Origin of the sequence: Methylobacterium sp. Leaf113 (assembly GCF_001423325.1) — a bacterium.
Classification (GTDB): Bacteria; Pseudomonadota; Alphaproteobacteria; order Rhizobiales; family Beijerinckiaceae; genus Methylobacterium.
In genome coordinates, this window is sequence record NZ_LMNJ01000008.1 from 55,350 (window position 1) to 111,152 (window position 55,803).

54 protein-coding genes (1 of these 54 cut by a window edge) are annotated in these 55,803 nt (G+C 68.3%); 20 read left to right on the forward strand and 34 right to left on the reverse strand.

The annotated features are described in order from the left end of the window. Positions 1–236 precede the first annotated feature (236 nt). Both ASF60_RS07490 and rpoH read left to right on the forward strand, forming a co-directional pair. Positions 237–1,223 (forward strand): RluA family pseudouridine synthase, encoded by a 987-nt coding sequence (locus ASF60_RS07490; protein WP_056182986.1) that lies wholly within the window; start codon positions 237–239, stop codon positions 1,221–1,223. A 248-nt stretch (positions 1,224–1,471) separates the two neighbouring features. Next, positions 1,472–2,362 (forward strand): RNA polymerase sigma factor RpoH, encoded by an 891-nt coding sequence (gene rpoH / locus ASF60_RS07495; protein ID WP_056182819.1) that lies wholly within the window; start codon positions 1,472–1,474, stop codon positions 2,360–2,362. Between the two features lie 113 nt (positions 2,363–2,475). On the opposite strand, the gene ASF60_RS07500 is transcribed toward rpoH, so the two are convergent. From ASF60_RS07500 to purB, 5 genes are all read right to left on the reverse strand, one after another. After that, on the reverse strand, positions 2,476–4,044 hold the full coding sequence (locus tag ASF60_RS07500) for a hypothetical protein (protein WP_056182822.1): 1,569 nt from the start codon (positions 4,042–4,044) through the stop codon (positions 2,476–2,478). 144 nt (positions 4,045–4,188) lie between these two features. Further along, a complete protein-coding gene (locus tag ASF60_RS07505; RefSeq protein ID WP_056182826.1) occupies positions 4,189–5,481 on the reverse strand; it encodes an adenylosuccinate synthase in 1,293 nt (430 codons plus the stop codon). A gap of 184 nt (positions 5,482–5,665) precedes the next feature. Then, on the reverse strand, positions 5,666–6,031 hold the full coding sequence (locus tag ASF60_RS07510; RefSeq protein WP_056182829.1) for a hypothetical protein: 366 nt from the start codon (positions 6,029–6,031) through the stop codon (positions 5,666–5,668). A gap of 304 nt (positions 6,032–6,335) precedes the next feature. Then, positions 6,336–7,196: a D-amino-acid transaminase gene (locus tag ASF60_RS07515; RefSeq protein ID WP_056182832.1), complete on the reverse strand. Its 861-nt coding sequence runs from the start codon at positions 7,194–7,196 to the stop codon at positions 6,336–6,338. A 67-nt stretch (positions 7,197–7,263) separates the two neighbouring features. After that, a complete protein-coding gene (gene purB, locus ASF60_RS07520; RefSeq protein WP_056182835.1) occupies positions 7,264–8,571 on the reverse strand; it encodes an adenylosuccinate lyase in 1,308 nt (435 codons plus the stop codon). Between the two features lie 433 nt (positions 8,572–9,004). Between purB and ASF60_RS07525 the strand changes: the two genes are divergently transcribed. Together ASF60_RS07525 and ASF60_RS07530 are read left to right on the forward strand one after the other, a co-directional pair. After that, the gene (locus tag ASF60_RS07525; protein ID WP_056182839.1) at positions 9,005–11,176 is read left to right on the forward strand and encodes a TonB-dependent receptor; all 2,172 of its coding nucleotides are present in this window, start codon (positions 9,005–9,007) and stop codon (positions 11,174–11,176) included. A gap of 288 nt (positions 11,177–11,464) precedes the next feature. Continuing rightward, positions 11,465–13,606, forward strand: a complete 2,142-nt coding sequence (locus ASF60_RS07530) for a TonB-dependent receptor (protein WP_056182842.1) — start codon at positions 11,465–11,467, stop codon at positions 13,604–13,606. A 19-nt stretch (positions 13,607–13,625) separates the two neighbouring features. Here ASF60_RS07530 and ASF60_RS07535 read toward each other — a convergent pair whose 3' ends face one another. The 5 genes from ASF60_RS07535 to ASF60_RS07555 form a co-directional block, all read right to left on the reverse strand. Beyond that, positions 13,626–14,372 (reverse strand): arginyltransferase, encoded by a 747-nt coding sequence (locus ASF60_RS07535; protein WP_056182845.1) that lies wholly within the window; start codon positions 14,370–14,372, stop codon positions 13,626–13,628. Between the two features lie 154 nt (positions 14,373–14,526). Further along, positions 14,527–15,015: an RDD family protein gene (locus tag ASF60_RS07540; RefSeq protein ID WP_056182987.1), complete on the reverse strand. Its 489-nt coding sequence runs from the start codon at positions 15,013–15,015 to the stop codon at positions 14,527–14,529. A gap of 92 nt (positions 15,016–15,107) precedes the next feature. Continuing rightward, a complete protein-coding gene (locus tag ASF60_RS07545; RefSeq protein WP_244478360.1) occupies positions 15,108–15,509 on the reverse strand; it encodes a hypothetical protein in 402 nt (133 codons plus the stop codon). A gap of 52 nt (positions 15,510–15,561) precedes the next feature. After that, the gene (gene hemB / locus ASF60_RS07550) at positions 15,562–16,620 is read right to left on the reverse strand and encodes a porphobilinogen synthase (RefSeq protein ID WP_056182851.1); all 1,059 of its coding nucleotides are present in this window, start codon (positions 16,618–16,620) and stop codon (positions 15,562–15,564) included. 187 nt (positions 16,621–16,807) lie between these two features. Further along, complete coding sequence (locus ASF60_RS07555; protein WP_056182853.1) at positions 16,808–17,146, reverse strand: hypothetical protein; 339 nt, start codon at positions 17,144–17,146, stop codon at positions 16,808–16,810. A 349-nt stretch (positions 17,147–17,495) separates the two neighbouring features. Between ASF60_RS07555 and ASF60_RS07560 the strand changes: the two genes are divergently transcribed. Both ASF60_RS07560 and ldtR read left to right on the forward strand, forming a co-directional pair. Beyond that, the gene (locus ASF60_RS07560) at positions 17,496–17,963 is read left to right on the forward strand and encodes a DUF6163 family protein (RefSeq protein ID WP_056182856.1); all 468 of its coding nucleotides are present in this window, start codon (positions 17,496–17,498) and stop codon (positions 17,961–17,963) included. A 165-nt stretch (positions 17,964–18,128) separates the two neighbouring features. Next, positions 18,129–18,641 (forward strand): transcriptional regulator LdtR, encoded by a 513-nt coding sequence (ldtR, locus tag ASF60_RS07565; protein ID WP_056182990.1) that lies wholly within the window; start codon positions 18,129–18,131, stop codon positions 18,639–18,641. Here ldtR and ASF60_RS07570 read toward each other — a convergent pair. The 3 genes from ASF60_RS07570 to ASF60_RS07580 all read right to left on the reverse strand — a co-directional run bounded on the left by ASF60_RS07570 (position 18,638) and on the right by ASF60_RS07580 (position 22,963). After that, positions 18,638–19,168 carry a phosphate-starvation-inducible PsiE family protein gene (locus ASF60_RS07570; protein ID WP_056182859.1) on the reverse strand — a complete coding sequence of 177 codons (531 nt, stop codon included), beginning with the start codon at positions 19,166–19,168 and terminating at the stop codon, positions 18,638–18,640. The genes ldtR and ASF60_RS07570 overlap by 4 nt on opposite strands. Before the next feature lie 169 nt (positions 19,169–19,337). After that, positions 19,338–21,749, reverse strand: coding sequence for a xanthine dehydrogenase family protein molybdopterin-binding subunit (locus ASF60_RS07575; RefSeq protein WP_244478361.1), 2,412 nt, complete (start codon positions 21,747–21,749; stop codon positions 19,338–19,340). Positions 21,750–21,808: 59 nt separating this feature from the next. Beyond that, positions 21,809–22,963 carry a hypothetical protein gene (locus ASF60_RS07580; RefSeq protein WP_056182860.1) on the reverse strand — a complete coding sequence of 385 codons (1,155 nt, stop codon included), beginning with the start codon at positions 22,961–22,963 and terminating at the stop codon, positions 21,809–21,811. A gap of 209 nt (positions 22,964–23,172) precedes the next feature. Between ASF60_RS07580 and dinB the strand changes: the two genes are divergently transcribed. Next, a complete protein-coding gene (dinB, locus tag ASF60_RS07585) occupies positions 23,173–24,261 on the forward strand; it encodes a DNA polymerase IV (protein WP_056182864.1) in 1,089 nt (362 codons plus the stop codon). Between the two features lie 22 nt (positions 24,262–24,283). Here the strand turns inward: dinB and ASF60_RS07590 are convergent, their stop codons facing one another. After that, a complete protein-coding gene (locus ASF60_RS07590) occupies positions 24,284–25,453 on the reverse strand; it encodes an MFS transporter (RefSeq protein WP_056182866.1) in 1,170 nt (389 codons plus the stop codon). 116 nt (positions 25,454–25,569) lie between these two features. Here ASF60_RS07590 and ASF60_RS07595 point away from each other — a divergent pair, with 116 nt between their 5' ends. Beyond that, a complete protein-coding gene (locus ASF60_RS07595; protein ID WP_082507807.1) occupies positions 25,570–26,589 on the forward strand; it encodes a LysR family transcriptional regulator in 1,020 nt (339 codons plus the stop codon). On the opposite strand, the gene pqqA (ASF60_RS07600) is transcribed toward ASF60_RS07595, so the two are convergent. Beyond that, entirely contained in the window at positions 26,582–26,671 is a 90-nt protein-coding gene (gene pqqA, locus ASF60_RS07600) for a pyrroloquinoline quinone precursor peptide PqqA (RefSeq protein WP_056182869.1), read from the reverse strand. The genes ASF60_RS07595 and pqqA (ASF60_RS07600) overlap by 8 nt on opposite strands. Positions 26,672–26,749: 78 nt before the next feature. Then, positions 26,750–26,839, reverse strand: coding sequence for a pyrroloquinoline quinone precursor peptide PqqA (gene pqqA / locus ASF60_RS07605; RefSeq protein WP_056182869.1), 90 nt, complete (start codon positions 26,837–26,839; stop codon positions 26,750–26,752). Between the two features lie 541 nt (positions 26,840–27,380). Here pqqA (ASF60_RS07605) and mgtE point away from each other — a divergent pair. Beyond that, a complete protein-coding gene (mgtE, locus tag ASF60_RS07610; protein ID WP_056182871.1) occupies positions 27,381–28,751 on the forward strand; it encodes a magnesium transporter in 1,371 nt (456 codons plus the stop codon). 99 nt (positions 28,752–28,850) lie between these two features. Here the strand turns inward: mgtE and ASF60_RS07615 are convergent, their stop codons facing one another. Together ASF60_RS07615 and ASF60_RS07620 are read right to left on the reverse strand one after the other, a co-directional pair. Beyond that, the gene (locus ASF60_RS07615; protein ID WP_244478362.1) at positions 28,851–29,561 is read right to left on the reverse strand and encodes a sigma-70 family RNA polymerase sigma factor; all 711 of its coding nucleotides are present in this window, start codon (positions 29,559–29,561) and stop codon (positions 28,851–28,853) included. Between the two features lie 435 nt (positions 29,562–29,996). After that, on the reverse strand, positions 29,997–30,707 hold the full coding sequence (locus tag ASF60_RS07620) for a Crp/Fnr family transcriptional regulator (protein ID WP_082503671.1): 711 nt from the start codon (positions 30,705–30,707) through the stop codon (positions 29,997–29,999). A gap of 482 nt (positions 30,708–31,189) precedes the next feature. On the opposite strand from ASF60_RS07620, the gene ASF60_RS07625 reads away from it, so the two are divergent. The 3 genes from ASF60_RS07625 (at position 31,190) to gmd (ending at position 34,314) form a co-directional block, all read left to right on the forward strand. Continuing rightward, positions 31,190–31,948 (forward strand): Crp/Fnr family transcriptional regulator, encoded by a 759-nt coding sequence (locus ASF60_RS07625; protein WP_244478363.1) that lies wholly within the window; start codon positions 31,190–31,192, stop codon positions 31,946–31,948. A gap of 252 nt (positions 31,949–32,200) precedes the next feature. Next, a complete protein-coding gene (gene fcl / locus ASF60_RS07630; RefSeq protein ID WP_056182881.1) occupies positions 32,201–33,166 on the forward strand; it encodes a GDP-L-fucose synthase in 966 nt (321 codons plus the stop codon). 92 nt (positions 33,167–33,258) lie between these two features. After that, positions 33,259–34,314: a GDP-mannose 4,6-dehydratase gene (gene gmd / locus ASF60_RS07635; protein WP_056182884.1), complete on the forward strand. Its 1,056-nt coding sequence runs from the start codon at positions 33,259–33,261 to the stop codon at positions 34,312–34,314. Between the two features lie 128 nt (positions 34,315–34,442). Here gmd and ASF60_RS25115 read toward each other — a convergent pair whose 3' ends face one another. Continuing rightward, the gene (locus ASF60_RS25115) at positions 34,443–34,616 is read right to left on the reverse strand and encodes a hypothetical protein (RefSeq protein WP_200935809.1); all 174 of its coding nucleotides are present in this window, start codon (positions 34,614–34,616) and stop codon (positions 34,443–34,445) included. A 184-nt stretch (positions 34,617–34,800) separates the two neighbouring features. Here ASF60_RS25115 and ASF60_RS07640 point away from each other — a divergent pair, with 184 nt between their 5' ends. Together ASF60_RS07640 and ASF60_RS07645 are read left to right on the forward strand one after the other, a co-directional pair. Continuing rightward, the gene (locus ASF60_RS07640; RefSeq protein WP_443136741.1) at positions 34,801–36,036 is read left to right on the forward strand and encodes an efflux RND transporter periplasmic adaptor subunit; all 1,236 of its coding nucleotides are present in this window, start codon (positions 34,801–34,803) and stop codon (positions 36,034–36,036) included. A gap of 12 nt (positions 36,037–36,048) precedes the next feature. Continuing rightward, positions 36,049–39,189 (forward strand): efflux RND transporter permease subunit, encoded by a 3,141-nt coding sequence (locus tag ASF60_RS07645; RefSeq protein ID WP_056182886.1) that lies wholly within the window; start codon positions 36,049–36,051, stop codon positions 39,187–39,189. 110 nt (positions 39,190–39,299) lie between these two features. On the opposite strand, the gene ASF60_RS07650 is transcribed toward ASF60_RS07645, so the two are convergent. The 4 genes from ASF60_RS07650 to ASF60_RS07665 form a co-directional block, all read right to left on the reverse strand. Beyond that, positions 39,300–39,494, reverse strand: coding sequence for a hypothetical protein (locus ASF60_RS07650; protein WP_056182889.1), 195 nt, complete (start codon positions 39,492–39,494; stop codon positions 39,300–39,302). Between the two features lie 149 nt (positions 39,495–39,643). Then, a complete protein-coding gene (locus ASF60_RS07655) occupies positions 39,644–41,050 on the reverse strand; it encodes an ATP-binding protein (RefSeq protein ID WP_056182891.1) in 1,407 nt (468 codons plus the stop codon). A 5-nt stretch (positions 41,051–41,055) separates the two neighbouring features. Beyond that, positions 41,056–41,778: a response regulator gene (locus ASF60_RS07660; protein ID WP_056182895.1), complete on the reverse strand. Its 723-nt coding sequence runs from the start codon at positions 41,776–41,778 to the stop codon at positions 41,056–41,058. Continuing rightward, complete coding sequence (locus tag ASF60_RS07665; protein WP_056182898.1) at positions 41,778–42,287, reverse strand: MarR family winged helix-turn-helix transcriptional regulator; 510 nt, start codon at positions 42,285–42,287, stop codon at positions 41,778–41,780. Before ASF60_RS07665 ends, ASF60_RS07660 begins: the two co-directional genes overlap by 1 nt. 322 nt (positions 42,288–42,609) lie before the next feature. Between ASF60_RS07665 and ASF60_RS07670 the strand changes: the two genes are divergently transcribed. Continuing rightward, on the forward strand, positions 42,610–42,855 hold the full coding sequence (locus ASF60_RS07670) for a DUF3072 domain-containing protein (RefSeq protein WP_056182900.1): 246 nt from the start codon (positions 42,610–42,612) through the stop codon (positions 42,853–42,855). A gap of 231 nt (positions 42,856–43,086) precedes the next feature. Further along, positions 43,087–43,311: a Flp family type IVb pilin gene (locus ASF60_RS07675; protein ID WP_056182903.1), complete on the forward strand. Its 225-nt coding sequence runs from the start codon at positions 43,087–43,089 to the stop codon at positions 43,309–43,311. Between the two features lie 16 nt (positions 43,312–43,327). Here the strand turns inward: ASF60_RS07675 and ASF60_RS07680 are convergent, their stop codons facing one another. Next, positions 43,328–44,212: a DUF937 domain-containing protein gene (locus ASF60_RS07680; protein WP_082507810.1), complete on the reverse strand. Its 885-nt coding sequence runs from the start codon at positions 44,210–44,212 to the stop codon at positions 43,328–43,330. A gap of 182 nt (positions 44,213–44,394) precedes the next feature. On the opposite strand from ASF60_RS07680, the gene sfsA reads away from it, so the two are divergent. Then, positions 44,395–45,117, forward strand: coding sequence for a DNA/RNA nuclease SfsA (sfsA, locus tag ASF60_RS07685; protein WP_056183002.1), 723 nt, complete (start codon positions 44,395–44,397; stop codon positions 45,115–45,117). Positions 45,118–45,147: 30 nt separating this feature from the next. On the opposite strand, the gene ASF60_RS07690 is transcribed toward sfsA, so the two are convergent. Next, a complete protein-coding gene (locus ASF60_RS07690) occupies positions 45,148–45,978 on the reverse strand; it encodes an FkbM family methyltransferase (RefSeq protein WP_056182910.1) in 831 nt (276 codons plus the stop codon). 347 nt (positions 45,979–46,325) lie between these two features. Between ASF60_RS07690 and ASF60_RS07695 the strand changes: the two genes are divergently transcribed. Continuing rightward, positions 46,326–47,585: an outer membrane beta-barrel protein gene (locus tag ASF60_RS07695; protein ID WP_056182913.1), complete on the forward strand. Its 1,260-nt coding sequence runs from the start codon at positions 46,326–46,328 to the stop codon at positions 47,583–47,585. A gap of 194 nt (positions 47,586–47,779) precedes the next feature. Next, positions 47,780–48,544: an alpha/beta fold hydrolase gene (locus tag ASF60_RS07700; RefSeq protein ID WP_056182915.1), complete on the forward strand. Its 765-nt coding sequence runs from the start codon at positions 47,780–47,782 to the stop codon at positions 48,542–48,544. A 17-nt stretch (positions 48,545–48,561) separates the two neighbouring features. Here ASF60_RS07700 and ASF60_RS07705 read toward each other — a convergent pair whose 3' ends face one another. The 9 genes from ASF60_RS07705 to ASF60_RS07745 form a co-directional block, all read right to left on the reverse strand. Continuing rightward, entirely contained in the window at positions 48,562–49,323 is a 762-nt protein-coding gene (locus tag ASF60_RS07705; RefSeq protein WP_056182918.1) for an ABC transporter permease, read from the reverse strand. After that, positions 49,320–50,246, reverse strand: a complete 927-nt coding sequence (locus tag ASF60_RS07710) for an ABC transporter ATP-binding protein (protein WP_056182923.1) — start codon at positions 50,244–50,246, stop codon at positions 49,320–49,322. The genes ASF60_RS07705 and ASF60_RS07710 overlap by 4 nt, the downstream gene beginning before the upstream one ends. A gap of 173 nt (positions 50,247–50,419) precedes the next feature. Then, positions 50,420–50,905: a F0F1 ATP synthase subunit B family protein gene (locus ASF60_RS07715; RefSeq protein WP_200940927.1), complete on the reverse strand. Its 486-nt coding sequence runs from the start codon at positions 50,903–50,905 to the stop codon at positions 50,420–50,422. A gap of 95 nt (positions 50,906–51,000) precedes the next feature. Then, entirely contained in the window at positions 51,001–51,564 is a 564-nt protein-coding gene (locus tag ASF60_RS07720; protein WP_056182929.1) for a F0F1 ATP synthase subunit B family protein, read from the reverse strand. A 91-nt stretch (positions 51,565–51,655) separates the two neighbouring features. Then, positions 51,656–51,883, reverse strand: coding sequence for a F0F1 ATP synthase subunit C (locus ASF60_RS07725; RefSeq protein WP_018044493.1), 228 nt, complete (start codon positions 51,881–51,883; stop codon positions 51,656–51,658). 93 nt (positions 51,884–51,976) lie between these two features. Beyond that, positions 51,977–52,732, reverse strand: a complete 756-nt coding sequence (locus ASF60_RS07730; protein ID WP_056182933.1) for a F0F1 ATP synthase subunit A — start codon at positions 52,730–52,732, stop codon at positions 51,977–51,979. Positions 52,733–52,853: 121 nt separating this feature from the next. After that, positions 52,854–53,228, reverse strand: coding sequence for an AtpZ/AtpI family protein (locus ASF60_RS07735; protein ID WP_056182936.1), 375 nt, complete (start codon positions 53,226–53,228; stop codon positions 52,854–52,856). A gap of 193 nt (positions 53,229–53,421) precedes the next feature. Continuing rightward, a complete protein-coding gene (locus ASF60_RS07740; RefSeq protein WP_056182939.1) occupies positions 53,422–54,075 on the reverse strand; it encodes a thioredoxin domain-containing protein in 654 nt (217 codons plus the stop codon). Between the two features lie 138 nt (positions 54,076–54,213). Continuing rightward, positions 54,214–54,699 (reverse strand): DUF721 domain-containing protein, encoded by a 486-nt coding sequence (locus tag ASF60_RS07745; RefSeq protein ID WP_056182940.1) that lies wholly within the window; start codon positions 54,697–54,699, stop codon positions 54,214–54,216. A gap of 191 nt (positions 54,700–54,890) precedes the next feature. Between ASF60_RS07745 and mutY the strand changes: the two genes are divergently transcribed. Then, on the forward strand, positions 54,891–55,803 hold the 5' portion of the coding sequence (gene mutY / locus ASF60_RS07750; protein ID WP_056183007.1) for an A/G-specific adenine glycosylase. 434 nt of this gene lie beyond the right edge of the window; 913 of the gene's 1,347 nt are visible here — the first part of the coding sequence; the start codon lies at positions 54,891–54,893; its stop codon lies beyond the right edge, outside the window.

Below are 55,803 nucleotides of genomic sequence, written 5' to 3' on the forward strand. Positions count from 1 at the left end.
CGCGCGACGCCACAAGGGCCGAAATCGCCTCCGCGTCGCCCAAGCGACATTTTGAACCTCGGAAACGCCGCTTGTCGGGAAAGGAACACCTCGTGTCGGGACAGGAACACCTCGGGCCGGGACAGGACCCGGTTTCGGGACAGGACGTGCTGGATCTCGAAGCCGAGGATCTGGATCACGACGCCCTCGATCAGGACTCCCTCGATCAGGACGTAACCGGCGAGCGCCGCGCGACGATCGCGGAACGCCGCGCGACGATCGGGGAGGAGGCCGCGACCGAGCGCCTCGACCGCGCCCTGGCGCGGATCTTCCCCGACGTCTCGCGCTCGCGCCTGCAGGATCTCGTCAAGGCCGGGCAGGTCCGCCGCAACGGCGCCGTCAGCCTGGACCCGTCCGTCAAGGTCGGCCCCGGCACCGAACTCGCCGTGACCATCCCCGAGGCGGTGGCGCCGGAGCCGCGCGCCGAATCCCTCGACCTCGTCATCGTGTACGAGGACGACGACCTCATCGTCATCGACAAGCCGGCGGGCCTCGTCGTCCACCCGGCGCCCGGCCATGAATCCGGGACCCTGGTGAACGGGCTCATCGCCCATTGCGGCGACAGCCTGTCGGGCATCGGCGGCGTACGCCGGCCGGGCATCGTCCATCGCCTCGACAAGGACACCAGCGGCCTGCTGGTGGTGGCCAAGAACGACCTCGCCCATGCGGGGCTGACGGCGCAGTTCGCCGATCACGGCCGCACCGGCCCGCTCGAGCGGGCCTATCTGGCCCTGGCCTGGGGCGTGCCCGAGCCGCGCGTCGGGACCATCGAGGCGAATCTCGCCCGCAGCGTCCGCAACCGCGAGAAGATCGCGGTGGTGCGCGGGGATGGCGGTCGCCACGCCATCACGCATTACCGGGTGGAGACGGTTCTGGGCACCGAGGCCCCGGTGGCGCTGGTGCGCTGCATGCTGGAGACGGGGCGCACCCATCAGATCCGCGTGCATCTGAGCCACCGGGGCCATCCGCTCCTGGGCGATACGGTCTATGGGGGTGCCTTCAAGACCAAGGCGAGCCGGCTCACGCCGGAGGCGCGCCTGGCCCTCGACACTCTGGGCCGGCAGGCCCTGCATGCCAGCATGCTGGGATTCGCCCATCCGCGCACCGGCGAGACCCTGCATTTCGAGAGCCCGCTGCCGCCCGACATGACCGACCTGATCGCGCAATTGAGCGCAAAACGCTGAGCTTCGGCCCGTAGCGGCATGGCCACAGTCAAGCCGGTGCGGGCGTGCGCCAGGACACGGCGGGCTGCGGCCATTCGTGTCATCACAGACCCAACCGAGGTCCCGCGCGTTGAAGACGAACTCGCCCTGCGCGTCGCCTTCCCGAATCCCCCGGTTTCCCGCTAGACTAGGGAATCGGACGGTCGGCTCAAGGGAGCGGCGGTTCGCCCGGACCGCCCCGCTGGGGGTCCTTTCAAGGAGGTAAGATCATGGCCGGCGCATTGCCAGTGCTCGCCACCGAGGGTGGCCTCTCCCGCTACCTCGACGAGATCCGCAAGTTCCCGATGCTCGAGCCGAACGAGGAGTTCACGCTCGCCAAGAACTGGCGCGAGAAGGGCGACCGGAACGCCGCGCATCGTCTGGTGACGTCCCATCTCCGCCTCGTGGCCAAGATCGCCATGGGCTATCGCGGCTACGGGCTGCCGATCGGCGAAGTCGTGTCCGAGGGCAATGTCGGCCTGATGCAGGCGGTCAAGCGCTTCGAGCCCGACAAGGGCTTCCGTCTGGCCACCTACGCCATGTGGTGGATCAAGGCGGCGATCCAGGAATACATCCTGCGCTCGTGGTCGCTCGTGAAGATGGGCACCACCGCCAACCAGAAGAAGCTGTTCTTCAACCTGCGCAAGGCCAAGGGCCGCATCTCGGCGCTCGACGAGGGTGACCTCAAGCCGGATCAGGTCGCCCAGATCGCCGTCAAGCTCGGTGTGCCCGAGCAGGAGGTGATCGACATGAACCGGCGCCTGTCGGGCGACACCTCCCTCAACGCGCCCCTGCGCGAGGAGGGCGAGGGCGAGTGGCAGGACTGGCTGGTGGATAACAGCCCGAGCCAGGAGACCGTGCTGGCGCGCGAGGAGGAGGGGCAGAACCGCCTCTCGGCCCTGCGCGACGCGCTCTCGGTGCTCAACCCGCGGGAGCGCCGGATCTTCGAGGCCCGTCGCCTCGCCGACGATCCGATCACCCTGGAGGACCTGTCCGGCGAGTTCGGCGTCTCGCGCGAGCGCGTCCGCCAGATCGAGGTCCGGGCCTTCGAGAAGATTCAGGAAGCGGTCAAGCGCAACCTGGCGACCCGCGAAGCTCCCCGGGCCGAGTTGCACGCCTGAGGCGGTCCCCGCCGTCGCATGGACTTCGAAAAAGGCCCCCGTCAGCGATGCCGGGGGCCTTTCTCAATTCCAACGGTTAATGGAGCGGCATCAGGCTCCGCGCCCGGCCGGCCCTAGCGCCACTGGTCGAAGGCGTTCTGCAGCACCTGGGTGCCGGCGGTCCCCTTCTCGAAGGCCACGATCCCGCGCGGACCGGAGGCGAACTTGAGGGTGATGTCGAACCAGTTCTTGTGCAGCAGGATGTCGGTGTTGCGCTCGATGTCGTTGGGCAGCGACGAGAGCCCGATCAGGAACAGGTTTTCGCGGACCCGGACCGGCAGACCGGAGACCGGGGAGCCGCGCGCACCCTCCTCGTCCTTGCCCTGGAGCAGGCCGATATCCTGCACGTTGTGGCGCGCGCCGGCCGGGCCGCTCGGCGTGAAGGCGAGTTCGATGGTGTGGGAGGCCGGCAGGGTCGCGTCGAGGTTGCGCCGCAGGGTCATCGCCAGGGTGAGGCCCGCATCCGGAAACTCGGCCGTGGCCCTCACGACGGTCTCCAACGGCTGGCCCTGCTCGCCCGGCACGGTGTCGAGGCGCCAGACCACCCGGCCCTGGGTCGCGCTGGGCGCCGCGTTGGCGCCGCCGCCGACATTCTCCTCATAGAGCACCGCCCGCTGGGTCACCGCGAGGTCCGGCTGGGCCTGCGACGGGGCGGCGGGCGTCGGTGCCGTGGGAACGCTCGCCGGGCGACGGGCCGGCGCGGCGCGCTCGGCCGGCGCCGCATCGCCGCCGACGCGGTCGGCGAACTTGGAATCCGCGCCGTCCTGGGCCCCGTCCTGCTGCTCGGTGGCGATCGGCTGGAGGTCGGCCGGCTTGTCGCGCAGGAGGAAGGCGGCGACCGCGATGAGACCGATCACCGCGATCAGGATGCTCCCCACCAGCACGTTGCGCAGGAGGCGGGAGCGGCCGGTGCGCGGACCGACCACCGCGATGCGGGGCCGCTGGCGCTGGCCGTTCCCGTCGACCACCAGGGTGTCGGCGGAGGCCTCCTCGGAACCGGGCGTCGGCTCGGTCCCCTCGGCATCGGCGTCAGGCCCCAGGAAGGGCGGCGTCTTGGACTTGCGCGGCTGGATGCGGACGGGGGGCGGCACCACGTCCGGCGCGGCCGATCCCGCGCCGGGCGGCGGCGCGGGCAGGAACGGCTCCGGCGGGGAACTCGGCGCGACCTCGGGGGACGGTTCCGGTGCGCGCGCGGCTGGCGGGCTCAGGGGCACGCCGAGATTCGGCGGCGGAGCGGGCGGCAGGGTCGCCGCCGGCGGCGCCGGCTCGGAAGATCTTACCTGAGAAGGCCTTGCCTGGGGAGGACGTGGCTCCGGCGGGGACGCTTCCGGCAACGACGCTTCCGGGAGATCGCTCGCATCGTTGGCCGGGCTCGGCAGGAAGGGCTCCGGTTCCGGGGTCGGCGGTTCCGGCTCGGGCGGTGCCGACGCGACGCCGCCATGGTCGCGCTCCAGCCGCAGGATCGCCGCCTCGAGGGCGTTGCGCTCGAGGTCGATGTCGTCCTCGGACAGGGGTGGATCGAGGGAGCGGAGCTGCCCGATCAGGGCCCCGCGCGCCCGCTCGTAGACCGCCTGGCGCAGGGCCAGGGAGCGGTCGGGCATGGCGTCGAGCGCCCGTGCGAGCAGTGGATAATAGTCGGCCATCGTGCCTCAGATCCGCCTTCTCGCCGGCGGCCGGCCGGCCGCGTCGTCCGGCTCTCCCCCGATCGGAGGGACGCCGCGCGGCCGAACGGCCATCGAGACCGCATCATCCCCACGCGATCGCCCGTGCATCAAGCGGAAACCGCCTCAATCCTCGAAGGGGTTGTGCATGAGGATGGTGTCGTTGCGCTCCGGCGAGGTCGAGAGCAGCGCCACCGGCGCGCCGATCAGCTCCTCGATCCGGCGCACGTACTTGATCGCCTGGGCTGGCAGGTCGGCCCAGGAGCGGGCGCCGGCCGTGGTGCCCGACCAGCCCTCGATGGTCTCGTAGATCGGCTCGACCTTGGCCTGGGCCGCCTGGTTGGCGGGGAGATGGTCGACCACCTGCCCGTCGAGGCGGTAGCCGGTGCAGACCTTGATGGTCTCGAACCCGTCGAGGATGTCGAGCTTGGTCAGGGCGATGCCGTCGATGCCGGAGGTCCGCACGGTCTGGCGCACCAGCACCGCATCGAACCAGCCGCAGCGCCGCTTGCGTCCGGTGTTGACGCCGAACTCGCGGCCCTTGGCGCCGATGGTCTCGCCGATCTCGTCGAACAGCTCGGTGGGGAAGGGGCCTTCGCCGACGCGGGTGGTGTAGGCCTTGGCGATGCCCAGCACGTAGCCGATGGCCGAGGGACCCATGCCGGAGCCCGTCGCGGCCTGGGCGGCGACGATGTTCGACGAGGTCACGAACGGATAGGTGCCGTGGTCGACATCCAGGAGGGCGCCCTGGGCGCCCTCGAACAGGATGCGCTTGCCGGCACGGCGCTCGTCGTCGAGGAGCTTCCACACCGTGTCGGCGTAGGGCAGGATCGTCGGCGCGATCGCCTTCAGCTCGGAGAGCAGCGCGCCCGCATCGACCTCGGCGATGCCGAGGCCCCGGCGCAGGGCGTTGTGGTGGGTCAGCACCCGCTCGATCTTGGCCTCGAGGGTGTGCTCGTCGGCGAGATCGACCACCCGGATGGCCCGGCGGCCGACCTTGTCCTCGTAGGCGGGGCCGATGCCGCGCTTCGTGGTGCCGATCTTGAGACCCGCGTTGGAGGTCTCGCGGAAATGGTCGAGCTCGCGGTGCAGCGGCAGGATCAGGGTGGCGTTGTCGGCGATGCGCAGGGTGCGGGGCGAGATCTCGACGCCCTGGGCCTGGAGCCGGGCGATCTCGTCCACGAGGTGCCAGGGATCGACCACGACGCCGTTGCCGATCACCGAGAGCTTGCCGCCGCGGACCACGCCGGAAGGCAGCAGCGCCAGCTTGTAGGTCACACCGTCGACCACGAGGGTGTGGCCGGCATTGTGACCGCCCTGGAAGCGGACCACCACGTCGGCCTGCTCGGAGAGCCAGTCGACGATCTTGCCCTTGCCTTCGTCACCCCACTGGGCGCCTACGACGACGACGTTTGCCATTCACTCAAGACCTGTGCGTGCCCGCGCGAAAGCGGCCCGACCTGTCGGGCGGACCGTTTTCGCTGTCCTCGGGTCTTTCCGCGATCCGTGGGCGGAAATCAAGCAAGCCGCCCGTTCCTGCTTGGATAGGCGGGCTTAAAATAGGCGGCTTGGATAGGCGGCTGGGAAGGACGGGTATGACCGTTCAGCGCGCCTCGGTGCCGGGCTGGCGGCCCGGCAGGTCTCCGGGCTTGATCACCGGCATGCCGCCGGGATTCGGATCGGGCGGCGTCACCACCATGCCGGGGGCCGCGTTGCCGGGCGGCTTGATCACGCCGTCGCTCTTCTCGAGGCGATCGCTGAGGGTGCCCTTGTCCCCCGACCCGTTGGTGCCGGGCGCGTTCTGCCCCGAGGAATCATCGGATGGCCGGATCTTGTCCGGGATGGTCTGGTTCGGCGGCGGCAGGGCCGGGTCGGTGTCGCGGCCCTTCAGGGGCGCGTCGGGGGACTGGGCGAAGGCAGCGCCGGCGATCAGGCCGAAGCCGACCGCGAGGGTGAGGATCGAGCGCATAGAATCTCCCTGTCTCGGATGCGAGGTTCGAGGGAGAACAGAGCCGGGTACGGAAGCGTTCCTGCCGTATCGGTCCTGTGATGGGAGGATGATCCTGTGCGGAGGCGAATGCCTCTCGGAGCCGATGCAAAGGTTCGAACGATCATCCGCGTCCCTCTCGCCGCTGCGGGAGAGGGTGGCCCGCGAAGCGGGTTGGGTGCGGGGAAGCACCGGATCCGGAGAGGTCGCCCCCTCTCCCCGTCGCTCCGCGACCACCCTCCCTCGCATTGGGGGGAGGGCCCCGCCCACGCCTCGAAGGGGACGGTCAGGCGCTCTCGCGCGCCATGGCGAGATAGAGTTCGCGCAGGCGCCGGGTGTGCGGGCCGGGGCGGCCCGCGCCGACCGCATGGCCGTCGATCGAGACCACCGGCATCACGAAGGCCGAGGCGCTGGTATAGAAGGCTTCGGCCGCCGACAGGGCCTCGGAGACGCTGAACAGGCGTTCTTCCAGGGCGAGGCCGGCCTCCTCGGCGAGCCGCAGCACCGCCTTGCGGGTGATGCCGGGCAGGAGTGCGGTGGAAAGCGGGCGGGTGACCAGGGCGCCGCCCTTGGTGACGATGAAGGCCGTCGAGGACGAGCCCTCGGTGACGGCGTCGTCCTCGACCATCCAGGCCTCGGAGACCCCGGCGGCGGCGGCCTGCTGCTTGGCCAGCACCTGGGCCAGCAGGGCCACCGACTTGATGTCGCGGCGCTTCCAGCGCAGGTCCGGCACCGTGATGATCTTGGCGCCGGTCTCGGCCAGGGGGTTGGCCGCTACGGTCTTGGCCTGCGTGAACATCATCACGGTGGGCGCGGTGCCGGCCGGCGGATAGGCGAAGTCGCGCTCGTACACGCCGCGCGTCACCTGCATGTAGACCAGCCCCTCGGCGAGGCCGTTGCGGGCGACGAGATCGGTCTGCAGGCCGATCCATTCGGCCATCGTGTGCGGGTTGGCGATGTCGATCTCACCCAACGAGCGGTCGAGGCGGGCCAGATGCGCCTCGTTGTCGACGAGGCGCCCGTCGAGCACCGCCGAGACCTCGTAGATTCCATCGGCGAAGAGGAAGCCCCGGTCCATGATCGGCACGCGCGCCTCGGCGAAGGGCAGGAAGGCGCCGTTGAGGTAGACGATGCGGGCTTGGGACATGGGCTGACCTCTTCTGACCGGGACTACGGGTCTTCGTTGGGACGCACGAACCGTGCGCGGGCGGGGATCAGGCGGCCCCGAACACCCGCGAAAAGATCGTGTCCACGTGCTTGAAGTGATAGCCGAGATCGAAGCATTCCTCGATCTGCTGCGAAGTCAGCGCCGCGGTGACGTCGGCATCGGCCTTGAGGAGCGTGAGAAAGTCGCCCTCGCCGCGCCAGACCGGCATCGCGTTGCGCTGCACCAGGCGGTAGGCATCCTCGCGCGAGACCCCGGCCTGGGTCAGGGCCAGCAGCACCCGCTGCGAGTGGACGAGGCCGCCGAGCTTGTCGAGGTTGCGCTGCATCGTCTCGGGGTAGATCAGCAGCTTGTCGATGACGCCGGTGAGGCGCGCCAGCGCGAAATCGAGGGTCACGGTGGCGTCCGGGCCGATCATGCGCTCCACCGAGGAGTGCGAGATGTCGCGCTCGTGCCAGAGGGCGACGTTCTCCATGGCGGGCAGGGCGTAGCTGCGCACCATGCGGGCCAGACCCGTGAGGTTTTCGGTGAGCACCGGGTTGCGCTTGTGCGGCATCGCCGAGGAGCCCTTCTGCCCCTCCGAGAAGAACTCCTCCGCTTCCAGAACCTCGGTGCGCTGGAGATGGCGGACCTCGATCGACAGACGCTCCACCGAGGAGGCGACGACGCCCAGGATGGCGAAGAACATGGCGTGGCGGTCGCGCGGAATGACCTGGGTCGAGACCGGCTCCGGCGTCAGGCCCATGGCCTTGGCGACGTATTCCTCCACGCGCGGGTCGATGTTGGCGAAGGTGCCGACGGCGCCCGAGATGGCGCAGGTGGCGATTTCCTCCCGCGCGGCGACGAGGCGGGCGCGGTTGCGCTCGAACTCGGCGTAGGCCTGGGCCAGCTTGAGACCGAAGGTGACCGGCTCGGCGTGGATACCGTGCGAGCGGCCGATGGTCGGTGTCATCCGGTGCTCGAAAGCCCGGCGCTTCAGGGCGGCGAGCAGGGCATCGACGTCCTTGATCAGCAGGTCGGCAGCGCGCACGAGCTGCACGTTGAGGCAGGTGTCGAGCACGTCCGACGAGGTCATGCCCTGGTGGACAAAGCGCGCCTCGGGTCCGACGATCTCGGCCAGATGCGTCAGGAACGCGATGACGTCGTGCTTGGTCACCGCCTCGATGGCGTCGATGCGGGCCACGTCGAAGACCGCGTCGCGGCCCTTCTCCCAGATGGTGTCGGCGGCCTCCTTCGGAACCACGCCGAGTTCGGCCAGCGCCGTGGTGGCGTGGGCCTCGATCTCGAACCAGATCCGGAAACGCGATTCGGGCGACCAGATCGCGGTCATCTCGGGGCGGCTGTAGCGGGGGATCATGCGGGCGCCTCGGTCAACGCGTCGGAACCGGCCGTGTGACGGGCCGTAGGGAAGGGCAACGGGATCAGGCGCGCCTAGCATGGGCGGCGACCGCGCTCAACGCACGCCCCCGGCCGGCGCCGACGCCGTCCCGCACGAAGCGCGGCGCCTGCGACCTACCGCAGTGCAGCATTTTGGCATCAGGCGGCGGCTTTCGGGACGGAGCTGGACTCACTTCAGGAACCTGATCCTAGAGGTATTTGTCTTTTGTTGCACGCGCTTACGCGGAAGATCCCGACACCACTCTGGACCAACTCCAGACTATACCAGTCTCAGACGACTGGTGAGCGTCGGTTCATTGCAATACCGAATCGTACAGATCCAATACAAGCCCGTCCCGCGGCGGACGTTGCTTGTCTTGATTCGTATCGCTCCTGCACCGACGAGACCGCCCATGCCGCGCACATCCGATGGCTTCCGCCGCATCGCCGTCTGGCGCGCGGTGCTTCTCGGCGCCGTGGCCTTGGACAACACCGCCCTCGGCACGGCGGCGCTGGCACAGGAACACGCCGTCGCTCTCGACCAGATCCACGTCGAGGGGAGCCCCGGCACCACCGTCAGTTACCTGACCACCCGGATGCGGACCGCGACGAAGACCGACACGCCCCTGCTCGATACCCCGCAATCGGTCACGGTCGTCACCCAGCAGCAGATCCGCGACCAGGGCATCCAGAGCATCGCGGATGCGATCCGCTACGTCCCGGGGGTGGTGGCGCACCAGGGCGAGGGCAACCGCGACGACGTGGTGATCCGGGGGCAACGCTCGAATGCCGATTTCTTCGTCAACGGCATCCGCGACGACGCCCAGTATTTCCGCGATCTCTACAACGTTCAGCGCATCGAGGTGCTGAAGGGTCCCAACGCCATGATCTTCGGGCGCGGCGGCGGCGGCGGCGTGATCAACCGGGTGCTCAAGGAGGCGGACGGGGTGCCGCTCCGCGAGGTCGTGGCCCTGGGGGGCGCCTACGGCACCAAGCGGGTCGCCGTCGATCTGGGCGACCGCGTCGGCGAGAGCGACAGCGTGTTCTTCCGCCTCAACGCGATGTTCGAGGACAGCGGCACCTATCGCGACTTCGTCGACCTGCGCCGCTATGGCATCAACCCGACCCTGACCGTCCTGCTCGGTCCGGCCACGACCCTGAAGCTGTCCTACGAGTACTTCCACGACGACCGGACGGCGGATCGGGGCATCCCCTCCCAGTTCGGCCGGCCCTATCGCTACCGCCAGAACATCGCGACGTTCTTCGGCAATCCCGACCTCAGCTATGCCCGGGTCGATGCCCACATCGCCACCGCGACCCTCGATCACGCCTTCGAGTCCGGCGTCACGATGCAGAGCAAGCTGCGCTTCGCCGATTATGCGAAGTTCTATCAGAACGTCTATCCGAACATCGGCCGTGCCGGCGCCGTCAATGCCGCCGGTACGGCCCTGACCCTGGCAGCCTACAACACCGACTCACCCCGGACGAACTCTTTCAGCCAGACCGACTTCACCTACCGCTTCGAGACCGGGCTCCTGAAGCACACGCTGCTCGGGGGTTTCGAACTCGGCTACCAGGAGGGACTGACCTTCCGCCAGGACGGCTTCTTCGCCACCACCGGCACCCAGGCCCTCGTGGTGAATCCGCTCTCGCCGGTGAGCCGCGTACCCGTCACATTCCGCAACATCGCGAGCGGGGCCGACACCCGCTACGACCTCGGCCTCGCGGCAATCTATGCCCAGGACCAGATCGAGATCGGGCCGCACCTGCAGCTCATCGGCGGGCTGCGCTACGATCATTTCGACTTCGCAGCCACGGACCGGCGCTCCACCGTCACCAATGCCCGCGTCGACGACCTGCTGTCGCCCCGGCTCGGGCTCGTCCTGAAGCCCGTCGATACGCTCGCCTTCTATGCCAGCTACAGCATCTCCTACCTGCCGTCCTCGGGCGACCAGTTCAACGCCCTGACTCCCGGTCTGGCGATCGCCAAGCCGGAGCGCTTCGAGAACACCGAGGTGGGCGTGAAGGTCGACGTCGCGCCGACGCTCCAGCTCACCGGCGCGCTCTACAATCTCGATCGCATCAACCAGCGCCTCGCCGACCCGAACAATGCCGGCTTCTTCATCACCAGCGGCCAGACCAGCACGCAGGGGGCGGAGATCGGCGCCAACGGCTTCGTCACCGAGTGGTGGCAGATCGCCGGCGGCTACGCCTTCACCGATGCCCGCATCGTCAAGGGCTTCAACATCGGCGGGACCTCCGTCAGGGCCGGCAACCAAGTGGGCCTGGTTCCCTTCAACGCCTTCACCCTGTGGAACAAGTTCGACGTGACGCGGGACTTCGGCATCGGCATCGGCTTCGTCCACCAGACGCACAGCTTCGCAGCCTCCGACGACACCGTGCGCCTGCCGGGCTACACCCGATTCGACCTCGGGCTGTTCTACCAGGTCACCGACGGCGTGCGGGCGCAGCTCAACATCGAGAACCTGTTCGATCGCGGCTACATCGCCACCGCCGACGGCAACAACAACATCAGCCCGGGCGCGCCGCGCCTGATCCGCGCGCAGGTCGTGGCCCGCTTCTGAAACGGCCGACCAGCGCAGCGTTGCATTCATGCAACAAGTCTTGCCAGATCGTCCCACTCTGGAATATTTCCAGGACTAAAATCCGAAGGAACTTTGCCAAATGTTGCAAAGGCCTTGGCAGACTGTTTCGAGTGCTTCTTAGAAGCTCTGTAAAACAAAGACCCGGAAAGGCCACCGGGCTCGCTTGATCCTGTCTTAGACCCCCTTCAAAGGGTGCGCCGCGCCCATCGACTGATTTCGGGGGCGCAAAATCAACAAGACACGGTCTCTCGAGCGGGCAGTACGATCATGAACATTGGAGCAGCATCGCGGTTCCTCGCAACCTTCCTGTGCGGGACGGCGCTGGCGACGGTGGCCCGGGCGCAGCCGGCGCTCCTGCCCGAGGGCACGGCCGTGACCCTGGACCAGCTCAGCATCGAGGGCGTGCGCGGCAACACCGTCGGCTACGTCACCCGTGCCACCCGGAGTGCGACGAAGACCGACACACCGCTCCTCGACACGCCGCAATCGATCACCGTCGTGAGCCGCCAGCAGATCCGGGACCAGAACGTCCAGAACCTCACCGAGCAGCTGCGCTACGTGCCGGGCGTGATCCCGGCCCAGGGCGAGAACAACCGCGACGAGGTGATCATCCGCGGACAGAAGACCAACGCGGACTTCTTCGTCAACGGCGTGCGCGACGACGTCCAGTACTTCCGCGATCTCTACAACATCGAGCGCATCGAGGTGCTGAAAGGACCGGATTCGCTGATCTTCGGGCGCGGCGGCGGCGGCGGGGTGATCAACCGCGTCCTGAAGGAGGCCGATGGCCTGCGGGTGCGCGAGATCGTGGCCGGCGGCGGCCAGTTCAACCAGAAGCGGGTGGCGCTCGATGTCGGCGACCGCATCAGCGACAGCGTCTTCTTCCGCCTCAACGGCATGTTCGAGGATAGCCAGACCTACCGGCAGTTCGGCGACCTGCAGCGCTACGGCATCAATCCGACGATGACCTTCCTGCTCGGCCCGGCCACCACCCTGAAGCTCTCGTACGAGTTCTTCCACGACGACCGCTTCCCGGATCGCGGCATCCCCTCGCAGAACGGCCGGCCGTACAATTACCGGAACAACACCCGCACGTTCTTCGGCAACCCGACCGTGAACCGGACCGGGGTCGATGCCAACATCGCGACGGCGACCCTCGACCACACCTTCGAGTCCGGCGTGCAGATGCACAACCAGCTGCGCTTCGCCGATTACGACCGCTTCTACGCGAATTCCCTGCCGGCCGCCCCGGTCAACGCCGCCGGCACGCAGGTGCCGATCTCGATCTATCGCAGCCAGACCAACCGGACCAACTTCTTCAGTCAGAACGACTTCACCTACAAGTTCCTCACCGGCGACGTGAAGCATACGCTGCTGGCCGGCTTCGAACTCGGCTACCAGGAAGGTCTCATGTTCCGCGAGACCGGCTTCTCCCGGGTGGGCAACAGCCTCGTCACCAGCGTGGTGGTGAACCCGATGGCGCCGATCTCCCGGGCACCGGTGACGTTCCGCAACAACGGCACCACGGACGCCAACGTCCGCTACGATCTCGGTCTGGCCGCGGCCTATGCCCAGGACCAGATCGACCTCAACGAGTACGTCCAGATCGTCGGCGGCCTGCGCTACGACTACTTCGATTTCTCCTCGCAGGGCCGCGCCACCGGCCTGACCAACGAGCGGGTCGACAACCTCGTCTCGCCGCGCGCCGGCCTGGTGATCAAGCCGCTGGCGAACCTCGCCTTCTACGGCAGCTACAGCGTGTCCTACCTGCCGTCCTCGGGCGACCAGATCGGCGCGTTCACGCCGGGTCTCGTCATCGCCAGGCCGGAGGGCTTCCAGAACCTCGAGGTGGGCGTGAAATATGACGTCACCCCGACCTTCCAAGTCACCGGCGCGCTCTACAACCTCGACCGCACCAACCAGCGCCTCAACGACCCGAACAACGCGGGCTTCTTCATCCTCTCGGGCAGGACCAACACCCAGGGAGCCGAGATCGGCGCCAACGGCTACGTCACCGACTGGTGGCAGATCGCCGGCGGCTATGCCTTCACCGATGCCCGCATCGACAGCAACGTCTCGACGACCATCGTGAAGGGCAACACCGTCGGGCTGGTGCCGTTCAACAGCATCTCGCTGTGGAACAAGTTCGACATCACCCGCGAACTCGGCATCGGCATCGGGGTGATCCACCAGACCCACACCTTCGCCACCTCCGACGATTCCGTGCGGCTGCCGAGCTACACCCGCTTCGATCTCGGACTGTTCTACAACATCACCGAATCGGTCCGCGCGCAGGTGAACATCGAGAACCTGTTCGACCGGCGCTACATCTACACGGCCGACAACAACCAGAACCTCACGCCGGGCGCGCCGCGCACCATCCGGGCGCAGATCGTCGCGCGGTTCTGACGGTCACGCGGCGGGTGGACTACTCCACCCGCTGCCAGCCCGGCCCCATCAGCCGCTCCTGCGGGGTGAAGCGGGCCTTGTAATCCATCTTGCGGGAGCCCTCGACCCAGTAGCCGAGGTAGAGATAGGGCAGGCCGAGATCGGCCGCGCGGCGGATGTGATCGAGGATCATGTAGGTGCCGAGCGAGCGGTTCGCCTCGGCCGGATCGTAGAACGAGTAGACCATCGACAGGCCGTCGGCGAGAACGTCGGTCAGGCACAGGGCCACGGTCGGGCCGGTACCGCGCCCGTTGATCGCGGTGTCGGGTCCGCGCCGGCGATACGTCACCAGATGGGTGTCGACGTGGCTGTCCTCGATCATCATGGCGTAGTCGAGCACGGTCATGTCGACCATGCCGCCGTCGCCGTGGCGGGCATCGAGATAGCGCCGGAACAGCGCGTACTGCTCGGAGGCCGGCCGATTGGGCTCCGGCGTGCCGACGAGGTCGGCGTTGCGCTGGAGGATGCGGCGCTGGCTGCCCGAGGGCTGGAAATCGGCCACCACCACCCGCACCGAGATGCACGCGCGACAGGATTCGCAGGCCGGCCGGTAGGCGATGGTCTGCGAGCGGCGGAAGCCCCCCTGCGTCAGGATCTCGTTGAGGTCCCGGGCCCGGCGGCCGACGAGATGGGTGAAGACCTTGCGCTCCTCCTGACCCGGCAGGTACGGGCACGGCGAGGGCGCCGTCAGGTAGAATTGCGGGGTGTCCCGGGAATGGCTCGTCACGCTTGTCTGTCGCTCGCCGCGCGAGGGGGCGCCGCGGCCCCCAAGACTTGAGTGTATCCGCAACGCGGGCGGGCTCAACACCCCCCTGAGGCGTCCGCGACGATTTCGTATGAAACCCGTCGGATCTCGCGATCCGACGCTGTCCCGGAGGGGCTCAGCCGGCCCGCACCACGGCGAGCCCGAGAAGCAGGTCGTGCCCGAGGCGCCGGTCGGCCCGCACGAGGCCGATACCAACATCCAGCATCCACAGCAGGAAGGCCGAGGCCACCGCCACGTAGAACAGCAGGGCGTGGATCGCCGCCGTGAGGTAGTCCACCCGGGTGCCGCTCTCGGGAGCCACGACGCGCAGTCCCATCATGCGCATGCCCCAGGTGCTCTGGGCCGCGCCCCCCACCGTGATCGCGCTGTAGAGGATGCCGCTCGCCGGCAGGACGGCGAACAGGGTCCAGCCGAGGCCGAAGGTGAGCACGCCGATCACCGTGATCGCCAGGGTCAGGAGGGCGGTGAAGCCGAAGATGAACAGGATGTCGAGGAGGTAGGCGACGAAGCGCGCGCCGAGGCTGCCCCGGACATAGGGGATCGGGAATTGGGGGGCGTAGCCGGTCTGAACGCGATCGGCGTAGGGGCTTTGCGTCTCGCGCATGGGGCGCTCCTGGGTGTCGCCCCCGAGCGGAGGCGGCGGACATCTCAGGCGAGAGATGGGCGTGGCCTGCGCAACTCTCAAGATCGGCGTTTTCAGGGCGCCGCGCGGCCGGCCGGCGAGGTCCACACCCCCGGATCGGCGACGGCCGCCTCCGGGGTGTCGAGGTAGTAGTGGCGCAGGAGAAAGAGGCGGGCACCGTTGACCGGGCCGGTCTCCGTGGCGAGGCCGAGCAGTTCGGCTCCGGACCCGAAGCTGCAGGTGACCCAGCGCTGGCGCGCCGCCTGACCGGGCCGGCCCGCCACCGCGTAGTCGACCCGCACGTCGTCCAGAGTCGCGCCCGTGCCGATGCGGAGCAGTTTCACCTCGGTCTCGGGGGGCGCCAAAGCGGGCACGACGCGCCGGCAGATCTGAGCGCGCTGGCGATCGACCGAACTCTCGCAGGCACCGAGGCTCACGAGCAGCGCAAGCCCCAGCGCGAGAACGCATGGCCTCACGTGCATGTCCTCACGTGCATGTCCTCACGTGCATGTCCTCACGCGCCCGGCCTCACGCGCCGGCGCGCAGCCGCTCGGCGACCCGCAGCGCGTAGTAGGTGAGGACGCCGTCGGCGCCGGCACGCTTGAAGGCCAGCAGGCTCTCGACCATGGCGCGGTCGCCGTCGAGCCAGCCGTTGCGGGCGGCGGCCTCGATCATCGCGTACTCACCCGACACCTGGTAGGCGAAGGTCGGCACGGCGAATTCGTCCTTCACCCGACGGATGATATCGAGATAGGGCAGGCCGGGCTTCACCATCACCGAATCGGCGCCTTCGGCGAGGTCGAGGGCGACCTCCCGGATGGCCTCGTCGGAATTGCCCGGGTCCATCTGATAGGTGCGCTTGTCGCCGACCAGCGCCGCCTGGGTGCCGATCGCATCCCGGAACGGACCGTAGAAGGCGCTGGCGTACTTGGCCGCGTAGGCCATGATCTGGACATCGCGAAATCCGGCCCGGTCGAGCCCGGCCCGGATGGCGCCGACGCGCCCATCCATCATGTCGGAGGGCGCGATGATGTCGGTGCCGGCCTCCGCCTGGATCAGGCTCTGCTCCACCAGCAGGGCGACGGTCTCGTCGTTGAGGATGGCGCCATCCTCGAGGAGGCCGTCATGGCCGTGGCTGGTATAGGGATCGAGGGCGACGTCGGTCATCAGGCCGAGTTCCGGCACCGCCGCCTTCACCGCCCGCACCGCCCGGCAGACGAGGTTGTCGCGATTGAGCGATTCCGAGCCGGTGGGATCGCGCAGGCCAGGCTCGGTGTAGGGAAAGAACGAGATCGCGGGAATGCCGAGGCGGGCCGCCCGCTCGGCGTCGCGCACCACCTCGTCGACGCTGAGGCGCTCGACCCCCGGCATCGAGGCGATGGGCTCGCGCCGGCCGGTCCCCTCGATGACGAAGAGCGGCCAGATCAGATCGTCCACCGTCAGCGTATGCTCGCGCACGAGGCGGCGCGACCACTCGGCCTTGCGGTTGCGGCGCGGGCGCTGGGTGATGCCGAGGCCCGGCGCGCGGGCGGATTCCTGTGCCGTCTCGACCGCCAGGGGACGCGGGGTCGCTGGTGCGTGGGTCATCGTGCTCGAACTCGATGGGGCCGGGCCACGGCCCGGGCGGAGGGCCACGGGCCTATCACATCCCCAAAAGCCTTCGAAACCCGCATTGCCGACGCAGGGATGCGGGGGCAAGCCCATGGAGGACCGCATCGTGCACAAGCGTGGCCCGAACCCCGCCGAGCCTGCCAAAGGGGCGCAGCGCCCGGCCCTAATCCTGCAGGTCCAGCTTGCGGCTCCAGTCGCGATATTGCTTGCGCCAGGTTTCGGGGGGAGTCTCGGCCATTCGCTGCAACAACGCGACGCGGGATCGGGACCACTGCCGAACCCGAAAAATCCCGCGAACCCGAAAAATCCCGAGCACGAAGGACGCAAGCATCCCGCCGATCCCCCCCGCGACGAATTTCGCGACATCCCAGCGCAAAACAAACTCGTTCGCCTCGGGACCATGGGTCACCATCATCCCGCAAGCGACGACGAGGCAGAAGACCAGGAGACGGATGGAATCGTTTGCGATCAGGGTGCAGAGCGTGAGCGAACTGTATTTCATCGCAAGACTCGCGCGAGAGGACCGGCAACGTCAGGCGTCAGCATATCGCTCATGGGTGAGAGATTTCCGACCGGAACCGGTCCCATCCACCGTCCCGCCGCAGGGGTCGGCGGTTCGCATGTCCTGCCGCCTTCGTCACGTCGCCCGCGCCCAGGAGCAGCAATTGACGTCGCGCGCCAAAACCTCGTCTAAACAGGCCCTCCCGTGAGGGGGACGATGGCGGCCGAGGCACCGGACAGTCCGGGGCAGGCGGCCCGGCCCGGACCGACCCGGGCGAGGCGAAACGGCCCTGAGCCAACCCGCAACGGAGCGTTCGAGCGATGAGACGACCGATGAGACGAGGCTTCGCGTGCGCGGCTTGACCAAGATTCCCGGCCCCCGCGAAATCCGCGGCCGCAACGTCGAGGGCGGCGGCGACCGGATCGAGCGGTCCTCGCAATTTCCCCGCACCGGCTGGGACGTGGTGCTGATCTGGTTCATGCGCGCCGTCGCCCTGTGCTGGCTGACGAAGGCCGTGGTCACCTGGGCCAGCATCCTCGACGTCATTCCGGGTTTCAGGCCCTTCGAATCGGAGTCGATCGGGCGCCAGAGCGTGATCGTCTATTTCGCGGTGCTCGACCCGATGGCGGCGGTCGGCCTCTGGCTCACCAGCGCCTGGGGCGGCGTGGTCTGGCTGCTGGCCGCCACCAGTGGGTTGACGCTCGCAGTCCTGACACCGCAACTGCTGCCGGTCGCGACACCATACTTGGCAATACAAGCGGGAATTATTGCGGTGTATTTTATCTTTTCCTTCCTGGCGGCGCGAGAAATCCGGTAAACGACCGGTTACGGGATTGGTTTCATCTTGTATTTACCCAGAGAGGTAAATCGCAAATTCATCCTATCGCTTAAACCGTCTTTCACCTGCGGCGCTCTAGGTTGGCTTCATGAGCGGTGGCAAAGAACACCGGCCCTGAAGCATCGATACCTGATGAGGCCCATGATGAAGTCCCAGGCTGCGAAGGTTAGCAAGACCAACACCGCTCCCGAGACCGCCCCGGCACACGGCTCGTATCTGGAGGCCCTGCACCTCGTGGAGCGCCTGCATCGCCGCCTCCTCGACGTGATCAAGGACGAGTTCGAGCGCCGCGAGCGCGAGGACGTCAACAGCGTCCAGGCCCTGCTCCTCTACAACATCGGCGACAAGGAGCTGACCGCGAGCGAGTTGCGCACCAAGGGCTACTATCTCGGCTCGAACGTCTCCTACAACGTCAAGAAGCTCGTCGAGGCCGGCTACCTGCACCATGCCCGCTCGAAGACCGACCGCCGCTCGGTCCGCATCAGCCTCACCGACAAGGGCCGCCAGGTCCACGACATCATCCAGACCCTGTACGACAAGCACGCCCGCACCATCCAGCCGATCGGCGGCATCTCGGACGACGATTTCGGCCGCCTCAACACCGCGCTCACCCGCCTGGAGCGCTTCTGGACCGACCAGATCCGCTACCGCCTCTAGGCGCCGGCCTGTTCGTGGGTCTCCTCGCCGGCGGGCTTGCCGTCGTCGCGGGCGCGGTGGAGCATGAAGATCGCCAGCACCATGGTGAGGATCAGTCCGGCGAGGACGCCGAGCTCGATCATCGAGGCCTGGAACAAGGCCTGCTTCTCGGGCGACCAGTCCTTGGCGTGGGTGATCTCCGACGATTGCAGGGTGATCACCAGCACCCGCCGGATCGACGCGATCAGCCCGACGATCAGGAACGGCTCGCAGGTCAGCTTGCCCGAGCGCATCGACACCCGCACCGTGTGCAGGATCTCGATCAGCATCAGCAGGAACAGCAGACGGTCCACCACCTCCAGGATCTGGTCGGCACCGCCGAGGCTGCGCAGCGCGCTCCAGGTCAGCTGGGCGGCATCGATCAGGGCGACGAGGGCGGTGAGGGCGAGGAGGGCGCCGAGCGCCGCGTAGATCGCGTGCTCGGTGTGGAGGAAGATGAAGCTCGCCGCGCGCGTCAGCCGGCCCTGATCGTCCCGCTCGTCGGACATGGCGCGCTCTCCCCCGCATGATTGTACCGATCAGACAGGATCGGCGTCCGGGCGTCCAGGGTGCTCCCCGGTGAGAATCGGCCCGCCACGGGCCATGAATCCGGTCGCTCCGGTCACGAAGGCGTGGGGCAGGCCGGGGGCCGGCCGGCGCCCACGTCGCGCGTCCCGGTCACAGCATGTCCTCCACCCGGATCGGCAGGGCGCGGATGCGCCGGCCGGTGGCATGGAACACCGCGTTGGCGATGGCCGCGTTGACGCCGATGATGCCGAGTTCGCCGAGCCCCTTGAGTCCGAGGGGGTTCACGGTGTCGTCGGGGTCGGGCACGAACAGCGCCTCGATCTCGGGCGCATCGGCGGCGGTGGCGATGAGGTACTCGGCGAGGTCGGCGTTGCGGTAATGGCCCCGGTCGAGGATGGTCTCCTCCAGCAGCGCCGAGCCGAGCCCCCAGATCATGCCGCCGGTGAGCTGGCTCCGGGCGGTGAGGGGGTTGAGCACGCGCCCGGCCGCGAAGGCGCCGAGGAGGCGCGCCACCCGGATCTCGCCCGTCTCGGCATGAACCTGCACCCGCGCGAATTGTGCCCCGAAGGCCCAGGATACGGCTTGGCTGCCCGCACCGGTGCCCAGCGCCATCCGGCCCGATTCGATCGCCTCCAGGGCTTCGGGACCGGAGCCCTCGGGGGTGAAGGCCGCAACGGTCTCGATCCCGCCCGGGTCGAGGCCGGCGACGAGCATATCCAGCGGGCAGGCGCGCCCGTCCGGCGCCGCGAGGCGGCCGGACTCGAGGCGAAGGCTGGCGGGATCGGCTCCGGCCAGCGGCCCGGCCACGGCGGCTTCGGCGAGGCGGACCCGCAGCGATTCGCAGCCCTGCGCCAGGGTGTGGAGCAGGCTCGTGGTGGTGGACGAGCCGCCCGACAGGCCGGCGGCCGGCAGGTCGGTGTCGCCGAGGCGGACCGTCACGGCCTCGGGCAGGAGGCCGAGCCATTCGGCGGCGCCGAGCGCCAGGAGAGTGGTGATGCCATTGCCGATCTCATGGTGGGCGCTGGCCACGGTGGCGCGTCCGTCGGGTCCGAGGCCGATCCGCATCGTCGCGGGGGCGATCTTCACCGGGCGCACCGAGGCGGCGCAGCCGAGGCCGATGCGCCAGGGGCCGTCCCGCATCCGTCCGGGTTCCGGGTCGCGCTCGGCCCAGCCGAAGGCTTCGGCGCCGGCTTCGAAGCAGGCCATCAGGGGGCGTGAGGAGAACGGCTTGCCGGAGATCGGATCGGTCAGCGTGTCGTTGCGCCGGCGCAGCGCGATGGGATCGAGCTTGAGCGCATGCGCCATCTCGTCGACGGCGCTCTCCAGGGCGAACAGGTAGGGCACCTCCGGGGGCGCCCGCATCGGCCCCGGCGTGTTGCGGTCGACCCGGGCGGCGCGCTCGTCGGTGCGGACATTGGGGCAGGCATAGAGGCTCGCGGTGACGTCGGTGCCCTCCATGGCGAAGGGGTCGAAGCGCGAGGCGATCACCTCGGCCTCGTGCACCAGGGCGGTGAAGCGCCCGTCACGGGTGGCGCCGAGGCGGATGTCGTGCCGGGTCTCGGGCCGGTAATTGGCGATGGTGAAGCAATCGCGCCGGCTGGGCACCAGGGAGACCGGCCGGCCCAGGGCGCGGGCCGCGAGAGCGACCGGCGCGGTGTATTGGGCCAGGGCGAACTTCGCGCCGAAATGCCCGCCGATCAGTCCCGCCACCACGCGGATGTCGGCGGGGTCGAGGCCGAGCTGGGCGGCGAGCCCGTGCCGGACCGCGCCGATGTAGCGCGAGGGTTCGTAGACGGTGAGGCGCGGGCCGTCCCAGGCGCAGGTGGTGGTGAACAGCTCGATCGGGTTGTGGTGCTGGATCGGCGTCTCGTAGCGCGCGGCGACCGTGACCTCGGCTGCCGCCAGGGCCGCGTCGGCGTCGCCGCAGCGCGGGTCGTGGTGCTTGGGCTTGAGATCCGCGAGCCGCACCGTCTCGGAGCCCGGTGCATCGAACCCGTCGGCGAAATCGTCGCGTCGATAATGCACGAGCGCGCGGGCGGCCGCCTCGCGGGCGGCCTCGACGGTGTCCGCCACCACCAGGGCGACGATCTGGCCCGCATACGCGACCGCATCCGAGTCCAGCGGCCGATGCCCGCTATTGGCATGGCCGCCCGCCATCAGGTGCTTCACCGGGCGGATCGCGCCGGCGAAATCCCGATGGGTGAAGATGCGCAGGCAGCCCGGGACCGCCTCGGCGGCGGCCAGATCGAAGCCGGTGATCCGCCCGCGCGGGATGGTGCTGGTGACCAGGGCCGCGTGGGCGAGGCGCGGCAGCCGTGTGTCGGAGGCGTAGAGCGCGACCCCGGTGACCTTGGCGGCGCCCTCGACGCGCGGATGGGGCCGGCCGAGCAAGGAGGGACGGTCGCGCGCGTCGGTCGGCCTCCCCATCGGGTTCTCGCTTCCCATCGGGTTCTCGCTTCCCATCGGGCTCTCGCTTCCCATCGGGTTTTCCTCGCCTGCCGCGAGGAGAACCGGCGGGGGCACCGCCGCGGTCCAGGGCGCGACCCCGAGTCGCTCAGACATCGATCGCTCGGACCGATGTCGCCCGGACAGAAATCGCCCGAGGCGCGTGTCCCGCCGGCTCAGCCCTTCCAGTTCTTCAAGGCCCCGAAGGGGCTGAGCGCGGGATCGGCAGCCGGCGGATTGAGCACCGGTTCGACCTGCGCGATGGCGTCCGCCAGGGAGAAGGCCGAGCCGCTGGTCAGCTTGCCGCCGGCCGCATCCTTGTGGCCGCCGCCGCGGAAGCGCCGGGCGCCGTCGAGGGCGGTCTCGTTGTTCGAGCGGAACGACATGGTGCCCGCCCGCTGCACGTTGAGGACGCGCTTGGCCCGGCCGCTCTCCATGATGAGGTCGGAGACGCGCTGGAAGGTGCCGGAATCGAGCCCGAAGGACATCAGCGTGCCGTCCGACAGGGGGTGGAACAGGTCCGAACGGGCCAGCACCCGGGCGATTCGCATGCGGGTGGTGAGGCTGCGGTCGTCGTCGGGCGCATCGGCCAGATAGGCGTCGAGGATGGCCTTGCGCAGGGCGGGCACCTGCCCCTCGATGACGGCCGGGGTGGCGCCGTCGCCGAGGAGGCGCGCCACCCCGAGGAGGAGGTCGCCGACGAAGCGGTCGTGCCAGGGATGGCCGATCGGCACCAGGTTCGAGACGTTGTCCCAGAACACCTCGTCGAGGCTGAGGCCGATGCGGAACTCGGGACGGTCCTTGCGCCAGAGATCGACGGCATCGACCGCCGTCACCAGCGCGCCGAGGATCGGGTCCTCGCCGGTCTCGCGGGCCGCGTAGAGCGCCCGGTGCTCGTAGGTCATGCGGGTGGCGCAGCGGGTCTCGTCGATCAGCACGACGACGTCGGGGTCTTCGAGATCGAAGCGCAGCAGGCCCGGCACCTCGGCATCGGCCTGCGGCGCGAGATCCTGCGCCCGCATCTGGTCGACCGACGAGGCGTGGTGATCGAGCACGATCAGCTTGTGGCGAGCCGCCGGCTCGCGGCGACGGTTGAGGGCGGCGAAGTTGCGGATGAAGGTGACGGCCACCGCCTCGAGGCCGAGGTCGGTCATCAGGATCATCTCCGGCACCGCCACCTTGCCGAGGCGCTTCAGCTCGGTCTCGACCACGGGGCCGACATCGGAATAGCGCGGCACGTGGACGATGCGGGCGACGTCGACGAACTGGCCCGCGACGGTCGAGGCACCGTAGCCGTCGAGGTCGTGGTGGGTGATCTGGGTGATGTTCAAGAACCTGTCCTCGGGCGAATCGCGAAGCCGGCGCTTCGGCTGTCCTGGCCGCCCTTATGCGGCAGCCCTCGGCCGGCGGCGAGCCCCCGCAGGCGCTGCGTCGGTTACGCCGTGGATCGGAACGCCACCGGGCTTGATTCCCGCGCCGAGACCGGGATTCTGCGAACAGACCACGAACACGGGCGAAACGATCGGGAGGGGCGTCCGCGATGGACCCGGGCGAGGCGGACGCGATCCGCAAGATCATCCACATCGACATGGACGCGTTCTACGCCTCCGTGGAACAGCGTGACGATCCCGCCCTGCGAGGACGCCCGGTGGCGGTGGGGGGATCGCGCGAGCGCGGCGTGGTGGCGGCGGCGAGCTACGAGGCGCGGGCCTTCGGGGTACGCTCGGCCATGCCCTCGGTGACGGCGCGCCGGCTCTGTCCCGACCTCGTCTTCGTCAAGCCGCGCTTCGAGGTCTACCGCGGGATCTCGGAGCAGATCCGGGCGGTCTTTGCCGAGCATACCGACCTGATCGAGCCGGTCGCCCTCGACGAGGCCTATCTCGACGTGACGCGAAACCGGCAGGGGCTGCCCACCGCCACCGCGGTGGCTCGCGCGATCCGGGCCTCGATCCGCGCCCAGACCGGGCTCGTGGCCTCGGCGGGCGTCTCCTACAACAAGTTCCTGGCCAAGGTGGCGTCCGACTTCCGCAAGCCCGACGCCCTCTTCGTCATCACCCCCGCGATGGGGCCCGGCTTCGTCGAGGACCTGGCCATCGGGCGCTTCCACGGGATCGGCCCCGTCACCGAGGCGCGCATGAAAGCGCTCGGCATCCTGACCGGGCGCGACCTGCGCGCCCTGAGCCTCGACGCCCTGACGACGCGGTTCGGCGCCGCTGCCCCCTATTACTACGGCGTCTCGCGCGGGATCGACGAACGGCCCGTGCGGGTGAACCGGGTGCGCAAATCGATCGGGGCGGAGAACACCTTTTCGGAGGATTCGGCGGATTACGACGTGCTCGCGGGCCGCCTCGTCCCCCTGCTCGACAAGGTCTGGGGGGCGGCCGCCGCCAAGGAGGTCCGCGCCCGTACCGTGACCCTGAAGGTGAAGTTCGCGGATTTCGAGCAGATCACCCGCGCCCGCTCGCTGGCAGGCTTCGTCGCCGACCGCGCCTCGTTGGAAGAGATCGTGCGGGTGCTCCTGCGCGACCTGTTTCCGCTCCGGCGCAGCGTGCGCCTGCTCGGCGTCTCGCTCTCGGCCCTGGAGCACGGACCGGCTCCGGAGCCGCGACAGCTCGGGCTCGGCCTCTGAGGCGTGCGTCGGCAGGCCGGCTTCACGGGCAGGCCGTCGCCACGGCGATGCGCCGGCCGCGCCGCAGGACGACGATCAGCGCGAGGCCGAGCGCCGCCATCGCGGCTCCCGCGACCGAGACCGCCGGATAGCCCCAGCCGAGATCGATCACGCCGCCGCCGAGGGCCGCACCGATCGCGTTGCCGAGATTGAAGGCGCCGATGTTCAGCGCCGAGGCGAGGTTGGGGGCGCGATCCGCCTCGGCCATCACCCGCATCTGCAGGGGCGGCACCAGGGCGAAGCTCGCGATGCCCCACAGGAAGATCAGCGGCGCCGCGCTCAGCCGCGAGGTCATGCCGGGCGCGAACAGCAGGAGCAGGACAATCAGCGCCAGCAGCGACGCCATGATGGTGCCGTCCACAGAGCGGTCGGCCAGACGGCCGCCGGCCCAGTTCCCGACCGTCAGTCCGACGCCGTAGATCACCAGCATGGCGCTGACGAAGGCGGCACCCGCCCCCGCCTCGATGCGCAGGATCGGGACGATGTAGGTGAAGACCGTGAACATCGCGCTCGACCCCAGCACCGTGAGGGCCAGGGCGGCGAGGACCGGGGCGCGGGCGACGACGCGCAGTTCCGAACCCATGTCGGGCGCGTCCGCGACGGGCAGCGGCGGCAGGGCCAGCCGCAGCGACACCATCGCGATCACGCCGATGCCGGCGATGCCCCAGAAGGCCGCGCGCCAGCCCAGTGCCTCGCCGACCCAGGCGGCGAGCGGCACGCCCCCGATGGTCGCGATGGTCAGGCCCGAGAACATCGCCGCGACGGCGGCCGCGCGACGCTCGGGCGGCACGAGGCCGGCCGCCACCACCGAGCCGATACCGAAGAAGGCTCCGTGATTGAACGAGGTGACGATCCGGGCGCCGAGCAGCATCGTGTAGCTGTCGGCGAGCGCCGAGAGCAGGTTGCCCAGGGTGAAGATCCCCATGAGGCCGACCAGAAGGGCGCGTCGCGGCATCCGGGCGAAGCCCAGGGTCATCAGCGGTGCCCCGATCAGGACGCCGAGCGCATAGGCGCTGACCAGCAGCCCCGCCGTCGGGATCGAGACCCCGAGATCGCTCGCGATCAGCGGCAGCATACCCATCGGGGTGAACTCGGTGACGCCGATGCCGAAGGCACCGATGGCCAGGGCCAGCAGGGATGGATGGAGGGTCATGGCATGACGTCCCGGCACAGGATTTTTGAGCAGTTGTTCCGGGCATGCACATGATACCATCCGGAACAGGGCGGTAGTCCCGTTTCCGGATCGACATCTGTGCGTCAGGAGCACGAATGCAGCGCGACAAAATCGATCGTACGGGGGAGATGGCGACGTTCCTCGCGGTGGCGCGAGACGGCAGCCTGTCCGCCGCCGCCCGCACGCTGGGACTGACCGCCTCGGCCGTCAGCCGCATCGTGGCGCGCCTCGAAACCCGCCTCGGCGTCCGGCTGATCGTGCGGACCACCCGTACCCTGCGCCTCACCGCCGAGGGCGAGAGCTATGCCCGGGCGGCGCGGCGCATCCTCGCCGACATCCAGGAGAGCGAGAGCGCCATCGCCGATCAGGCCTCGCCCCGCGGCCGGGTGCGGATCAGCACCGCCTCGGCCCATGGCCGGCTGGTGATCGTGCCGCTACTGGCGGAGTTCGTGAGGCGCTATCCCGGGATCTCCGTCGACATCGATCTCAGCGACCAGATCGCCGACATCCTCGGCGGACGGGCCGACGTGGCGATCCGCTTCGGAACCCTGCCCGACAGCCCGCTCACGGCGCGACGGCTGGGCGAGACGGGCCGCACGATCGTGGCCTCGCCCGCCTATCTGGCGCGTGCCGGGGTGCCGGTCGTTCCGGCCGATCTCGCACGGCACAATTGCCTGGATTTCAATTTCCGCCGCGCCGAGCCCGGCTGGCCGTTCCGCGAGGCGGGGCGCGATTACCTGTTGGCGGTCGGCGGCAACATGACCGCGAATAACGGCGAGACGCTAGTGCAACTCACCCTCGACGGGATCGGCATCACCCGCGTCGGCCATTTCCATATCGTCGACGATCTTGCGAGCGGTCGCCTGGTGCCGTTGCTGGAGCCCTACAATCCGCAGGACCGAGAGGCCATTCACGCGGTCTTCGTCGGCGGCGCCGCGATGCCGGCCCGCATCCGGGTCCTCATCGACTTCCTGGTGGAGATGCTGCGGGCGCCGACCGGGGCGGAGGGCACCCCGCAGGAGGACGGCGCAAACGAAAGGGGCGCTACCCTTTCGGATAGCCCCCCCTCGGATCGGCAGGCCCCGCGAACGGGGCACGCGATCTCCCTTAGTTGAAGGGATCGATCTCGGCGGACTCGTAGCTGGTGACTTCCATGCCGACGCAGATCTCGGAAACGATGGGGGCGGACCACTTCATGACGTCACTCCTGGTTGGTTATGGTTGGAAAGAGCCGAACCCGACAGGTTCGACGCGTCTTCGAACTCAGGCCGGGCCTTAGTTGAAGGGATCGATCTCGGCGGACTCGTAGCTGGTGACTTCCATGCCGACGCAGATCTCGGAAACGATGGGGGCGGACCACTTCATGGGATAACTCCTTCGTGCTCGACGCCCTTGATATGCCGTTGGGTTGGGCACAATACAAGTGGACGCTACACTTATATTTCTCATAGGGTTGGCGGATATCGCGGGTCCAACCCTGGGTTTCAGCGGAAACTCTACGCCGTCCGAGGCTCGAACCGGCGATATGGTGCTGGATTGGAACCCGCGCGTGTCTCGCGTGCGATCCGCCTCGGAGATCGCGCGGTGGCGATGGGGCGGGACCCAACCCGCTCCGCCGGGGGAAAGATCCCGGCCCAGTCGGATTCGGCTTGACGCCCCGGGGAGGGGAGGCGCACTCACGCGCCGCCGAGCGGTTCCGCGCGTGATTCCCTGGTGTTTCACAACGTGCGGTGCGCCCCTCGGCTCCCTCTCGACGAATCCAATGCCCAGCGACAGTCCCGACCGATCGCCCGCGCCGTGCCCGGCCGCCTCCGCCCCTCGCGCCTGACGCCCCGCTGACCGGGCGCGGGTGCCCGATGCGGACGGCCGTTCACGGCCGGATCGCGCGCCCCTGCGAGGTGAGCCCATGAACGAGATCGCCCCCTTCCCGGCCGGCATCGACCCGGCGGTCCTCGCCGCCCGCCTCTCCGACGAGCGTGCGCCCGACATCGTCGAGGCCCTGAACGAGGAAGCTCCCGAGGTCGCCGCCGCCATCCTGCTGGGCCTGCCGCTGGAGCGCGCGATCGAGGTGCTCGACCAGCCGGAACTCGATTGCGCGGCCGACATCATCGAGATGCTGCCGCGCGACCGCGTCGCCTCCTACCTGTCGGGCATGTCGGCGGACCGGATCACCGACCTGTTCCGGGAGATCGAGGAGCCCGGACGCTCGGACCTGCGCGCCCGGCTGGACGCGGAGACCCGCGGCGCCGTCGACCATCTGAGCGCCTATGGCGAGGAGACGGTCGGCTCGCTGATGACGACCGAATTCGTCGCCGTGCCGGGCAACTGGACCGTGCAGCAGACTCTCGACCACGTCCGGCACGTGGAGAAGACGCGCGAGACCATCTACGCGATCTTCGTCCTCGATCCGCGCACCCGCGCCCTGACCAAGGCCGTACCCCTGCGCCGGCTGATCTCGGGCGATCCGGGCGACAACGTGCTCTCGGTGGCGCCGAACCGGCGCCCGCTGGCGGTGTCGCCGACGGCCAGCCGCGAGGAGGCCGCCCGCCTGATCTCGAAATACGACCTCCTGGCCCTGCCGGTGATCGACGCGGTCGGCCACGTCATCGGCATCGTCACGGTCGACGACATGATCGACGCCATGGTGGAGAAGCAGACCCAGGACGTGCAGCGCTTCGGCGGCATGGAGGCACTGCCCGAGCCCTACATGGATATCGGCTTCGGCACGATGATCCGGAAGCGGGCCGGGTGGCTCTGCGCCCTGTTCCTCGGCGAGATGATGACCGCCACGGCAATGCAGGGCTTCGAGGGCGAGCTCGAAAAGGCCATCGTGCTGACCCTGTTCATCCCCCTGATCATGAGTTCGGGCGGCAATTCCGGCAGCCAGGCGACGTCGCTGCTCATCCGCGCCCTGGCGCTGCACGAGGTGCGCCTGCGCGACTGGTGGCGGGTGGCCCTGCGCGAATTGCCCACTGGCCTCGTGCTCGGCATGATCCTCGGGGTGATCGGCATCATCCGTATCGTGATGTGGCAGAAGATCGGATTGTACGATTACGGCGAGCACTGGATGCTGGTGGCCGCCACGGTCGGAGCGGCGCTCGTCGGCATCGTCACCTTCGGCTCGCTCACCGGCTCAATGCTGCCGTTCCTGCTTCAGCGACTCGGTTTCGATCCCGCCACCGCCTCGGCGCCCTTCGTGGCCACGCTGGTCGATGTGACCGGGCTCGTCATCTACTTCTCGGTGGCGATGCTGATCCTGCGCGGAACGCTGCTGTAGGGTCGACCGGGCGGGCCGGCCGATCCCGTTCGGAAGGCCGGCATCCGACTGCGTCCGTCGCGACAGGCGGGGTTCGAACGCGGGGTTCGGACGCGGGCCTCAGACCCGGGGCCGCAGGCTGACGTCGCTCAGCACCGAATTAGCCAGGCGGTCGGGACCGATCTCGTTGGCGGAATAGCCCACCAGGGCCGCGAGGCTTTCGCGGGCACGCCAGACCCGGCTCTTCACCGTGCCGATCTTGCAGCCCATCACGGCGGCGGCCTCGTCGTAGGTCATATTATCGATGGCCACCAGGGTCAGCGCCTGCCGCAGGGTGCTCGACAGGCGCCCGATGGCGGCGTTGACATCCTCCAGGTCGAGGATTCCACTCTGCGCCGGCAGAGTGACCAGCTGGGCGGCGTAACTGCCGTCGCCATCCTCGACCTCGTGGACCCGCTTGCGCTGGCCTGAATAGAACGTGTTGCGCATGATGATGGTGAGCCAGCCGCAGACGTTGGTGCCGGGCGTGAAGCTCTCGCGGTACATCCAGGCCCGCAGCATCGTGTCCTGCACCAGATCGTCGGCGCGCGCGGCGTCACGGGTCAGGGAAAGGGCGTATTTGCGCAGCCCCGCCGCGTGATCCTGCAGACCCTGACGCACCTCCGCTGTGAGCGACTCGCCCCGGGCCGCCAGCACCGCCTCGAGGCGGGCGAGGAGGACGTCGAACCGGTCGGGCTGCTCGTCCTCCAGAGAGGCGTAGGTCTCGCGCAGATGCTGGCCGAGGGATCGTCGGATCGACGGCGCGATCTGCGGCGCCTCATTCGAGGTCAAGCGAGTCGGTACATCGGATGCGGATCGCGCTGTCATCCAGTCTCTTCTCGGGCAACTGGGAACGATAAAGGCCAGCAACTGGCCGGTTCCCTTCAGTTGCCGAGAGTGTGCAAAACCAGGAACACACTCGCATCAACACAGGTTAATGGGAAGACTTTCGTAGATCTACGGCACGTTTCCGTACCATTCCGTGCCAAAGTCATTGGATACAGCGAAGATTATTTAGTTTCCTCATGGAACAAAGCCGCAAAAAGCCCGCCGCGGCCGAAGCCGGGCGGGCCAAGTCTGGGGAGGAACGCATGATGCGTAGTCGGTCAACCGGCGCACGCGGCACGTGTTCACTGCCGAAAGCGCCGAGCTCATCGACGTCCGGGAGCACGACAGCGTGGTGGTGGTGACTGGTGGGTGCCGGCCCTGCCGGCTGGCCCGTCGAGATCAGGCTTCGTCGATCAGCCGGATGTATTCGGCCTCGGGCACGCCGTAGCTGTCGCCCGCGACCGCCAGCAGACCGGCCCGGTCGAGCACCTCGATGCGGCCGCGGCGGGCCTTGATCAGGCGGTTGCCCTCGAGCATCTGCAGCGCCAGCGTCACCGTCGTGCGCTGGACGCCAAGCATGAATGACAGGAAGTCATGGGTCACGGTGAGTTCGTCGCCGATGACCCGGTCGTGGCACATCAGGAGCCAGCGGGCGAGCCGGACCTCGATGTTGTAGCTGGCATTGGCGAAGGCCGTCTGCGCCGTCTGAACCAGCAGCGTCTGGACGAAGCGCAGCAGCAGCTTGCGCAGGGTCATGCTGCGCTCGGTGGCCGAGGTCAGCTCCGCGGCCCCGATGGCGATCATCTCGCCGGCATTCTGCACGAAGTGATCGTAGGGCGTGCGGTCGCTGCCGAGCAGCACCGGCGCGGCTCCCACCACACCCTCGGGCCCGATGATGCCGACCTCGACCTTGCTGTTCCCCGACGTGGTGATCGAAGCATAGCCCGCCTCCGGGAAGAAGAGGTCCCGGATCGGCTGATGCGGCTGGATCAACCCCTGGCGCAACTCCGTCGGAAGCGAGCGCAGATGCGGCTGAAGCAACGCGAAATCGCTTGGCGCGAGACGTTTGAGCAAACGGTTACGAACGGCAGATTGCTCTAGCAGCGACACGGCCTTGTCCCTTGGGGCAAGAGCACAAATAGTCTCTCGTGAACCCATACACAGGAATATATACAAGCGATCCCCGACTATCTGTACGATGCGAGACAAAGGCAAGCCCGCAAAGACGTCTGTCGGGTAGTCGACATTCGCCGAGTGTCGGGCACCACACCGAAGCCGAAGACCGGTGTTCAACCCAGCAAATTCGGATTTATAAGCCAGGAAGCTGGGGCAAATTCGTGGGAAATCCCTGGCTTGGTCGATGCTGGAAGACGCTTGCGCCTGCCGATGCAAGGGAACGATGCGCTGAGCGTCGCCTCTCCTTGCCCGGCTCTCGGCGATAGGACGCGCTAGTCGGCCCATGGGCAGGATGAACGGGCCGAGGATCAAGCAATAGTGACAGGTCATGCGAAGTGGAGCGTGAGCATCCATCACCTTGCTTCCTCGCATGCGTTGCGTGCGGGTCGATGAGGCCGGGATCACGCAGGACGGGATTGGTCCTCGACGCCGGCTCCGAAGTGGAAAGCCGCGCGGTTCGACCGCTCATCCATAAACTCGAGCGCTTCGGACCTCTTGCGGAGCCCGAACGGGACCTCCTGACCCGTCTCGCCGCCGAGGCCAGCCTCTTCGCCCCGCGGACGGATCTCGCCCACGAAGGCGAAATTCCGAACTGCCTCTTCGTCTTTCTCGAGGGCATGGCCTGCCGCTACAAGGTCCGAAGCAGCGGTGCGCGTCAGATCCTCGCCTATCTGGTGCCGGGTGATTTCTGCGACGTCGATGTCGGCCTGCTGACGCGCCGGGATCATGCGATCAGCACCCTCTCCAGCTGCCGCGTGGCCCGGATCGAACTCGATACCCTCCAGGACCTCCTCGTGAATCAGCCGTCGCTGATCCGGGCGATGCGTCGGGCGACGCTGGTCGACGACGCGACCGCGCGCGAATGGCTGGTCAATGTGGGGTCCCGCTCCGCGATCGAGCGCATCGCCCATCTGTTCCTGGAACTGCTCCTGCGCTTGCGGGCGATCGGGCTGACGCGCGGCGACAGCTACGATCTGCCGGTGTCGCAGCTCGACCTCGCCGAGACGACCGGGCTCTCCACCGTTCACGTCAATCGCACGCTCCAGGACCTGAAGCGCCAGGGCCTCATCGAGCTGCGGTCCCGTCTCCTGACGATCCGGAACGTGCCACGACTGGTCACCCTCAGCGGCTTCAATCCACGGTACCTGTCGCTCGAGACGGTCGGGCTGCCCTGAAGGGCCTCGTGCGGCCGGGCGGGGCCGCCCGCAACAGTCGGTCGCAGCCGTGCCTTCCTCCGGCGAGCCTTCCTCTTACGGGCCTTCCTCCGGCGGGCCTTGCTCCCGCGTGCCGTGTGCCGACCTGAACCACCGTCCAGGGGCCCGATTTCCGAAGCGCCCCGTCTCTGCTATCGCGGTCCGATCTGCAGGAAGCCGGGAGGCGCGGGCGAAGGCCCGGCCGGATGCCGGGCTCAAGGATCCGGTCATCCGATGACGTCATCCACCGAACGGTCCGGGTCCTACGATCTCACCGGCAAGCGCGTCCTGGTCGCGGGGCATCGGGGCATGGTGGGTGCGGCGCTGGTGCGCCGGCTCGCCTCGGAGAACTGCACCATCCTGACCCTCGGGCGGGACAATGTCGATCTGCGGCGCCAGGCCGAGGTCGAGGCCTGGATGGCGGCGGAGCGGCCGCAGGCCCTGATCCTGGCCGCCGCCAAGGTCGGCGGGATCGTGGCCAACGACACCTATCCGGCCGACTTCCTCTACGACAACCTCATGATCGAGGCCAACCTGATCCAGAGCGCCCATGCGGTCGGCGTCGAGAAGCTGCTCTTCCTCGGCTCATCCTGCATCTATCCGAAGATGGCGGCCCAGCCGATAACCGAGGACGCGCTTCTCACCGGGCCGCTCGAGCCCACCAACGAATGGTACGCCATCGCCAAGATCGCCGGATTGAAGCTGTGCCAGGCCTATCGCCGCCAGCACGGGGCCGACTTCATCTCGGCCATGCCGACCAACCTGTACGGGCCGGGCGACAATTACGATCCCCAGGGCAGCCACGTCCTGCCCGCCCTCCTGCGCAAGGTGCACGAGGCCCGGCGCGACGCCCGCGACCGCATCACGCTTTGGGGCACCGGAACCCCGTTCCGCGAGTTCCTCCACGTCGACGATCTGGCCGATGCCTGCATCTTCCTGATGCGGTCGTATTCGGGCGACGGTCCGGTCAATGTCGGCTCGGGCCAGGAAGTCACCATCCGGGCGCTGGCCGAGACCATAGCGGACGTCCTCGACTGGCAGGGGCAACTGGACTTCGACACCACCAAGCCCGACGGCACCCCGCGCAAGCGCCTCGACACCTCCCGCCTCGAGGCCCTCGGCTGGCGGCCGCGGATCGGCCTGCGCGACGGGATCGCGGAGGCCTATGCGTGGTTCCGCCACCATCACCCCGAGGCCTGACCCGGCCGGTCCCGGGGGCGCCCCCGGCGAGCCCCGCCCGGCCCGGCCGCCCGCGCCCCTCACTCCCCTCCCGACGCCCTAAGGAGCGACGCATGTCCACGACGCAGAAAACAGCTTTGATCACGGGCGTCACAGGACAGGATGGCGGCTATCTCGCCGCCCTGCTGCTCGCGAAGGGCTACATCGTCCACGGCATCAAGCGCCGCTCGTCGTCCTTCAACACCGGACGCGTGGACCATCTCTACGACGATCCCCGCTTCGCGCGGACCGACTTCCACATGCATTACGGCGAGCTGACCGACGCCACCAACCTGATCCGCATCATGCAGGAAACCCTGCCGGACGAGGTCTACAACCTCGGTGCCCAGAGCCACGTCCAGGTCAGCTTCGAGACCCCGGAATACACCGCCAATTCCGATGCCATCGGCACCCTTCGCCTGCTGGAGGCGATCCGCATCCTGGGCCTGAGCGAGAAGACGCGCTTCTACCAGGCCTCGACGTCCGAGCTCTACGGCAAGGTCCAGGAGGTGCCCCAGCGCGAGACGACCCCGTTCTATCCGCGCAGCCCCTACGCGGTGGCCAAGCTCTACGCCTACTGGATCGCGGTGAACTACCGCGAGGCCTACGGCATGCACGCCTCGAACGGCATCCTGTTCAATCACGAGAGCCCGACCCGGGGCGAGACCTTCGTCACCCGCAAGATCACCCGCGCGGTCGCGGCGATCGAGGTCGGCCGGCAACCGACGCTGTATCTCGGCAACCTCGATGCCATGCGCGACTGGGGCCATGCCCGCGACTACGTCGAGGGCATGTGGCGCATCCTCCAGCAGGAGGTGCCGGACGATTACGTGCTGGCCACCGGCGAGATGCACTCGGTGCGCGAATTCGTCGAGCGCTCCTTCGCGGTGGTCGGCCGGACGCTGGTTTGGAGCGGGGAAGGCGTCGACGAGCAGGGCCTCGACGCCAAGACCGGTCAGGTGCTGGTCAAGATCGATCCGGTGTATTTTCGGCCGACGGAGGTCGACCAGCTTTTGGGCGACCCCACCAAAGCCCGCGAGAAGCTCGGCTGGACCCACACCGTCACCTTCCCGGATCTCGTCGACGAGATGGTGCGCGCCGACCTCGCCGCCGCCCAGGCCAACCACTGAGGGACGACGTCCCAATTCTGCTTGTCCAACGCGAAACGCCCTCCTGTCCGATCGGACGGGAGGGCGTTTCGCTGATGGTCGACCGGTCTTGGAGACGACCGGGCTTGGAACGGTCATCCGGCGGCGAATCAGTCGATGGCGCGGGCCACCGGGCAGGCCGAGCGGATCGTCTCCGGCAGAGCCGTGTAGTCGGAATACCCGGCCTCGCGCGCCATCGCGTCCAGGGCAGAACTCGCGTCGAGGGCACTGCCGGTCCAGAGAACGGCGCCATTGGTCTGCTGACGGACTTCGAAGATGCTCATGATTGGTTAACCCTCGCGAAGGAAAGGTCTATCCCTCTCTCAACGTGATGCGTGGCGAAAAGTTGCAGGGTTTCTTGCTCCCCGACCGCTCGTCGGCGCCGCGATCGGCCGTGCCCGGGGATACGCCATGAAAACGCCGGCCTCCTGCACCAGACATCGGCCTCCCGTCGTCGCCGAGCGAGTCATGCAGCCCCTTCGCTCCCCGATGTGCGGTCCCGGATCCCGCTTCGCCATCGCTCTCGCCGCTTCCCTCATGGCTGGCGCGTTCGCGACAGGTGGCAGGGCCTGGGCCGCCGAGCCCGCCTCCGTGCCGGAGCCCGCCGCGGTGGCGCCGGCCGTCACGGTGGTCGCAGCCGTGGAGCGCGCGGTGATCGAGCGCGCGGTGGTCACCGGAACCCTGGTGCCCCGCGACGAAATCCTGGTGGCTCCGGAGATCGAGGGCACCCGCATCACCGAATTGCTGGTGGAGGAGGGCGCGCAGGTCGCGCGCGGCCAGCCCCTGGCCCGCCTCTCCCTCGAGATGATCGTGACCCAGGAAGCCGCCAACGTCGCCACCCTGGCCAAGGCGCAGGCCGCGATCGTCCAGGCCCGCAGCCAGATCGTTCAGGCCGAGGCCGCGCAGGTGGAGGCGAACCTGGCGCTCGAGCGCACCCGCAGCCTCGTCCGCACCGGCAACGCCACCGCGGTGACCTTGGAACAGCGCATCTCGACCGCACAGGGCAACGAGGGCCGTCTCGCCGCCGCCCGCGGCGGCCTTCAGCTCGCCCAGGCCGATCTCGAAACCGCGCGGGCGCAGGGCGCCGAGATCGCCCTGCGCCGCGCCCGCACCGAGATCCGCGCACCCGAGGCGGGGATCGTCAGCCGGCGCACCGCGCGGGTCGGTGCCACCGCCACGGCGGCCGGTGAGCCGATGTTCCGGCTGATCGCCCGCGGCGAAATCGAGCTCGAGGGAGAGATTCCCGAGGCCTGGATGCCGCGCCTGCATGTGGGCGACCCGGTCCAGCTCGATTGGGACGAGGGCCGGACCCTGCGAGGCCGCGTCCGCCGCATCGATCCGGAGATCGACCGCGCCACCCGCCTCGGCCGCGTCCGCATCAGCCTCGATCCCGACCCCACCCTGCGCATCGGCGCCTTCGCGCGCGGCAAGGTCGAGGTCGCCCGCCGAACCGGCGTCGCGGTGCCGCTCTCCGCCGTGCTCTACGCCGCCGATGGTGCCGCGAGCGTCTTCGTGGTGGCGAAGGACCACGTCGAAGCGCGCCGCATCGTTCCGGGCCTCGCGGCCGAGGGCTTCATGGAGATCCGCTCCGGCGTGCGGGCGGACGAGGCGGTGGTGGCCCGCGCCAGCAGCTTCCTGCGCGACGGGGATCGCGTCCGGGCCGTCGTCCCGCCCCTGAAGGCGGCCGATGCCGCTCCCCGTTGATCGGACCATCCCATGCGGTTGAACATCTCGGCCTGGGCGATCCGCAAACCGATCCCCTCGCTCGTCCTCTTCCTGGTGCTGGTCGTCCTCGGGCTGGTCAGCTTCCGCGCCCTGCCGATCACGCGCTTCCCCAACATCGACATCCCGATCGTGTCGGTCCAGGTCCTGCAATCGGGGGCGGCCCCGTCCGAGCTGCAGACCCAGGTCACCAAGGTGGTCGAGGACGCGGTGGCGGGGGTGAAGGGCGTCAAGCACGTCATCTCGACGATCTCGGAAGGCGTCTCCAGCACCACCATCGAGTTCCGCCTGGAGGTGAACAGCGACCGGGCTGTCAACGACGTCAAGGACGCCCTCTCGAAGGTCCGGGTGAACCTGCCCCGCACCATCGAGGAGCCGATCATCAACCGCGTCGAGATCGCGGGCCTTCCCATCATGATCTACGGCGCCTCGGCGCCCGCGATGACCCCGGAGGACCTGTCCTGGCTCATCGACGACGTCATCGCCCGGCAAGTCCAGAGCGTGAAGGGCGTCGGCGGCGTCGAGCGCCTCGGCGGCGTCGCCCGCGAGGTCCGCGTGACCCTGAAGCCCGACCGCCTGCTGGCCCTCGGCATCACGGCGGCCGACGTCAATCGGCAACTGCGCCTCACCGCCGCCGACATGGCCGGCGGGCGTGGCGAACTCGGTGGCCAGGAGCAGTCGATCCGGACCCTGGCGGGTGCCGCCAGCCTCGACACCCTGGCGGAGACCTCGATCATCGTGCCGGGCGGCCGCAAGGTGCGCCTCGACGAACTCGCCACCCTGGTCGACGGCTCGGAGGAGCCCCGCACCTTCGCCCGCTTCAACGGCGAGCCGGTCGTCGCCTTCGCGATCTCGCGCTCCACCGGCGCCAGCGACGCCGAGGTCGCGGTCGGCGTGGCCAAGCGCATCGCGGAACTCGGGAGCCGCTACCCGGGCGTGCGCTTCGACCTGATCGACACCTCCGTCATCAACACGGTGGGCAATTACCACTCGGCGATGCTGAGCCTCGTCGAGGGCGCCGCCCTGGCGGTGATCGTGGTGTTCCTGTTCCTGCGCGACTGGCGCGCGACCCTGATCGCCTCGATCGCGCTCCCGCTCTCGGTGCTGCCGACCTTCTGGGTGATGAGTACCCTCGGCTTCTCCCTGAACGCCGTCAGCCTGCTCGCCATCACGCTGGTGACCGGCATCCTCGTCGACGATGCCATCGTGGAGATCGAGAACATCGTCCGGCACATGCGCATGGGCAAGTCGCCCTACCGCGCCGCTCTGGAAGCCGCCGACGAGATCGGGCTCGCCGTCATCGCCATCACGGCGACGATCATGGCGATCTTCGCGCCCGTCTCGTTCATGAGCGGCATCGCCGGGCAGTATTTCAAGCAGTTCGGCCTCACCATCGCGGCGGCGGTGTTCATGTCGCTCCTGGTGGCGCGCCTGATCACGCCTCTGCTCGCCGCCTATTTCCTGCGCGACCACGGCCCCGACCTGACGCGGGACGGGCCCGTCATGCGCGGCTACACCCGCGTGGTCGCCTGGTCGGTGCGCCACAAGTTCATCACGCTGGTACTCGGTTTGGCCTGCTTTGCCGGGTCGATCCTGTCGACCGGGCTGCTGCCGGCGGGCTTCCTGCCGGCGGAGGACGCGGCCCGCACCATCTTCGTGGTCGAGTTGCCGCCCGGCGCGCGCCTCGCCGACACCACGCGGGTCACCGACAGCCTGGTGGAACGCATCCGCGCCCTGCCGGAGGTGCGCAGCGTCTTCATCGACGGCGGCCGCCAATTGCCGGGGAAGAAGGAGGTGCGGCTCGCCACCTTCACCATCAACCTCACCCCGAAGAACACCCGCCACCGCACCCAGAAGCAGGTCGATACCGCCGTGCGGGCGATCCTGCACGAGGAGCCCGACATCCGGTTCTGGGCCCTGCGCGAGGGCGGTCAGCGCGACGTCACCCTGATCGTTTCCGGCCCGGACAAGACCGTGGTGGCCGACACGGCGGCCAAGCTTCAGCGCGAGGCGGCGCGGGTGCCCCACCTCGTCAACGTGCTCTCGACGGCGCCCCTCGACCGCACCGAGATCCGCATCCGCCCGAAGGCCGGCGTCGCGGCCGAACTCGGCGTCTCCACCGATCTCATCGCCGAGACCGTGCGGGTGGGCACCATCGGCGACATCGGTGCGAATCTCGCCAAGTTCAACACCATCGACCGGCAGGTGCCGATCCGCGTGCAACTGCCCGAACGCCTGCGCGGCGACCTCTCGCAGCTCGAAACCCTCAAGGTCCCGGTGAAGGGCGGGGGGGCGGTGCCGCTCTCCACGGTGGCGGATCTCAGCCTCGGGCGCGGCCCCACCGCGATCGACCGCTACGACCGCGCCATCCGGGTGGCGCTGGAAGCCGACATGGAGGGGTCCGATGCCCTGGGCTCGCTCATTGCCGCGATCCTCGACCTTCCCACCGCGAAGGACCTTCCGCCCGGCGTGACCATCCGGCAGACCGGCGACGCCGAAGTGATGGGCGAGGTGTTCGAAGGCTTTGCCCTCGCCATGGGCGCCGGCCTGATGATGGTGTTCGGCGTGCTCGTGCTGCTGTTCGGCAACTTCCTGCAGCCGCTGACCATCCTGTTCTCGCTGCCGCTCTCCATCGGCGGCGCCATCCTGGGCCTGCTGATCTTCAACAAGCCGATCTCGATGCCGGTGGTGATCGGCATCCTCATGCTGATGGGCGTGGTGACCAAGAACGCCATCATGCTGGTGGACTTCGCCGTCGAGGAGATGGCGCGCGGGGTCGACCGCGTCACCGCGATCGTCGATGCGGGCCGCAAGCGCGCCCGGCCGATCGTGATGACCACCATCGCGATGGCGGCCGGCATGGTGCCCTCAGCCATGGCGCTCGGCATCGGTGGCGAGTTCCGGGCGCCGATGGCGATCGCGGTGATCGGTGGCCTCATCGTCTCCACCGGCCTGTCGCTGATCTTCGTGCCGGCGATCTTCATCCTGGTGGACGACCTGTCGCGCCTGTTCGTGCGTGTCTTCGGCCGCTTCATCGGCGCGGTGGACGAGCCGACGGAAGGCGCCTTCGCGCTGCCGTCAACGCCCTCGGCCAACGACCCGAAGCCGTTCCAGCCCCGCATCGCGGCGGAGTAGGGCGAAGCCAGCGACGCCGGGATGGCCCTTGAACGAAAACGCCCGGACCTCTCGGCCCGGGCGTTTTCGTCAGTGTCGCGAAGAGGTTCGCTGCCGCGAACCCAAAAGCTTCAGCCCTCGGTGCGGGCCGCGAGGCGGCTTGCGGCGAAGCAGAGGCCGCCGGCGACGATGAACAGCACCACGAAGGTCTTCACAGTGGCGTAGAACAGGGCCGGCTCGATGCCCGCATCCGTATACAGCACGGCGCCGATGGCGGTGATCGGCAGGAGCAGGAGAATCAGGAGGGGGGTCAGCGGGTTGTTCATGCGGGTCTCTCAACCTCTGTCGGACCCGGTTCACCGGACCGTGTGGCGTTCACTGCCTTCCCCATAGCATCGCGGGGCGGTGCGCGCCAAGATCGTCTGGCCAAGCTCCTGCGGGACCGAGACGCTACGGCACGAACGAAGAAGCCCGGTCAGGCGGGAATTCGCACGGTCGCCCGCAGACCGCCGAGCGGACTGTCGTGCAGGGCGACGTCTCCGCCGTGGGCGCGGGCGATGTCGCGGGCGATGGAGAGGCCGAGCCCGGACCCGCCGGCATCCTGCCGCGCGTCGTCGAGGCGCACGAAGGGCTTGAACACCTCCTCCCGCTGATCGGCGGGAATGCCCGGTCCGTCATCGTCGATGGAGACCAGAAAGGCGCGGTGCTCGCGCCGGCCCGTGATCAGCACGGTGTCGCCGTAGCGGGCTGCGTTGGCGGCGAGGTTGAACAGGCAGCGCCGCATCGCGTCCGGCCGAAGCGTCACGTGGAAGGACGTCACGTCCGGGTGATCGTCCATCTCCACCGCGTCCACATGGGCGCCGAGGCGCTCCACATCGGTGCGCAGGTCCTCCAGCAGGGCGCGCATGTCGGTCGGCACCGCCGCCTCGCCCGAATCGCCGCGCGCGAAGGCGAGATAAGCCTCCAGCATCCGGCTCATCTCGTCGACGTCGCGCTGCAGGTCCTCGACCTCCGGGGTCTGCTCGACCAGCGCGAGGGAAAGCTTGAAGCGCGTGATGATGGTGCGCAGGTCGTGGCTGACCCCGTTGAGCATGGTCGTGCGCTGCTCCATCGCCCGCTCGATGCGTCGCTTCATCTCGATGAAGGCATGGCCCGCCTGACGGACCTCGCGGGCGCCGCGCGGCCGGAACTCGATCTCACGCCCCTTGCCGAAGCTCTCGGCCACGGCGGCGAGACGCAGGATCGGCTTGATCTGGTTGCGCAGAAACAGGATGGCGACGCCGAGCAGCACCAGCGACGATCCGCTCATCCACAGCAGGAAGATGTGCGAATTCGAGGCATAGGCCATGCTGCGCCGGGCGGTGACGCGCATCACCCCGTCGGGGATCGCCACCCGGATCTCGATGAGGCTGGAGCGGCCCACCGTATCGATCCAGTAGGGCCGGCGGATCTGGCGCCGGATCTCGTCGGAGAGGGCTTCGTCGAGGATCGAGAAGAACGGGCGCGGCCCCGCCGGCGGGAGCTTGGCCCCTTTCAGGATGTCGACGTCGAGGTTGAGCCGGTCGTTGGCGATCCGGGTCAGGGTCTCGGAATCCTTGTCCTGCGGATAGCTCTCGTAGATGTCGATCAGCGCGGCGACGTCGGCCGTGACGGCGGCGGAGAGACGCCGCGTCACGAGCTGCCAGTGCCGCTCCATGAAGGTGTAGGCGATCACCGATTGGAGCAGCACCACGGGCGCGATGATGATGATCAGGGAGCGGGCATAGAGCCCCTTGGGCAGCACGTCGCCGATGGCGCGGCTGAGCAGCCGCCACAGGCGGGCCGGGCGGGGCAGGGCGGCGAGACGGGTCGCGGTGCGCTGCAGGAGGCCGGAGGCGGCCATGCGGATCAGTCGATTGCGAGGCGGTAACCGACGCCCCGCACCGTCTGCAGGAACAAGGGATTGGTCGGATCGACCTCGGTCTTCCGGCGCAGACGGTTGATCTGCACATCGATGCTGCGTTCGGCGGCGAGGCCCCCGCTCCCGGCCAGCGCCTCACGCTCCACGTTGGCCCCACCGGCCTGCGCCAGGATGGTCAGGATTTCCCGCTCCCGCTCGGTGATGCGGATGGTCTCGTCCTCGCGGCGCAGCTCGCCCCGGTCGATGCGATAGGAGAACGGGCCGAAGGTCACGGTGTCGTGCCCCCGGGCCCGGCCGCCATCGTCGCTGCGCCGCTTGATGATGTTGGACAGGCGCAGGATCAGTTCGCGCGGCTCGAAAGGCTTGGGCAGATAGTCGTCGGCACCGATCTCGAGACCCATCACCCGGTCGTTGGGGTTCGAGCGGGCGGTCAGCATCAGGATGGGGACGCGCGAGGTCTGGCGCACTTCGCGGGCATAGTCGAAGCCGCTCTCACCCGGCATCATCACGTCGAGCACCAGGGCGTCGAAGACGAAGCACTGTGCCTTGATCCGGGCCTCCGGGACGTTGCCGGCGGACGTCACCCGAAATCCCTGTTCGTAGAGGAAACGGGACAGCAGCTCGCGCACGCGGCGGTCGTCGTCGACCACCAGGATGTGCGGCGCATGGTCGGGCAGTTCGCTGCCCAGGCGCGGGCTGGGCGCGGCCATCAGGCGGCGCTCCGGGTCCGGCGCGCCATGAGGCGCCGGACGGCCGCGCGCGCGTCGGGTTCGATCATGCCGAACAGGAAGCTTTCGGCCGAGAGCGGCCGCTCGCCGCCATGCTCGGAATCCGTCAGCGCCCGTGCCACCCGGCGGCTCTGCAGCCGGATGAGATCGCCCGCGAGGTCGGCACCGGCGGCGGTGCAGAACAGAAGGCGCTGGCGGCGATCGTTCGTGCCGGTCTTCTGCGCGATGTAGCCCTGCTCGATCAAATCCTTCAGCACCCGATTGAGGCTCTGCTTGGTGATGCGCAGGATATCCAGAAGTTCGGCGATCGTAAGACCCGGATAGCGATCGACGAAATGCAGCACGCGATGGTGCGCCCGCCCGAAGCCATACTGCGCCAGGATGCGGTCGGGATCACCGACGAAATCCCGGTAGGCGAAGAACAGGAGCTCGATCAGATCGTCGCCGGAGCCTGGGGTCGGCAGCGGCGCATCGGGATCGGCGTCTCGCATCACGGGGGCACTCACGTCGGGGGCGACCTCGATTTATGTCAGTGATGTTGACATGTTCCAGGCCCCCGATGGCCCGTCAAGCCTCCTGGTCGGGAACAACACCGGCTGGATCCGTCAGGCGGTTCCGGCCGGCATCCCCCGTTGGCCGAACCAGCCTCGGCCGGACAGCACCGCATCAGCGTGTGGAACCCTGTACGGAGACCTGGAGCAATTGCCTGGGACACTTGACCACGGGACACGGCGATCCGCAGCGCGAGACCGTCGGAACACGCATGCGATCGCCGCGTTCACAAGAACATTTCGTGAACTAAGGAAACACACCATGGCCAAGACCCAGCATGCCGAGTCGGACACCAACCCGAAGACCGACCCGAAGGACACCTCCAATCAGATTAAGGATCCGAGCCAGTGGACCACCGGCGGCGAGCCGATGACCGGCGCGCAGGCCTCCTATCTCAAGACCCTGTCGGAGGAGGCGAAGTCGCCGGACTCGTTCGATCCGGACCTCGACAAGGCCGAAGCCTCGCAGCGGATCGATGCGCTGCGGAAGGAATCCGGCAAGGCCTGACGGGCGCCGACCCGAGCCTCCCCAGGACGGACCGGGCCGTCGCGGGCATCGCCCCGACGACCCGGTGCCAGCCGAAGACCCGGTGCCAGCCGAAGATTTCGCCACCGGCAAAATCCTTCCGAAAGGATTTTTCTGAATTTACCTCCGGGCTCGCCCATCAGCTTAAGGCCTCCGCAAGAAAGACCCTTTACCGATCGGCCGGCTAGGCCAGACGAAAGACACGATGCGACCATGACCGATCTGGTATCCAAACGATCCAGCCTGCGGTCACGGACTGCCAATTCCGCCCTCTTCGGACGATTCCTCAAGAACACGACTGGTTCGACGGCGATCGAGTACGGCCTGATCATGGGCCTGGTCTTCCTCGCGATCGTGACGGCGATCCATTACATGGCCGACCAGACCGCTGCGATGTACACCTATATCGGCAGCAAGCTCGTGAGCTCGTCGTCCTGATCCCGCCGACCGGCCCTCAGCGCCGGCCCGTACCCCCTTTTGGCGTGGGTCTGGAGGAATCTCCGGAAACGGCGTTATCACGAGGCGACGAATTATCGGCGGCTTTCTTCGGCGCCTGCCAGAACGTGTCGAACAGGCGTTGCATCGCCCGCGCGTTTTCCTGCTGCACCTCCAGGCCGGTCTGAAACATCTGCTGCATCAGATCGAAGCCTGCATCTGCGCCAGCCTTGCTCTCTGCGTTGGCTTTGCCCTCTGCGTTGGCCGGGGCCTTCGTGGAGGTTTGGGCCGAAGTGGCCCCCGAAACCGCCGCCTGCGGGAGGCGGGGCGGGGTTGGACGCGGCCGCGTCTGCGGCGCAGGCGTCGGACCCGGACCATGGCCCGTCAGAAAGGCCTGCATCATGTCCGACCAGGCATTGGGCGAAAATCCGAACGGATCGGGCATCGCACGGGGCGCCGGCGCGGGCTGCGGCGCCTGATTGATCATCACGTGGACGATGCCCGCCACCACCATGCCGGCCATGACGGGTAGCATCTGCTTCAGGGCCGGCATCGCCACTCCGCTCACGGTCGCCGCCTGCTGAAGCACCGCTTGGCTGAGATGGGGCGACCCGAAGAGCTGCTTGACCAGCATGTCCATCTGCGACGGCGGCGGCGGCGCGGCAGGGCCGACGAGGTTGAACATCTGGGCGAAGCCCATCGGGTCCTGGGCCGCATTGCGCTGCAACCCCATGGTCAGGGCCGGCAGAAGGGCCTGCATGGCGCGCAGACCCTGTTCCTGAGACAGTCCGAATTGGGGCCCGAAGCTCTGCAGGCCGCCCCCCGGAAACCCGAACCCTGGAATCGCCGAGCCCTGAGTCTGGGCGCCCGCCTGCGCCTGGAGAATGTCGAACAGGTTGAACATGGCGGCCTCGCGGACGAACACAGACGATCCCGGGCGACGATCCGGGAATGTCCCATGGAGCGGGACTCTCCGATGGAGTCTGTCGCATCCGGCCAGCACTGACCAGCCCGGACGCCTCATCGCTGCCCGATTCCGGGGCGACGGGGGCGGACATCAACCTGTTTGTGACCCCGGATCCGCCGATGCGCTTCGCCGCGCCCCTGATCGAGGCGCGCCTCGTGCGTCGCTACAAGCGTTTTCTGGCCGACATGGCGCTGGCGGACGGGCGCATCGTCACGGCCCATTGCGCCAATCCGGGAGCGATGCTGGGCCTCATGGCGCCGGGCGCGCGGGTCCTGCTCTCCGAGGCCCGCAGCCCGACACGCAAGCTCGCCTTCTCGTGGGAGCTGGTGGAGGCGGACCTGCCGGGCGGGCCGCAATGGGTCGGCATCAACACGATGCGGCCGAACGCCCTGGTGGCGGAGGCGTTCGCTGACGGGACCCTGCCGCCGCTCGCCGGCTACACGGCGCTGCGCCCGGAAGTCCGCTACGGTCGCGCGAGCCGGGTCGACTTCCTGGCCACCGGGGAGAGCCCCACCGGCGCTCCTGTTCCGCCCTGCCACGTGGAGGTGAAGAACTGCCACCTCATGCGGGTGCCGGGCCTGGCGGAGTTTCCGGATTGCGTCGCGGCCCGGAGCGCCCGACACATGGCCGAGCTGGCCGCCGTGGTGGAGGCCGGAGGCCGGGCCATGGTCATCATCGTGGTGCAGATGTGGGCCGAGCGTTTCGACACCGCCCGCGACCTCGATCCGGCCTTCGACCGCGCCTTCCAGGCCGCCCGTGCGGCGGGTGTCGCCGTCCATGCCCATCGCTGCCGGATCGACCCCGCCGGCATCACCGTGGCCGATGCCATCCCGATTCTGTAGCGCGGCGCATCCGGGCGAAAGGCCCTCCCGTCAGGGCGTGCGCTCGAAGATGAGGTTCAGGCGGGTCTGGGCGATCCGGCGGTAGCCGTGCTGTTCCAGTAGGGCGGGCAGGTCGATCTGCCACTGGTCGATGCCGTTCTCGACGATGAGCAGTCCAGGATGGAGCGAGGCCGGGGCGGCGCGCAGGAACGGCTCGAGGATCAGATCCTCAGCCCCCTCGACGTCGAGCTTCATGGCATCGATGCGCTCGATGCCCTCGCCGCGGGCGAGGTCCAGCAGGGGCAGAGCCGGGACGCGGATCTGAGCGCCCTCGTTGGTGCCGACGATCTTCAGGCTCGATTCGCCTCGGTTGCGCGGATCCACGAACAGGGTCAACTCGCCGGCCTTGTCGGCGACGGCGCAGGCCACGGCCTTGACCGTTCCGAACGGGTTCTGACCGATGTTGTAGGTCAGGCGGTCGAACACGTCGGGCTGGGGCTCGACGGCGAGGATGCGGGCGCGCGGCCCCGCGAAGGCGGCCACGAACAGCGCATAGGCGCCGATATTCGCCCCGATATCCAGGAAGGTGCAGCCCGGCTGCAGCTTCGCACGCAGACAATCCCGCTCCTCCGGATCGAAGAATTGCGGCGTGAAGAGCACCTTCTTCTCGCAGTTGTTGTTGTAGGGGTAGAGCCGCATGCGGGCGCCATAGCGCTCGACATCGAGAGGCGCCCCGCGGAGCAGGCCGATCGCCACGCGGCGGAGGAACAGGGCGAGGCGCCGACCCGCCCAGCTGCCATAGGAAAGCCGGCCCGTCTGCCGGGCAATGCCCGCGACAAGGCCGGTGGGAGCGTAGGTACCGAAGGGCTGGGAGTCTTTCATCGCGCCTGCTGATGCCAGCGCGGGAGCACGGCGGCAAGCGGATGAGACCTGCGGCGCGGCGAACGGCACCTGCGGCAGCGCCCTAGGAGGTCGTAACGATGCTGCGGACACGAGGCATGTTCGAGGCTCATCGCTGCGAGACTGAACCGGTTCATCTCAACCGACGAGCGATCCGACGGGCTAAGGCCAGTCGCGACCTGTTCCATTGTGGCAACACCACGACCCAAACCGCGGCGCACAGGTCTAATCTGCCTCAAAAGTAGGCGAATGCACAAAGGATAGCTTTGCCGCGACGCAGGTACTTTGAGACGTTCAATGCAACACCGATCCCGCCCCAGAGTTCCCCAATGACCATCAAGCAACCGCTCCTTGCTCTTACGGCCATCCTTCTCTCCTCGGTGTGTGCCTACTCCGCCGATCTGAGAGTGCCCGTAGCTCCGGCTCCGATCCCGGCGTCCTGCAAGGCTGAGATCACCTTCCCGGCCTATGGCGGCATCATCAAGCAGAACCCGAACCCGGCCTGCCTGACCATCGGCGGCTTCGGCGACATCTATGTCGGCGGCGCGGTGACCGGTTACTTCTATACGCAGCCGAACCAGTACACGTTCTCGCCCGCGCCTCTGCCGAGCGATCGCGCCGGCCGCGTCGACGTCTCGAACCTGATGGGCTTCATCCAGAAGGCTGACGGGCCGTTCCAGTTCTATGCCGCCTTCGGCGCCTACTCGATCCCGGGTCTGGGCCTGCCGATCTACGGCACTTTCGATCAGACCGATCTGCTGTACTCTCCCGCCCCGATCGTGTTCGGCAAGTACGTGATCAACGACAACTGGTCGGTCCAGGGCGGCCGCATGCCGACCCTGATCGGCTCCGAGCTGCCGTTCACCTTCCAGAACCTGAACATCTCGCGCGGCCTCCTCTTCAACCAGGAGAACGTGATCAACCAGGGCGTGCAGGTGAACTACTCGGACGGTCCGTGGGCGGCATCGTTCGCTGCCACGGACGGCTTCTATTCGGGTGAGATCAACTGGGTCACGGGTGCGATCACCTACAAGATCGACGCCGCCAACACGGTCGGCATCAACGGCGGCACCCACTTCTCCACCTACACCAACTTCGACTTCGTCAACCCGTTCGGCCGCCGCGGCCTGCGCTACCAGTACGCCACCCCGGCGGCTCTGCAGAACAGCAGCATCATCAGCGCCAACTACACCTATGCCGACGGTCCGTGGATCGTGACGCCCTACGTCCAATACACCAACGTCGAGAGCAGCGTGGTGCTCGGCCTCGCCGGTGCCGAGACGATCGGCGGCGCACTTCTCGCCAGCTACGCCTTCACCGACAACTTCGCCCTGGCCGGCCGCGTCGAGTACATCAGCCAGAGCGGCAACCGTGGAAACCCGTTTGGGCAGACGTCGGTCCTCTACGGTGCCGGCAGCTCGGCCTTCTCCTTCACCGTCACCCCGACCTTCACCTTCGACCGCTACTTCGTCCGCGGTGAGTTCTCGACGGTCCAGCTCTACGACATCACCCCCGGCCTCGGCTTCGGCCGCAGCGGCCTGAAGACCTCGCAGGAGCGCTACATGCTCGAGACCGGCATCACTTTCTGATCCTCGCAATCCGATCGGTCTGACGAAAAGCGGCGGCAGGGGAAACCTGCCGCCGCTTTCTGTTTGAACGAGGCGGTCCGGCAGAGACATCTGCCGTTGAGATTTTCCGGCGAGCAGCATCGCGGGGCTTTCGTCGGGGCGCCGCACGGTCCAAGGAGGCAGGCACCATGCCCCGACCGATAAGGCCCGAGCCCATGCAGAGCTTCGATTCCGACGGTGTCGCGATCGCGTATATCGACGTGCCGGCCGAGGGCGGCACCGGCGATCCGGTGCTGCTGATCCACGGCTTCGCCTCGAATCATGCGGTGAACTGGGTCAATACCCTGTGGGTACGGACGCTGACCCAGGCCGGCTACCGCACCATCGCGTTCGACAACCGCGGCCATGGCGAGAGCCAGAAGCTCTACGACCCGGATCTCTACGGGGCCGACCTCATGGCCCAGGACGCGCGCCGCCTGCTCGACCATCTCGGCGTCGCCTGGGCCGACGTGATGGGCTACTCGATGGGCGCGCGCATCGCCGCCTTCCTCGCCCTCGACGCGCCGGAGCGGGTGCGCTCGCTGTTGCTGGGCGGTCTCGGCCTCCACCTGGTCGAGGGCAGGGGGCTTCCGGACGGCATCGCCGAAGCCCTGGAGGCAGAGCCCGGTGCGCCGGCCCCGAACCCGACCGCCGCCGCCTTTCGAACCTTCGCCGAGCAGACGAAGAGCGACCTGCGCGCCCTGGCCGCCTGTATGCGCGGCTCGCGCCAAGCCCTGTCGCGGGCCGAGGTCGCGGAGATCCGGACGCCGACCCTGGTCACCACCGGCACCCTCGACACGGTCTCGGGTTCCGGCCCGGCTCTGGTCGCTCTCCTGCCGAACGCCACCGCGCTCGAACTACAGAACCGCGACCACAGTACGGCGGTGGGCGACCGGGGCCATCGGGCCGGCGTCCTCGATTTCTTCAAGCAGCGGCCCTGACCGGGTGCCGCCGGACCTCAGCTCTTGAGGCGATAGCCGGTCCGGAAGATCCAGGTCACGCCCGCGAGGCACAGGGCCAGGAAGACCAGCGCCATGGTGAAGCTGACGCCGACGCCGACATCCGAGGTGCCGAAGAACGACCAGCGGAAGCCGCTGATCAGGTAGACCACTGGATTGGCGAGACTCACCGCCCGCCAGAACGGCGGCAGCATCTCGATGGCGTAGAAGCTGCCGCCCAGGAAGGTCAGCGGGGTGACGATGAGGAGCGGCACCAGCTGCAGCTTCTCGAAGCCGTCGGCCCAGAGGCCGATCAGGAAGCCGAACAGGCTGAAGGTCACCGCCGTCAGGAGCAGGAACAGCACCATCACGAACGGATGCTCGATGCGCAGGGGCACGAACAGGGTGGCGGTGGCGAGAATGATGAGGCCGATCAGAATCGACTTCGAGGCCGCTGCGCCGACATATCCCAAGACGATTTCCAGCGGTGACACAGGCGCCGACAGGATTTCGTAGATCGTGCCGGCGAAGCGCGGGAAGTAGATGCCGAAGGAGGCGTTGGCGATGCTCTGCGTGAGCAGCGACAGCATCATCAGCCCGGGCACGATGAACGCCCCGTAGGCGACGCCGTCAACCGAGGCGACGCGTGAGCCGATGGCCGCCCCGAACACCACAAAGTAGAGCGAGGTGGCGATGACCGGGGCGACGATGCTCTGCAGCGCCGTGCGCCAGAAGCGGGCCATCTCGAAGCCGTAGATGGCACGGACCGCATACCAGTTCATGCGCGCTCCTTCACGAGGTCGACGAAGATTTCCTCCAGCGACGACTGGCTGGTCTGGAGATCGCGGAACCGGATACCGGCCTGGGCCAGGTCCGCCAGCAACGCCGTGATGCCGGTGCGCTCGCCCTTGGTGTCGTAGGTGTAGACGAGGTCCTGGCCGCCCGGCTTGAGGGTGAGATCGTGGCGGACCAGGGAGTCGGGAAGCGCGGTGAGCGGTTCCTGCAGGTTCAGGGTCATCTGCTTCTTGCCGAGCTTGCGCATCAGCTCCGCCTTCTCCTCGACCAGGATGATCTGTCCCTTGCGGATCACGCCGATGCGGTCGGCCATCTCTTCGGCCTCGTCGATGTAATGCGTGGTGAGGATGATAGTGACGCCCGTATCGCGCAGGGACCGGACGAGCCGCCACATGTCCCGCCGCAATTCCACGTCGACGCCCGCCGTCGGCTCGTCGAGAAAGAGGATGCGCGGCTCGTGGCTCAGCGCCTTGGCGATGAGAACGCGCCGCTTCATCCCACCGGACAGGGTCATGATCCGCGCGTCGCGCTTCTCCCACAGGGAGAGGTCCCGCAGCACCCGCTCGATATGGGCCGGATCGGGCTTGAGGCCGTAGAGGCCGCGACTGAAGCTCGTGGTGGCCCACACCGTCTCGAAGGCGTCGGTGGTGAGTTCCTGTGGCACGAGGCCGATGAGGCGGCGCGCCTTGCGGTAATCCCGGGCAATGTCGTGCCCAGCCGCCAGGATGCGCCCCTCGCTGGCGGTGACGATGCCGCAGACGGTGCTGATCAGCGTGGTCTTGCCGGCGCCGTTGGGGCCGAGAAGCGCGAAGATCTCGCCCTCGGCGATGTCGAGGCTGATGCCGTCGAGGGCCTTCAGGCCGGAGGCGTAAACCTTCGACAGGTTCTGGATCGAGATGATCGGCTGCATCGGGACTCCGCTGCGGCGTGGCGCCGGCACGATCGGGCCGGCGCTATAGCATGCCGCCGACGGGCAGGCGCCCGGAAAACGAAAAAGCCGCCTCGCGGCGGCTTCTGCGATGTCGCAGAGGATCGGTGTGCCGATGCCCGGTGCGGGAAAGACCCTGCATCGGGGATGCGACCTCAGGCCTGGAGGCGGTTCCGGACCTCGCCGAGGCTCTGGCGGACCAGACCTTCGGCGGCTTCGCCCTGCATGCGCTCGCGCAGGATCACCTCGGAGACCTTCACGGCCGCGTCGGCGGCGGCGGCACGGACCTGGGCGGTAGCCTGAACCTCAGCCTGGGCAATCTTGGTCTCGGCCGACTTCGTCCGGCGGGCGATGAAGTCGTTCAGGCGGGCATGGCCCTCCTCGGCGATGCGCTGGGCCTCCTCGCGGGCGGACGCCACGATCGCCTCGGCCTCGCGCTCGGCCTCCGAGCGGCGCTTCTTGTAATCGGCGAGCACGCCGGCAGCCTCTTCACGAAGCCGACGAGCCTCGTCGAGTTCGTGCCGCACGCGCTTGGCGCGGCCGTCGAGGCCCTTGGTGACCTGGTTGAAGCCGCCGACCTTCCAGACCAGGGCCATGAACAGCACGAAGGCGACTGCGACCCAGAACTCGGCTTCCAACAACATGCTCGTCGTCCCAACGTGGTGGCGTCCGGCGGGTGAGCCCGGGTCGGAGGACCCTCAGGCTCGGCCGGTGAGGTTTGGTTTGGCGGTCCGCCTCAGTGCGGGAACGCGACGCTGTCGAGGGCCCTGGCGAGGGAGGCCTCGTCGGGGCTGCGGCCGGTGAGGCGCTCGACGATGGCCGAAGCCGTCTCGCCGGCGATTCCGCGGACATTGCCCATGGCCTCGGTGGTCCGGGTCCGCAGCGTCGCCTCGGAGGCGGCGATGCGGGCATTGAGCTCGGCCTCGAGCGCCTTGCGCTTGGTCTCGGCTTCCTGCGTGAGGGCGGTGCGGGTCTCGAGGGCGATGGCCTGCGCCTTGGCCTGCGCGTCGCTCAAGGATTTCTCGTATGCGGCTCCGGCGGTGTCCGCCTCGGCCTTCAGGCGCTGGGCTTCGTCGAGGTCACCCGACAGGCGCACCGCGCGATCATGCAGGATCGCCTGGATGCGCGGCAGGGCGATCTTGTCCATCAGGTAATAGAGCAGCCCGAAGGCCAGGGCGAGCCAGATCAGCTGCGATGCGAAGGTATGGCTCTCGAAGGGCGGAAAGCCGCCGCCGTGCTCTGCAGGCGGAGTCGCCATGAAACCATCCTGTGTTGCGGTTGGGTGCGCCGGCTGAGCCATGACGTCCTTCGGAAAATGAGTTGGTCAGGACCGGACGCGTATCGCATCCCCTCGGGGACGCCGCGTCCGGTCCGATATCGGTTCGCTTCGACTAGACGGCGAACAGGAGCAGCAGCGCGACGAGCAGCGAGAAGATGCCGAGCGCTTCCGTGAGCGCGAAGCCGAGGAGCAGGTTGCCGCGCTGGCCGTCGGCGGCCGAGGGGTTGCGGAGCGCGCCGGCGTAGAACTGGCCGAAGAGGTTGCCGAGGCCGATGGCGGCGCCCGCCATACCGAGACAGGCGAGGCCGGCACCGATGTACTTGGCAGCTAAGGGATCCATCAAATTGCTCCTGGTGTCCGTATCGTCGTTGCGTGGAGAGAAATCCGGCCGCGATCGCGAACCGGGGACGGAAGGGGATGGCGTCCCGGCGCCTTAGTGGCCGGGATGCAGCGCGTCGCTGAGATAGATCGAGGCGAGCGTCGCGAAGACGTAGGCCTGCAGACCGGCGACGAGGAATTCAAGGGCCGTGACGGCGACGCTGAGCGCCAGCGGCAGCGGCGAAATCGCACCCCAGGCACCGGCCGCGAGCAGGGCCGGGACGAAGCCCGCGAAGATCTTCAGCGCGATGTGGCCCGCGAGCACGTTGGCGAAGAGACGAACCGCGAGGCTGATCGGGCGCGAGATGAACGACACGATCTCGATGGCGACGATCATCGGCAGCAGCCAGCCGGGCACGCCGGAGGGCACGAAGACCTTCAGGAATTTCGTGCCGTGGGCCATGAAGCCGTACACGATGACGGTGCCGATCACGAGCAGCGCCAGCGCGAAGGTCACGATGATGTGGCTGGTCACCGCGAAGGCGTAGGGGATCATGCCGAGCATGTTCAGCACGAGCACGAACATGAAGAGCGAGAAGATCAGCGGCATGAACCGCTCGGAACCGTGGCCTGCGGATTGGCGCAGGGTCGAGCCGATGAACTCGTAGAAGATCTCGGCCATCGACTGCATGCGGCCCGGCACCACCGAGCGGCGGGATGTGGCCACCACGGTGATCAGCGCGATGATCCCGACGGCGGCGAACATGTAGAGCGCGGACTGCGTGAACGCGATCTCCTGGTTACCGATATGACCGAAGGAGACCAGCGGCTTGAGCTCGAACTGGTGGATCGGATCCATCTTTACGGCCATTGCCGCTCCCGCCCTTCTGAATCTTGGCGAGCCAGACGACCCGCCACCACCGGTGCCGCCGAAGCGGCATTCTGAAAAACCCTGGTCCGGCCGCACGTGCGGCGTTCCCCCTCGGGACCGCTCAAGGGTCCCGTTCCGTCGTCGGCGCCTTCGAGAGCGATCCCGCGGCACGCATGACGTTGTAGACGCCGGTCGCGAAGCCCAGCATCAGCAGGACGATCAGCCCCCAGGGTTTCGTCCCGAGGAAATGATCGAACATCCACCCGAGAATGCCCCCGGCCAGGACGCCCGCGATGAACTCGGTCGAGAGCCGCATCGCTTGGCCGAGAGGAGAAGGCCCGGTCGCAGGACCGGGACGCGTGGAATGACCGGGAGGGGCACTGGGCCGCTTCCGCTCAATCTGCGTCTCAAGACGTTTGAGCCTCTGGGAGAGGTCGGCGTCCAGTGCTTTCTTCCGTCCGTCCCCGCCTTCGTCCCCTGTTTCGTTGCCGCTCACGGCGAAAACTCACATTGGCGAGAGGGTTGGGAACCGGTCGGAACGCCTCCGTCAGGCGGGGCGCACCATAGTTTCGCCTACCTTGGGTGTCAAGGCACCCTCGACACAGCGTAAGATCCTGGCAACACACGAGAAATTCGTGTTTTACCGATCCGCCCCCGGGCGTTCGCAAAAGCCGGGGGCCGGTGGGCGATCAGGCGCCCAGGAGCGGCTTGATCACCTTTTCCATCCCGTCGATGGTCATCTCGCCCTTGAAGCGCTCGCCATTGATGAAGAAGGTCGGCGTCGAATCGACCTTGAAGGTGTCCATGCCCTTCTGCTTCACCGCGTTGACGGCTCCGTAGATCTTCTGATCCTTTAGGCAGGCCTCGAACTTCTCCTTCGAGAAGCCCGCCTGACGCAGCATCTGCTCCAGGGCATCGACGGGCGATTGCGGCTTCTGGACGTAGGCCCAGCCCGCCTGCTGGTCGAACAGCAGGTCCGTGATGGGATAGTATTTCGCATCCCCGTCGCAGCGCGCCAGCATGAAGGCCGCCGTCGCCAAAGGGTCGAGGGGAAATTCCCGGAGCGTGAAGCGCACCTTGCCGGTGTCGATGTAGCGCTCTTTCAGGGCCGGCCAGGTGTTCTTGTGGAAGGCGGCGCAATGCGAGCAGGTCATCGAGGCATATTCGATGATCGTCACCTTGGCGTCCTTCGGTCCGAGCCAGACGTCCCCGAGCGGGCCGGGCTCCATCAGGGTCGAGAGGTTTGCATCCTCGGCCACGGCCGGGAGGGTGAACCGGGGCAGGAGGATCGCCGCGCCGACGGCAAGGCCGGTGGCTTTCAGGGCGTCGCGTCGGGTGATCATGCTCGGGGCGGGCTCCGGTCGCGGACCAAATCTGTTCGTCAGCGATGCGGTAGAATCCCGCAAGCGTCCTGACAAGGCAGCATGCGCCAACTTGCGCGCAGGAGCACGCGCCAACGCGCGCGAAGCCGGATGCGTCGACTAGCGCTTGTGGGTGGTCGCGATGATCGCGGTCCCGAGGCGATCGAGCGCATCGCGCAGGGCATCGTGCTCGATCACCTGCACGGCGAGCGCCACTTCGCCGCGGCGAACGGGGTCGATCACCGGGGGCGGTGGCCGGCGGCCGATCCGGTCCACCCGGCCCTGGCGCATCACGATCTTGCCGATGCAGGCCCAGCCGTAATGCGCGTTGATGCGCTGGATCACCACCGGCGCGAGATGCTGCAATTCGAGGGCGAACACGCCCTCCACCCGGACCACGAGGGTGCCGGGATCGGGACGACCCTCCTCCTCGCGCCGACGCCGGCGCGGCCATTCGAGCTTGGAGGGCTGGCAGTAGCGCGCCAGCCGCTCCCCGACGATCTCGGGCCAGGCGGCCAGGATATCGGTGGAGGCGAACCCTTGCGCCGCGAAGGCCGGGCCGATGCAGCCCTCCAGCAACTCGGCAAGGGGTTTGACACGCGCCATGCGCAGGGTTCCGTGGGTCGGTTCGCGACGGGTCCGAGGCTCCGGTATCGCGTGCAATGGTTAGCATGCGGTTCCGGCAGGCCGAAGCCGCATTCCTCCGAGCGGCTTCGCTCGAAGGCGCATCGCTCGAAGCCGCACCACTCGAAGCCGCTTCGCCGAATGCGCGCTTTGAAGCGTCCGGCCGGACGGCTATGGACGGGCATCCCCACCACGCGCCGGTGCCCGTGTCCCACACAACACCTCTCGCCCCCGAGGCCGCGGACCTTCTGACCTGGTACGACCGGCATCGTCGGGTCCTGCCGTGGCGGGCGCTGCCGGGTGAGACACCCGACCCTTACCGGGTCTGGCTGTCGGAGGTGATGCTGCAGCAGACCACGATCGCGGCGGTGAAGCCGTATTTTCAGAAGTTCCTGGGGCGGTTTCCCACAGTGGAAGCCTTGGCGGAGGCGCCGGAAGAGAGCGTGATGTCGGCCTGGGCCGGGCTCGGCTATTATTCCCGCGCCCGCAACCTGCACGCCTGCGCCAAGGCGGTAGCGGCCGCCGGCCGGTTCCCCGATACGGCGGCGGCCCTGCGCAAGCTTCCCGGCATCGGCGCCTATACGGCGGGCGCCGTGGCGGCGATCGCCTTCGACCAGCCGGAAGCGGCGGTGGACGGGAATGTCGAGCGGGTGATGACGCGGCTCTTCGCCATCGAGACGACGCTGCCCGCGGCCCGCCCCGAAATCCGTATCGTCACGCAGGCTCTGGTGCCGTCGGACCGCCCCGGCGACTTTGCCCAGGCCGTGATGGATCTCGGTGCCACCATCTGCACGCCGAAGCGTCCAGCTTGCGCCCTCTGCCCCTGGATGGCGCCGTGCCGCGCCCGCACCCTCGGCCTGCAGGAGACCTTCCCCCGCAAGGTGAAGGCGGTGAAGGGCACGCTGCGACGGGGCGCAGCCTTCGTGGCGATCCGCAGCGGCGACGAGGCGATCCTGCTGCGCACACGTCCCCCCGAGGGCCTGCTGGGAGCCATGGCCGAGCCGCCCATGAGCCCGTGGGAGCCGGATTACGACCCGGCCCAGGCCCTCCTCGACGCGCCGCTGGATGCCCGCTGGAAGCGCCTGC

What these genes read in the sequence shown, in the direction of transcription:
- rpoH (WP_056182819.1), top strand. Translation starts at nt 1,472, where the DNA reads ATGGCCGGCGCATTGCCAGTGCTCGCCACCGAGGGTGGCCTCTCCCGC.
- ASF60_RS07500 (WP_056182822.1), bottom strand. Translation starts at nt 4,044, where the DNA reads ATGGCCGACTATTATCCACTGCTCGCACGGGCGCTCGACGCCATGCCC.
- ASF60_RS07505 (WP_056182826.1), bottom strand. Translation starts at nt 5,481, where the DNA reads ATGGCAAACGTCGTCGTCGTAGGCGCCCAGTGGGGTGACGAAGGCAAG.
- ASF60_RS07510 (WP_056182829.1), bottom strand. Translation starts at nt 6,031, where the DNA reads ATGCGCTCGATCCTCACCCTCGCGGTCGGCTTCGGCCTGATCGCCGGC.
- ASF60_RS07515 (WP_056182832.1), bottom strand. Translation starts at nt 7,196, where the DNA reads ATGTCCCAAGCCCGCATCGTCTACCTCAACGGCGCCTTCCTGCCCTTC.
- purB (WP_056182835.1), bottom strand. Translation starts at nt 8,571, where the DNA reads ATGATCCCCCGCTACAGCCGCCCCGAGATGACCGCGATCTGGTCGCCC.
- ASF60_RS07525 (WP_056182839.1), top strand. Translation starts at nt 9,005, where the DNA reads ATGCCGCGCACATCCGATGGCTTCCGCCGCATCGCCGTCTGGCGCGCG.
- ASF60_RS07530 (WP_056182842.1), top strand. Translation starts at nt 11,465, where the DNA reads ATGAACATTGGAGCAGCATCGCGGTTCCTCGCAACCTTCCTGTGCGGG.
- ASF60_RS07540 (WP_056182987.1), bottom strand. Translation starts at nt 15,015, where the DNA reads ATGCGCGAGACGCAAAGCCCCTACGCCGATCGCGTTCAGACCGGCTAC.
- hemB (WP_056182851.1), bottom strand. Translation starts at nt 16,620, where the DNA reads ATGACCCACGCACCAGCGACCCCGCGTCCCCTGGCGGTCGAGACGGCA.
- ASF60_RS07555 (WP_056182853.1), bottom strand. Translation starts at nt 17,146, where the DNA reads ATGAAATACAGTTCGCTCACGCTCTGCACCCTGATCGCAAACGATTCC.
- ldtR (WP_056182990.1), top strand. Translation starts at nt 18,129, where the DNA reads ATGAAGTCCCAGGCTGCGAAGGTTAGCAAGACCAACACCGCTCCCGAG.
- ASF60_RS07570 (WP_056182859.1), bottom strand. Translation starts at nt 19,168, where the DNA reads ATGTCCGACGAGCGGGACGATCAGGGCCGGCTGACGCGCGCGGCGAGC.
- ASF60_RS07575 (WP_244478361.1), bottom strand. Translation starts at nt 21,749, where the DNA reads ATGTCTGAGCGACTCGGGGTCGCGCCCTGGACCGCGGCGGTGCCCCCG.
- dinB (WP_056182864.1), top strand. Translation starts at nt 23,173, where the DNA reads ATGGACCCGGGCGAGGCGGACGCGATCCGCAAGATCATCCACATCGAC.
- ASF60_RS07590 (WP_056182866.1), bottom strand. Translation starts at nt 25,453, where the DNA reads ATGACCCTCCATCCATCCCTGCTGGCCCTGGCCATCGGTGCCTTCGGC.
- ASF60_RS07595 (WP_082507807.1), top strand. Translation starts at nt 25,570, where the DNA reads ATGCAGCGCGACAAAATCGATCGTACGGGGGAGATGGCGACGTTCCTC.
- pqqA (WP_056182869.1), bottom strand. Translation starts at nt 26,671, where the DNA reads ATGAAGTGGTCCGCCCCCATCGTTTCCGAGATCTGCGTCGGCATGGAA.
- pqqA (WP_056182869.1), bottom strand. Translation starts at nt 26,839, where the DNA reads ATGAAGTGGTCCGCCCCCATCGTTTCCGAGATCTGCGTCGGCATGGAA.
- mgtE (WP_056182871.1), top strand. Translation starts at nt 27,381, where the DNA reads ATGAACGAGATCGCCCCCTTCCCGGCCGGCATCGACCCGGCGGTCCTC.
- fcl (WP_056182881.1), top strand. Translation starts at nt 32,201, where the DNA reads ATGACGTCATCCACCGAACGGTCCGGGTCCTACGATCTCACCGGCAAG.
- gmd (WP_056182884.1), top strand. Translation starts at nt 33,259, where the DNA reads ATGTCCACGACGCAGAAAACAGCTTTGATCACGGGCGTCACAGGACAG.
- ASF60_RS25115 (WP_200935809.1), bottom strand. Translation starts at nt 34,616, where the DNA reads ATGAGCATCTTCGAAGTCCGTCAGCAGACCAATGGCGCCGTTCTCTGG.
- ASF60_RS07640 (WP_443136741.1), top strand. Translation starts at nt 34,801, where the DNA reads ATGCAGCCCCTTCGCTCCCCGATGTGCGGTCCCGGATCCCGCTTCGCC.
- ASF60_RS07645 (WP_056182886.1), top strand. Translation starts at nt 36,049, where the DNA reads ATGCGGTTGAACATCTCGGCCTGGGCGATCCGCAAACCGATCCCCTCG.
- ASF60_RS07650 (WP_056182889.1), bottom strand. Translation starts at nt 39,494, where the DNA reads ATGAACAACCCGCTGACCCCCCTCCTGATTCTCCTGCTCCTGCCGATC.
- ASF60_RS07655 (WP_056182891.1), bottom strand. Translation starts at nt 41,050, where the DNA reads ATGGCCGCCTCCGGCCTCCTGCAGCGCACCGCGACCCGTCTCGCCGCC.
- ASF60_RS07660 (WP_056182895.1), bottom strand. Translation starts at nt 41,778, where the DNA reads ATGGCCGCGCCCAGCCCGCGCCTGGGCAGCGAACTGCCCGACCATGCG.
- ASF60_RS07665 (WP_056182898.1), bottom strand. Translation starts at nt 42,287, where the DNA reads ATGCGAGACGCCGATCCCGATGCGCCGCTGCCGACCCCAGGCTCCGGC.
- ASF60_RS07670 (WP_056182900.1), top strand. Translation starts at nt 42,610, where the DNA reads ATGGCCAAGACCCAGCATGCCGAGTCGGACACCAACCCGAAGACCGAC.
- ASF60_RS07675 (WP_056182903.1), top strand. Translation starts at nt 43,087, where the DNA reads ATGACCGATCTGGTATCCAAACGATCCAGCCTGCGGTCACGGACTGCC.
- ASF60_RS07680 (WP_082507810.1), bottom strand. Translation starts at nt 44,212, where the DNA reads ATGTTCAACCTGTTCGACATTCTCCAGGCGCAGGCGGGCGCCCAGACT.
- sfsA (WP_056183002.1), top strand. Translation starts at nt 44,395, where the DNA reads ATGCGCTTCGCCGCGCCCCTGATCGAGGCGCGCCTCGTGCGTCGCTAC.
- ASF60_RS07690 (WP_056182910.1), bottom strand. Translation starts at nt 45,978, where the DNA reads ATGAAAGACTCCCAGCCCTTCGGTACCTACGCTCCCACCGGCCTTGTC.
- ASF60_RS07695 (WP_056182913.1), top strand. Translation starts at nt 46,326, where the DNA reads ATGACCATCAAGCAACCGCTCCTTGCTCTTACGGCCATCCTTCTCTCC.
- ASF60_RS07700 (WP_056182915.1), top strand. Translation starts at nt 47,780, where the DNA reads ATGCAGAGCTTCGATTCCGACGGTGTCGCGATCGCGTATATCGACGTG.
- ASF60_RS07705 (WP_056182918.1), bottom strand. Translation starts at nt 49,323, where the DNA reads ATGAACTGGTATGCGGTCCGTGCCATCTACGGCTTCGAGATGGCCCGC.
- ASF60_RS07710 (WP_056182923.1), bottom strand. Translation starts at nt 50,246, where the DNA reads ATGCAGCCGATCATCTCGATCCAGAACCTGTCGAAGGTTTACGCCTCC.
- ASF60_RS07720 (WP_056182929.1), bottom strand. Translation starts at nt 51,564, where the DNA reads ATGGCTCAGCCGGCGCACCCAACCGCAACACAGGATGGTTTCATGGCG.
- ASF60_RS07725 (WP_018044493.1), bottom strand. Translation starts at nt 51,883, where the DNA reads ATGGATCCCTTAGCTGCCAAGTACATCGGTGCCGGCCTCGCCTGTCTC.
- ASF60_RS07730 (WP_056182933.1), bottom strand. Translation starts at nt 52,732, where the DNA reads ATGGCCGTAAAGATGGATCCGATCCACCAGTTCGAGCTCAAGCCGCTG.
- ASF60_RS07740 (WP_056182939.1), bottom strand. Translation starts at nt 54,075, where the DNA reads ATGATCACCCGACGCGACGCCCTGAAAGCCACCGGCCTTGCCGTCGGC.
- ASF60_RS07745 (WP_056182940.1), bottom strand. Translation starts at nt 54,699, where the DNA reads ATGGCGCGTGTCAAACCCCTTGCCGAGTTGCTGGAGGGCTGCATCGGC.